Genomic DNA, 56,336 nt, shown 5'->3' on the forward strand with positions numbered 1-56,336 from the left:
ATCAAGGCACCCTGGCTTCGGTCGTCCACACCGCCGGCGTCAGCCCCAGCATGGGCGACGCCGCGTACGTCATGACCACCAACGCCATCGGCACCGTCGTGGTCAACGAGGCCTTCTATGCCGCCGCCGGCGAGGGCGCGGCCATCGTGAATGTCGCGTCCATGGCCGGCCATCTGCTGCCCGACGAGATCATCCCGACCGACAAGTTCCCACTCGCCCTGTCCGACGCCGACGAGTTCGTGACAACCCTGCTGCAGACCTGCGCCATGGCGCCGCCGCAGGCCCAGTCCGGCTTCTCGTACGCACTGAGCAAGAACTTCGTCACGTGGTACAGCAGCTCGCAATGCGAGCGCTTCAACGCCAAGGGCCTGCGCATCGTGTCCGTTTCACCGGGCTCCATCGACACCGAGATGGGCCGCCTCGAGGAGCAGGCCGGTGCCGGCGCCATGGTCACCGACGCCGCGGTGCCGCGCTGGGGTCTGCCCGAGGAGATGGCTGATCTGCTGGCATTCTGTGTCAGCACCAAGGCGGCGTATCTGACCGGCACCGACATCCTCAATGACGGCGGCGTCGTCGCCTCGATGCGTGAGCGCGCCCGACTTGCCGCCGTGAAAGCCTGACTACACCGTCCATAAATAATGAACGGTATGTCCGCCTTAATCACGTGGACATGAACGTTATTGGTCCCGTTCAATGAAGCGGTGACCACCACCTTCGCACGCAACGGCGCCCTTATGGCCCTGGCGTCGACGATGTCGGTCCAGCTCGGCGCGGCCGTCGCGGCCCTGCAGATAGCTGCGCTGGGCGCACCCGGAGTGGCATGGTTGCGGCTGGCCTGGGCCGGGGTATTGATGCTGGTGATCGTTCGTCCCCGTACCGCGTCCTTCACCCGATCGGCCCTGATCAACTGCACGGCGCTGGGTGTCGCGACGGCCGGGTTCACCCTGTTGTTCACTGCTGCGGTGGCCCGGATCCCGCTGGGCACTGCCAGCGCGCTGGAATTCCTCGGCCCGCTCGCGGTCGCCGTGGCCAAGGGCAGCGGCCGGAACCGGATCCTGCTGCCCGGGCTGGCCGCCATCGGGGTGGTGCTGCTCACCCAGCCGTGGGCCGGGGCGGTCGATCCACTCGGTGTGCTGTTCGCCATCGGCTCGGCGGGCTGCGTGGCGGCCTACATCTTGCTCACCCAACGCGTCAGCGACGAGGTATCGGGAATCACGGGCCTGGCGGTGTCCATCCCGGTCGCGGCGATCATCGCGACCGCAGTGGCCGCACCGCTGGCACTGCATCGTCTGACCCCGCATCTACTGCTGGTCGGCCTCGGGCTCGCGATCCTGCTGCCGATGGTGCCGTTCGCACTCGAGATGCAGGCGCTGCGGCGCCTGTCGGCCGCCTCCTTCGGCACGCTCATGAGTCTGGAGCCCGCGGCCGCCATGCTGATGGGACTGACGATCCTGCACCAGGTTCCGCGACCGCCGGCGATGGTCGGTTTGGTTCTGGTGGTGCTGGCCGGTATCGGCGCGGCCCGCGCCGGCAGCCGACGCGCCGCTGCCGCCGAACCCGTACCAGTGCTCTACTGACCGCGTCACGTGGTCGAATGGTGGCATGACCGGACCGGCCGTCGAAGCCTCCAACCCCGCACTGACCGCAGCACCGTTCACCGGCCACAGGCCACGCGGCACCGGTGACATGTCGGTGGAAACCCATGGCATCGCCCCGATCGACGCCGCACACCGGTACGGCACCCCACGCCGGCTGTTCACCGTCTGGTTCGCCCCACAGATCAACATGTCGTGCGTCTTCACCGGCGCCCTGATCGCGTCCCTGGGACTCGGCTTCTGGCTGTCGTTCCTGGCGCTGGTCATCGGGACAGTGCTCGGCTCACTCGTGGTCGGGTACCTGTCAACCCTGGGACCACGTACCGGCACCGCTCAATTGCCCGCGGCCCGAATGGTTTTCGGCGGAACCGTGGTGGTTCCTGCTGCGCTGCAATGGCTTTCGTCGGTGGCTTGGGATGGTCTGGTCGGGTTGTTCGGCGGCGAGGCGCTGGCGGCGCTGCTGGGCATTCCGTTCTGGGCCGCGGTGCTCATCGTGCTCGGGGTGCAGGGCACCGTCGGCTACATCGGCTATGAGCTGATCCACCGATTGCAGGCGGTGCTCACCGTCGTGCTGTTCGTGACCTTCGTGGTGTTCGCCATCAGGCTGGCCGGCGGACACCAGGTCGTGGTGCCGACCAGCGTGCATGGCGCCGACCTGGCCGGAGCGTTCGTGCTCGGCGTGACGCTGGCGCTCAGCCTGGCGGTGTCATGGGCCAGCTACGCCGCAGATTTCAGCCGTTACCTGCCGGCCGACTCGTCGTCGGGCGGCGTTTTCGGCTATACCTTCGGCGGTTTGGCCTTGGCCTACATCTTCATCGAGACCATCGGAATCGCGGCCGGCTCAGTGATTTCCGACCAGACCGCCGAAGGCGTGCGCACAGTGATGGGTGGAGGAGCGCTCGGCGCCGCGGCGCTGGCGATCATCGCGCTGGCCTCGGTCGGTTCGGGGGTGATGAACGACTACAGCGGGTCGCTGGCCCTGCAGACACTGGGTGTGCGGGTGCGTCGGCCGTTGTCATCAGTGGTCGTGACCACGCTGGCCTTCGGATTGATCCTGTGGCTGCACGCTGCCGACACCGCCGACCGCTTCACCAATGTGCTGCTGCTGGTGAGCTATTGGATTCCGGCGTTCGCCGCCGTGGTGATCGTCGACTGGCGCCGGCGCAGCCGTGGTCGCGCGACGGTGGACCCCGCGACCACGCGCACGCCACGGGCCGACGCCTTGGTCGCCCTCACTGCGTTTGTGCTCGCCTATGCGGCTGCCATCCCATTCATGAACACCACCCTGTTGCAGGGCGCAGTGGCCCGGGCCTGGCATGGCGCCGACCTCGCCTACTTCGTGAATTTCTTTGTGGCGCTGGCGATCTACGGCGGCTACCGGCGCTGGCGGGCCGTGCGACCGTGAAGGTGTCAGCGAACCGTCGCGAAAAACGCGCGCATATCGTCGACCAGTAGCTCAGGTTGCTCCAACGCCGCGAAATGCCCACCGCGCGGCATCGTCGTCCACCGGGTGATGTGGTACCCGGCCTCACACCACGATCGGGGCGGGCGGCCGATCTCCTTGGGGAACGACGCAACGCCGGTGGGTAACTCGATACGGCCGCCGGAACCGAACGCCGCCATACTCTCCCAGTACAGGCGCGCCGATGACGCGCCGGTGGCGGTGACCCAGTAGATCATCACGTTGTCGAGCAGCTCATCTCGGCTCAGAACGTTCTCCGGGTGGCCGTCGCAGTCGGTCCAGGCCCAGAACTTCTCGACTATCCAGGCCAGTTGCGCCACCGGGGAATCCACCAGTCCGTAGCCGACGGTCTGTGGGCGGGTGGATTGTTGTTTGGAATAGCCGGTGCCGTGACGCCGGTGCTCCCGCATCGCAGCGATGGACTGCAATTCGTCGGCGCTGAATTCGGTAACCCCGGCCGGCGGACGGGCGATCGGCATGTTGGTGTGAATCGCAGCGCAGTGACCGACATTCCGGCCCATCTGTGCCGTCACCGCCGCGCCCCAGTCGCCACCTTGCGCACCGTAGCGCCGGTATCCGAGCCGGAGCATCAGCACGTCCCAGGCCCGTGCGATGCGTTCGACGTTCCAGCCCGACGACGTCGGTTTCCCAGAGAACCCGAAGCCCGGCAGCGACGGGCACACCACATGGAAAGCATGCTCGGCCCGGCCACCGTGAGCGGTCGGGTCCGTCAACGGTTCGATGATCTTGTGGAACTCGGCGATCGACCCCGGCCAGCCGTGCGTGATGATCAGCGGCAGCGCTTCGGGATGCGGTGACCGCTGGTGAATGAAATGGATGTCCAGGCCATCGATTTCGGTGGTGAACTGATCGAATCGGTTGAGGGCGGCCTCGCGTGCCCGCCAGTCATACCCGTCGGCCCAATATTCGGCGAGGGCGCGGGTGTAACTCAGCGGGATGCCCTGGCTCCAGTCATCGACGCATTCGGCCTCGGGCCAACGGGTATTGGCCAACCGGCGGCGCAGGTCGTCCACGACGCCTTCGGACACAGCAATGCGAAACGGGATCACGGCGGTCATAAGGTCCCATTGTCCCCGACCACAGATTACGAGCTCTGCACCACCAGCACATCCAAGGTCCGCGGCCCATGGACGCCTTCGACGCGCTCCAGCTCGATGTCGCTGGTGGCGCTGGGCCCCGAGATGAATGTCAACGGCCGCAACGGGTCAAGGGCCGCGAACCCCTGGGGCACCGTGTCGACGATCTGCTGGGCACCGATCACACAGATGTGATGGTCCGGTATCAGGGTCAGAGCCCGGCGCCCCTGTGCCGCACCACCATCCAGCACGACGGTGCCCGTGGCGGCGATTCCCAGCGCGCAGCCGGTGATCACCGCGTCGACGGCATCGAGCGCCCCGACCTCCAGCGGCGGGTCATCGGTGACGGTGTGTACCCCGGCGACCCACGCCGCGGGCAGGTCGGGCGGGATCACCGCGGTACCGCTACCCACCAATCGCGCGACGGTCGCAGCGATGTCCGCGCCATCGATACGGTGCACCCGGGCCCGGTACTCGGCGACGGTGACCGCGAATCGCTCCACGTCGGGTGTACCGGTCAGCGGGCTGCGGTGGTAGTCGCGGGGAACCTGGATCGGGGGAGTCGGAGTCAGTGCGGAGCGGATGCGCCGCAACACCATTGCCCGGGCGTCGTCACTCATGGTGCTGGTCCCACCACTGCCGGAACGTCTGCGTGGGTGGCTCGGGAACATCGCGCGCGGCTGTCCATTTCGAGGCGGGCCACGGCAGCGCGCGGATCTGGTGATCGCGGGCCAGCAGCCGGCCGGCTCCAAGTAGCCTCTCGGCCAAGGCAAACCGGCGGGCGGAGCCCATCACCCAGCCGGCGGCCCGCATTGCCGCATCCTGTCCGCGGGGTGAGACATGTCCATCGACCTGCGCTGCCCGCAGATGCACCAGAATGCTCGGGATGTCGATGCGCACCGGGCAGGCGTCAAAACATGCGCCGCACAGTGACGATGCGTACGGCAGGCTGGCATTCGGGTCATCGCGTCCGGTGGTGCCGGTCAATTGCGGGCTCAGAATCGCCCCGATCGGCCCTGGGTACACCGAACCGTAGGCATGTCCACCGGTGCGTTCGTACACCGGGCAGACGTTCAGACAGGCGCTGCACCGGATGCAGTGCAGCGCAGCGCGTCCCACTTCGTCAGCGAGCACCCGGGTACGTCCGTTGTCCAACAACACCAGATGGAACTCCTGCGGCCCGTCACCGGGATGTACGCCGGTCCACATCGAGGTGTACGGGTTCATCCGCTCGGCCGTCGAGGACCGCGGCAGCAGCTGCATGAACACCTCGAGGTCGGCGAAGGTCGGTATCACCTTCTCGATGCCCATCACGGTGATCAAGGTCTGCGGCAGGGTCAGGCACATCCGCCCATTACCTTCGGATTCGACGACGGCCAGGGTGCCGGTTTCGGCCACGGCGAAATTCGCACCACTCACGGCAACCTTGGCAGACAGGAACTTTCGTCGCAAGTGGGCACGTGCCGCCATCGCCAGCACTCGCGGCTCATCGGTAAGGTCGGCACCGCCGGGCATCTCGCGGGCGAAGATGTCGCGGATCTCGGACCGGTTGCGGTGGATCGCCGGCACCAGGATGTGACTGGGCTTGTCGTTGCCGAGTTGCACGATGAGTTCGGCGAGATCGGTCTCGATCGCGCAAATACCGTGGGCTTCCAGATATTCGTTGAGTCCGATCTCCTGGGTGGCCATCGATTTGACCTTGACCACCTCGTCGCTGCCGGTTGCCCGGATCAGTTCGGCGACAATCTGATTGGCCTCGTCTGCGTCGCGAGCCCAGTGCACGGTGCCGCCGTGGGCGACGACGTTGAGCTCGAGTTGTTCGAGTAATTCCGGCAGCCGCGCCAGCACGTCCTGTTTGATCGCGCTGCCGGCCGCGCGCAGTTCCTCCCAATCGGAGCATTCTGCGACGGCCGCAGCACGTTTGACGCGGATGGTGTGGGTGGCATGACCGATGTTGCGACGTAGCTGGGCATTGTCCAGTGCGACGGCGGCGGCATCGGGAAACTTCTGCTCGCCGCGTAGATTGCCCATCCCGGGACTGCCGAGGAACACCGCGGTCATCGGGTCGCCGCCAGAATCTCGGCCAGGTGCACGGTGCGCACATCGCTGCCGATGCGGCTGAGGCCGCCACCGATGTGCATCAAGCACGACGAATCGCCCGCCGTACACACCTGCGCACCGCTGCGTGCGATGCTCGCCATCTTGTCTGTCAGCATCGCGGCGGACACCCCGGCGTTCTTGACGGCGAACGTCCCACCGAAGCCGCAACAGGATTCGGCTTCGGGTAGCTCCACCAGCGTCAGGCCCTGCACCCGGCGCAGCAGCCGTAGCGGCTTGTCACCCACCCCGAGCATCCGAAGCGAGTGACACGTCGGGTGGTAGGTCACGGTATGCGGGTAATAGGCGCCGACGTCGTCGACACCGAGCACGTCGACCAGCAGTTCCGACAGCTCGAACGTCCGCGCCGCAACCGATTCCGCCCGCCGGGCCAGCGCCTCGTCACCCGCCCGGCGGGCGACCATGGCGTGCTGATGCCGAACCGAGCCGACGCACGACCCCGATGGCGCGGCGATGAGGTCACAGTCCCCGAAGACCTCGACGTGATGCCGAACCAGCGCGGTCGCATCGGTCAGGTATCCGGTATTGATATGCATTTGGCCACAACAGGTTTGACCGACAGGGAACGTCACCTGGTGTCCCAGCCGCTCCAGCAGGCGCACCGTCGCGATGGCCGCCGCCGGGAACATGGCGTCGGCCAGGCAGGTCACGAACAGCGCTATCCGCATCGGCACTCCGCAGTGACATGACAATTCTTGATCAGACGACATTACCGCCGGTGCCGGTGTCGATGTCAGCGCCTGTGACATGCTCATACCCGTGTCGGCAACAGCGCAGAACCGCCAGGGGAGCGCCACCCGTGCGCGCCTGGTGAAGACCGCCGAAAAGCTGTTCGCCGAGCAGGGCGTGGATGCGGTGTCGGTGCGTGCGGTCAACGCGGCGGCCGGCCTAGGCGCGGCCTCGGTGCACTACCACTTCGGCTCGAAGGACGAGTTGCTGCGCGCGGTGGTCCTCGATCTCGGCACCACGGTGGGTTCGGCGATTCAATCCAATGTCGATGCGCTGGCCGCAGACTCGGCCCCGCCGACCTCCGATGCGCTGGTGCGTGCGGTCACCGGTCCGTACTTGGATCTGCTGCACCGACAGCGCACCCGGGGCATGCGCTGGATCAAGATCGTCGCGCAGATCACGCAGGCCGGTCCCGCCGACGAGACCATCGAACCGAAACTGCGCGACTCGCTGCTGGAACAGGTACGCCGAGTTTTCCCAGCCGCCGACCCGGATCGGCTGGAGGCCCGATGGGCGGTGTCGATCATGGGCTTTGTGCAGGGCCTGAGCCGGGCCGACGAGTGGGATCGCGCCAAGCTGTCGACGCACGCCCTGGATGCGTTCTACGAAGACCTGGTGACCTTCGTCATCGGTGGTACCGAGCGCCTGCTCAACGCGTAGCCTCGCCGCCCCCGACCGACTGCGAACCCAACCGCACGGCGGTTTCCTGGCCGATTTTCCGCCACCCGGTTGGGTTCGTGAGAATTCGCCGTCTGATCCGCCGTGCGGGCCCGGATATCTGAGCACCGGTCCCGCGACGGTCGATATTTCTGGATCACTTGATCCAATCGAGTGATCGGATTAGAGTCCGTGACGACAAGCCCGCCAGCCCGAATGAGAACCAGGAGAGCACCGTGAGCAGCGCCGCCCAGTGGAGCCCAACGTCATTGAAGTTCGGGGCGTTCCTCGCCCCGTACCACCCGCTGAACGCCGATCCGGCGCTGCAATTGCGCCGCGACATCGACCTGATGACGCACTTGGACCACCTCGGTTTCGAGGAGGCCTGGATGGGCGAGCACCACTCCACCGGCGCCGAAATCGTCCCGGCCCCAGACATGTTCATCGCCGCGGCCGCTGAGCGTACCGAGCGCATCCGCTTCGGCACCGGCGTCATGTCGCTGCCGTACCACCACCCGCTGATCACCGCGGACCGCATCACCCAGCTCGATCTGCAGACCCGCGGCCGGCTGATCGTCGGCACCGGGCCCGGCAAGATCCCGCTCGACGCGCACATGATGGGCATCACCACCACCGACCAGCGTCGGATGCAGGGTGAGGCCCTGGAGGCTGTGCTGCGGCTGCTGCGCGGCGAGGTGGTCAACATGGAGACCGACTGGTTCACCCTGCGGGATGCCCGGGCCCAGCTGCCCACCTACAACCCAGCCGGCATCGAGGTCGCCACCGCGTCGACCATCTCACCCAACGGCTCGGTCCTGGCCGGCAAGCACGGCCTGTCCCTGCTGTCGCTGGCCGCCAGCTCACCGGCCGGCTATGAATCACTCGACCGCAACTGGGGCGTGTACGAACAGGTTTCAACCGAGAACGGCCACGTCGCCAACCGTGCCACCTGGCGCCTGGTCAACCCGATGTTCATCGCCGAGACCCGCGAGGAGGCCGAGCGCGCCGTCGGCCGGCGGATCCACGCCATCGCCGAATACGTCAACCGGCAACAGCGGATCAACCCGGACTGGGCGCAGACCCCGGCCGGCATCATCGACTACTGGCGCAATGAATCACTCGGCGAGTTCGGCCAGGCCATCATCGGCACGCCGGAGGACGCCATCGCCCAAATCGACCGGCTGATCGAAAAAACCGGCGGCTTCGGCACCATGCTGATCATGCACGTGGACATGGCCGACTGGGAGAACACCAAACGCAGTTACGAGCTGTTCGCCTCCGAGGTGATCCCACACTTCCGCCGGCGCAACAGCGGCCGTCAGGCCAGTCTGCAGTTCGCCGAGGACAACGGCGAACACCTGATCGGCAATCTGATCGGCGCGATCACCAAGGCGTACACGGACTACTACGGCCAGCCCACCGATCTGCCCGCCACGCCGGCTCCTGCCGGCGATCTGACCACCACAGGAGCCTGAACATGAAGGCAGCACAGTTCATCGAGGGACAGTTCACCGTCACCGACGTCGCCCCTCCGCCGGCCGCCGGCCCGGGCCAGCTTCGGATCAAGGTGGCCGCCTGCGGCATCTGCGGCAGCGACCTGAGCATGTCCAAGGACCCGTGTCGGTTCGTCTCCGTCGCTGCCGGTGCGGGCTACCCCTTCGCAGTCTTCGATGCCACCCGCCCGGTGGTGCTCGGCCATGAGTGGTCCGGCACCGTCGTCGAAACCGGGCCGGGCGTCGAGGATTTCGCGGCCGGGGATCGGGTCACCGGACTCGGGATCACCACCGAACAAGGCACCGGGATGCCGACGATCATCGGCTACTCGAACGACTACCACGGTGCATTCGGCGAAGAAATTGTCGTCGACGCCTTCTGGGTGCGGCACGTGCCCGACGGTCTGTCGCTCGAACACGCCACGCTGGCCGAGCCGCTGCATGTCGGCGAGATGCACATGCAGCAATCCGGCCTGAGCGCCACCGACACCGCCTTGGTGATCGGTTGCGGCTCAATCGGATTGGGAACCATCCTGGCCGCCAAAGCCGCCGGCGCACACATCGTCATCGCCTCGGAGCCGTCGCCCAAGCGCCGCGAGCTGGCCGCCAAGATGGGCGCCGACATCGTCGTCGACCCGAATGAGCAGGATCCGATCGCGGTCTACAACGAGCTGCTCGGCGCCGGCAAGACCGGCGGCGGCATCCTCATCGCCTATGAGTGCAGCGGCCGCGTCGGCACCCTGAATTCGCTGACCCACACGCTGCCGTGGGGCTCACGGATTCAGGTGGTGGCGTCTCCGTTCAACGAGGAGACGATCATCCCGGTGGTCGCCCAGATGCGCCAGATCGCCATCAATTTCGGTCACGGCCCGTATGAGCGGGCTTACGAGAAGGTGTTGCAGCGGTTGGCCGATGGTGAGATCGACGCCGAGGCGCTGATCACCGGCCGCACCGGATTGGACGGCATCGGTGAGGCATTCGACGCGTTGCGCAACCCCGACGAGCACGTGAAGATCCTGGTGCTGCCATCCTGACCGTTGCACCGTTACCGGCATGTTGCCGTGTCGATCACGGGACAGGTGGGTCCCCGTGGGGCACAGTTGACATATGGCCGGTCAAATGATCCCCAAACCCAGCGACCTGAAGGCCGCGGCCCAGTCCGCGGTCGATGCCGCCCAGGCGGCGGTGGACACGGCACAGGCGGTGGCCAGCGGAGCCATGCGCATTCCGCCGGCCTCGGTACAGCTCGCCGCCCAGGTTCCCGATCTGATCGAGAACCTGGCGGCGGCCACCGAGCGACTGAATACGACCATCGACCGCACCGAGCGCGTGATGGCGATGGCCGACCCGATGTTCCGCACCCTCGATGCGCTGCTACCGCAATTGGAAGCCCTGGTGAACACCGGCAACGAGGTGTTCCGAATGCTCTCGAACATCCCGGGCGTCTCTCGCCTCAATCCGTTCAGCAGCGGAGCCAAGCCTCAGGACAAGTGATTCGTGCTGCGGCGGCGGGTGCGGCGCTGGTCGATGGCGTCGAACCGCAGCCCGAGCCCGTCGATGAACGACGTCAGGGCCAACTCGAAACCGGCCAGATCGATCTGGTCAGCCTTGCCGCGCAGTAGGTGGGCCTGGCTCATGTGCGGGTAGCGGTCCCGGTAGACCTGCACGTCATCGGTGAATCCGCGGGAGAACGACCCGACGGTCGACCCCAGTACCAGTGATCGGGTCGCGGCACCGATCAACGTTGCTTCCCGCGGTGGCCAACCCGCGCGCACCAGACCTCCGTGCACGGCGTCGGCCACCCGCAAGCTCTCGTCCCGGCGGCCCGGACCGGTAGCCAGATAGGGGACCAGATTGGGGTGGGCTGCCAGCGCCGAGCGGTGGGAGCGAGCCCACGACGCCAGCGCGGCCCGCCAGTCGTCCCCGCGATCGAACCCCGTCGTGTCGATTTCCGCCGCGACTCGACTGGCGACGGCGTCGAGCACGTCATCTTTGGTGGGGTAGTGCTTGTAGAGCGACGAGGCCTGCACGCCGAGTTCGGCGGCGAGCTTGCGCATCGAGAACTCGGCCAGCCCGTCGCGGTCGATCAGTTCCAGTGCGGTGTCGCGGATGCGTTCGCGGCTGAGCAGCGGTACCCGGGGCCTACCCATCTGCACCTCCTTGAATTAGCGAACACCGTTAGCTTATTGTGTCAGCAACAAGCTAACACTGTTCACCCGATTTGAAGAGACACCGTGAGGAGATACCCGTGGAGCGCACGGTCTACAGCGAGGAACACGAGGACTACCGGAACATGATCCGGTCTTTCGTCGAGGCCGAGGTCAGCCCGGTCTACGACGAGTGGTTCGAGAAGGGCCTGGTACCGCGCGAGTTCTACTACAAGCTGGGCAAACTGGGCATCTTCGGCGCAGAGATCCCCACCGAATATGGCGGCGAGGGCTTGTCCTCGTACAAGTTCCAGGCCATCCTCACCGAGGAACTGTCCCGCGCCGCAGTGTCTTTCGGTGGCTCCAGTGTGCACGTTGGCTTGTGTCTGCCGTACATCCGCGACATCGGCAACGACGAGCAGAAGAAGCGCTGGTTCCCCGGCATGCTCAGCGGCGAGATCATGTTCGCCATCGCCATGACCGAGCCCGGCACCGGTTCAGACCTGGCCGGAATGCGGACCACCGCAAAGCTTTCCGAGGACGGCACCCACTACGTGCTGAACGGCTCGAAGACCTTCATCACCGGCGGCGTGCACGCCGACCGGGTGATCGTGTGCGCACGTACTTCCGCTCCGAAAGAAGACGACCGCCGGTTCGGCATCTCGCTGCTGGTGGTGGACACCAAGTCCGAGGGCTACTCGGTCGGGCGCAAGCTCGACAAGCTGGGCCTGCGCTGCTCGGACACCGCCGAGCTGAACTTCACCGACGTCAAGGTGCCGGTCGAGGACGTGCTCGGCGAGGCCGACCAAGGATTCAACTACCTGGGCCAAAACCTGCCCCGCGAACGGCTCGGCATTGCGGTCAGCGCTTACGCGCAGGCCAAGGCCGCGGTCCGGTTCGCGGTGCAGTACACCAAGGACCGCACCGTCTTCGGTAAGCCGGTGGCCTCGTTCCAGAACACCAAGTTCGAATTGGCTGCATGCCAGGCCGATGTCGATGCGATGGAGGCCGTGGTCGACCGTGCGATGACGGCCCACGACAGCGATGAGCTGTCCGCAGCCGATGCCGCCAAAGCCAAGCTGTTCTGCACCGACGCCGCGGCCCGCGTCATCGACCGCTGCCTGCAGTTGCACGGCGGCTACGGCTACATCAACGAGTACCCGATCGCCCGGCTGTATGCCGACAACCGGGTCGGCCGCATCTACGGCGGTACCAGCGAGGTGATGAAGATGATCATCGCCAAAGACATGGGTCTGTAGATCGCCGTTGGACTGTGCGGAGGCGCCCGTCGGAGTAACTTCACTCCCGGGCGCCTTCGGCATTTACCGGTGCGCCCGGCGCCCAGTCGAGGAAGTGGCAGGCCCGATGAATCGTGTGTACACCCACGGTGACTTGCTCAGCCGCGGACAGGCGCGTCGATTGAGTCGGCGGTTCACCACTGTGGGCGTGCAAATCGAACCGGACCGGTTACAGCAGATCTGGGCCGGGTCGCCGTGCGCCGAAGACGAGCATGTCGACGTCAACTTCGCGTTGGTCGCCACCGCGTTTCACCACGAAGCACGGAACTGTGCGTTGACGCGGGCCCGGTCCCGACTACTGCGGTGGTCGTTGATCGGCGCCATGACGCTGCTGAGTCTGAGTGTGCTGATCTGCCTGACACTGGCAATGCTCAGCATGGTGGAGCCGACATTCGACACCGGGACGCCCACGCCGTGAACCTCAGCACCGACCAGACCAAGCCGTCACCCCGGACCACGTCGCACCAGTAATCTGTTGACAGGTTATTGCCGCCGTCAATTTCCCTTCAGCGCTCTGGGCGACTGCCCACGCCGATCAAGGAGTCAAGAACCATCGAGAACGTACTGACCCGATGGGTGATCGGCATCATCGCGGGGGTGGCCATCGTCGTCGCCACCGTTTTTCCCTGGTACACCGCGCAGACCACGCACGGCCACGCCACGATGAACGGGCTCGGCATCTGGACCATCGAGGGCAATCTCGGTGCATCACTACGGCCGCTGCCATTCGGTGTGCTGATCTGGCTGGTGGCCGGCGCGATGATCTACTGCGCGGCGCGAGCCATGTTCGGCGGCACGGTGGTGTGCGCCATGGGCTGCTTCGCCATCGGGTTGGCGGCCGTGCTCGGTACCAGCCTGGCCGACCGCCACATCCCCGGAAGCGATTCGGTCGCAATAGCTCTGGCCCAAGCGTCGCGGCTCTCGGTCGGTATCGGCCTGCTGGCCTCGGTGGTGTGCTGGATCGGCTTCGCCCGCTGCGTCCTGCGCCCGGCGCCCAAGGCGGAAGCTCAACCCTGACGCAGCAATCTTTGCGTTTTGTTTACGCCCGCTGCGCTCGAATACCCCGTTCCCACACGGTTAGATGACCCCCATGCCGCCGGGACAACCCCGCTGATGCCGGGTTATGCGTATCTGACTGCGGATTGGCGAAAAGAAGCCCTACGAACCAACTTATGGGTGGCCCCGGCCGCGCTGACGGTTGCCACGCTGGCTTTGTTCGTCGTCACGTACAGCATCGATCGCAGCGCCTACAACGGCCAACTCGCCCTACCGTCGTGGGTGCTGAGCGGCACCGCCGACGCCGCCAGAATGGTGCTGACCACGGTGGCAGCAGCCGTCATCACCGTCGTAGGGATCGTCTTCTCCATCACCATCGTGGTCCTGACCCTCGCCTCGACCCAATTCGGCCCACGGATGCTCCGCAACTTTGTGCGTGATCTGGGAACGCAACTGACATTGGGTGCCTTCGTAGCCACCTTCTGCTACGCGGTGATCACCCTGGTCGCAATCGGTGGCGGGCCGCATGGAGATTTCGTTCCACACCTGTCGATCACAGTGACGTTGGTGATGACGCTGGTCGATGTGGGCGTTCTGATCTACTTCCTCAACCACATCGCCTCGATGATTCAACTGCCGATCGTGGTCGCCAAGATCGCCGGCACATTGGCTGCCGAAATCTCGGCACAAGAGGGTGGACGGCTGTTCGGCGTCGGGGCCGCTCGCGGACCGTCGTGCGACGAGCTCGTCGAACAGTTGCGGGTCTCCGGAGCTGAAATACGCACCCCGCACAGCGGATATCTACAGGTGATCCGCCACGAAACGCTGCTCAAGGTGGCGACCGCAGCTGACGCAGTGATCCAATTGTCCTACCGGCCAGGGCATTTCCTGGTCGCCGGCCAGGTGATGGCCCACGTATGGCCCGCCCAGGCCGCGGACTTCGTTGAACAAAACCTCCTGCGCGGCCACGTCACCGGCCCGTATCGCACACTGACCCAAGATATTTCGTTCGGGTTCGACCAGTTGGTGGAGATTGCCCTGCGGGCATTGTCACCGGCAGTCAACGACACCTTCACGGCACTGACTTGCATCGACTGGATCGGTGACTGCCTGTGCCGCATCTCGACGTCCTGGCGCCCACAGCGAATCCGGCGCGACGCCACCGGCCACATTCGGGTGATCGCCTATCAAGCCGATTTCGACCGGCTGGTCGAGCGCGCCTACGAAAAGATCCGACAGGCTGCAGACGGCATGCCCGCGGTTCTGATCCGACAACTCGATTCGCTGGCCAAGGTCACCGAGCAGACCCCGGACCGATGCCGGCGCACCACACTTCTGCGTCAGGCCGTTCAGATTCAGCGAGCCAACCTGCGGTCGGTTCCAGATCCCGACGATCGGGCCGACGTCACGCGAGCCTACGAGGCCCTCATTGCTCTGGTGAAACCACAGACCTCATAACCGCCGTAACGGCGGGCGTTCAGATCGCGTCAAGATCGGGTCACATCGGGCCCATCGGGGTCTAACGTCGGCACCCTATGTACTGGGGAATCGCGGCTTGGCTGCAACTCATCACGATCGTCGCGGTGCTGGCAGTCGTGCACGTACCACTGGGCAACTACATGGCGTCGGTCTATTCCAGCGAGAAGCATTGGCGTGCTGAGCGATTGATCTACCGAATAGCCGGAGTGAACGCCGACCGCGAGCAACGCTGGGTCTGGTACCTCGCGTCGGTACTGGCCTTCTCGGTGGTCAGTGTGCTCCTGCTGTTCGCGTTACTGCTGCTGCAAACCCATCTCCCCGCCCCCTGGGGCGCCCCGGGCATGACCCCGCTGCTGGCGCTCAACACTGCGGTCAGTTTCGTCACCAACACCAGCTGGCAGAACTACGCCGGTGAATCGACGCTCGGTCATTTCGGGCTGGCGGCCGGCCTCGGCGTACAGGCGTTCGCCAGCGCCGCGGTCGGCATGGCGGTGGCCATTGCTTTGATCCGCGGTATCGCGCGGCGCCAAACCGCCGAACTCGGCAACTTCTGGGTGGACCTGGTCCGCGGTATCACCCGGGTCCTGCTGCCGATGGCGGTGATCATCGCGATCCTCCTCGGGGTGTTGGGTGTGCTGGATACCTTTGGCAGCGTCCAGCCGATCGGCACTCTCGCCGGCGGTTCGCAGACATTGCCGACCGGGCCCGTGGCCTCCTGGGAGTCCATCAAGCTGATGTCGGGTGACGGCGGGGGTGCGTTCAACGCCAACAGCGCTCATCCTTTCGAAAACCCCACACCGTTGACCAACGTGATCGAGATCGTCGCGATGGCGATCATCCCGGTGTCGTTGGTACGTACCTACGGGGTCATGGTCGGTGATCGCCGTCAAGGCTGGGCCCTACTGGCCGTGGTCGTCGTACTGTTCGGGCTCGGCACCGCCGCCGTCGGGCTGTCCGAGGCCGTGCCGCACGGCACCGTCACCACCGCGATCGGTACTGCGTTGGAAGGCAAGGAGATTCGCTTCGGCGTACCGGGCAGCGCCCAGTTCGGGCAGATGGCCACAGCGACCGCAGACGGCGCAGCGAACGCGTCCTACGACAGTTTCACCAGCATCGGCGGCGGCGTGCTGATGGCGAACATGATGCTGGGGGAGATCGGCCCGGGTGGCACGGGCAGTGGCTTGTACGGTCTGGTGGTCGTGGCGTTGCTCGCGGTGTTCCTCGGCGGATTGATGATCGGCCGCACCCCGGAATACCTCGGCAAGCGGATCAACCCCCGCGAGATGAAGCTGGTCAGCCTGATCGTGCTGACCGCGCCTCTCGCGGTGCTCACCGGCGTCGCTGTCGCCATGGCATTGCCTGCCGGGGCCAAGGCCATGGGCAATGCCGGAGCGCACGGACTGTCAGAGGTGCTGTACGCCTTCACCAGTTGCGTGGCCGGAAACGGCAGCGCATTCGCCGGGTTCAGCGGAAACACAACGGGATTCAACATCGGGCTGGCTGCTGCCATGGTGGTCGGTCGTTACCTGCCCATGGCCTTGGTGTTGGCGCTCGCCGCCAGTTTCGCCCGCCAGCGTTCCGGGGTACAGACAGTCGGAACGCTTCGTACCCATGATGTTTCGTTCATCGGCCTGATGATCGGTGTGGCGATCATCGTGGTCGGCCTGGAATACCTGCCCGCGCTGGCGTTGGGCCCCGTCGCCGAACGCCTGTCCGGCTAGCCAGTTCCGCTCAACGGACCATCCACCCCCATCGCCTCCGTACCTGCGGTTCACTGGGAGGTATGGACGCACAGCAGGTGTTCGGTGGTGGCGTAGCGGTGATCACCGGTGCCGGTTCGGGTATCGGTGCCGGGTTAGCCCGATACGCCCAACGGCTCGGTATGACAGTGGTGCTCGCGGATGTCGACGCCGGGGCCGTCGTGGACTTGCGCGATGAGTTGAAAGCCGCGGGCGGCACGGCTTTTGACGCGGTCTGTGACGTCCGGGATCCCGACGCCGTGCAGGCCCTGGCCGACCGGGTGTATGCCGATATCGGTCCGGTGCGACTCCTGGTCAACAATGCCGGGATCGAACAATTCGGCTATCTCTGGGATACCCCGGTGGCCAACTGGAACCGGGTGATGGACATCAACGTCAGTGGCGTGTTCCACGGCGTGCGCGCGTTCCTCCCGGCGATGATGAAGACCGACAGTCCGGCGTGGGTGTGGAACATGTCGTCGATCGGCGGCGTGTCGGCGGTGGCACGGCAGGCGCCTTACATCATCAGCAAGCACGCCGTGCTCGCCTTGACCGAATGTCTGCGCCTCGAGGTCGAGATGGCCGGACATGCCGACCACATCTGTGTCCAGGCGGTGCTGCCCGGACCGGTGCAGTCCAACATCTTTGCCGCGGCCGGCGGTGTCGACGACGAATCTGCGTCCGAGGCCTCGGACTCCGAACGCGATGCGATGTTCAGCATCGTCGCGATGGACGCCCTCACCGCGGCTGAGACGATCTTCGACCAGTCCGCGGCGGGCGGATTCTACCTGAGCACCCACCCCGAGCAGATCCGCGCCTCGATGGCCGATCGTGGCCGCGCACTCAGCGAACAGCAAACGCCGGGGCTGCGTGGTCGCCGTTTCGCGGCCCAGTGATTCGAACGCGCCCGCATCACGTACCGGCGGCGGGCCATCGCGCCAATCCGTAACTTTGAAGGCATGGAGTTGTCTGAGGGAGTCTGGCCCGACGGCCTGCCGGCCGTCGAGGTTCGCGTGGCACGTCCGACCGACCGACTTGATGAGGTCATCCAGTTCTATTGCGGAGACTTGGGTTTACCCGAGCTGTATCGCACGACTGGACACGGCTACCAAGTGGTCATGGTGGGCCTGCCGGGCGAGAAATACCACTTGGAATTCACCTCGCATGTCGACGGCAGCCCCGGCCGGGCGCCGACCGACGAGAATTTGCTCGTCTTCTACTTCGCCACCGAGCAGCAGATGTTCGCGGTCGTCGAACGGCTCGGCGAGTCCGGTCATGAACCCGTCGAACTGGAGAACCTCTGGTGGCGGGAAAACGGGGCCATCGCTTTCGCCGATCCGGACAATTGGCGAGTTGTTTTGATGCCCAGACCAATTGGCCTGATCAGCTAGTCGACCGGAACTGCAGCTACTGCCGGGCCGGCGCCCCCAACGAGGCGAGCAGCGCCGCCAGGCCGTACTCGAACACCGCGTCGTAGTCGGTCGGCGACCGCAATGCGTCGATCAGCTCGCGGTCCGGCCAGTCACCGCCCCACAGTGAGGCGTCTTCCTCGTCGTGTTCGCCGCTGCGAATCGACGAGTACTGCATCAGCGCAGACGAAATCACGTGCACTTCGATGGAGCGCAGCGCCAGCGCTGCATTCACCCCGGTGATGCCCGACTCTGCGAGTTTGTCCGCCAAAGTCTGTTGGACCGGCTGAAACAGTGACGGGGTGCGGTCGCGTTCGTGAGCGACGATCAGCAGGTGCTGACGGTTGATGAGCACCTGGCGCTGGGCACGGGCCAGCGCCGCGATGCATTCAGCGGGTGTATCGCCATCGGCCGGCAGGCTGGTCATCTCGTCGATGAGCCGATCGATCAGGCGGTCGAAGAGCTTGTCCCGGCCGCCGACGTGCCAGTAGATGGACGTCACGGCAACACCGAGCCGGTCGGCGAGGCCACGCATCGAGAAACCGTCAACGCCTGCGCGCTCGAGTAATTCGGCTGCGGTATCGAGGATCAGCGGCGCATCGATCGTCTTGGTCGCAGTGACCTTGCCCGACCGCACCACATCGACACCCGTACGGCCCATCCGCGGTGGCTCCTTGCACTCAATCCCGATTCCGGCAGTCTGTAACAGTGTTACATTGGCGCCGCTGACGCAAGCGTAAGGGAGCAGATGGTGTTCGATCTGAAAATCACCGGCGGCACTGTTGTGGACGGCACCGGCGCCGACCGGTTCACCGCGGACGTGGCCATCAAAGACGGCAAGATCGTCGCAGTACACCGCCGCGGCGCCGAAGATCCGACACTCGCCGGCGAGGCTGCCGAAACCATCGATGCCACAGGACGAATAGTCGCTCCGGGCTTCGTCGACATCCACACCCACTACGATGGCCAGGTCAGCTGGGACAGCGTCTTGGAGCCCTCCAGCAACCATGGCGTGACGACCGTCGTCGCCGGCAACTGCGGGGTGGGCTTCGCCCCGGTACGACCCGGCCAGGAAGAGTGGCTGATCCGCCTGATGGAAGGCGTCGAAGACATCCCGGGTACCGCCTTGACCGAGGGCATCACCTGGGGGTGGGAATCGTTCGGCGAATATCTCGAGGTGATCAGCCGCCGGGAGCTAGCGGTCGACATGGGCACCCAGATCGCCCACGGCGCGGTCCGCGCCTACGCGATGGGGGAGCGCGGCGCCCGCAACGAGCCCGCCGACCCCGAGGACATCAAGGCCATGGCCAAGCTGGTCCAAGAAGCCATCGAGGCTGGTGCCCTTGGCTTTTCGTCATCACGGACGCTGGCGCACCGGGCTATGGACGGCGAACCCGTGCCCGGCACGTTCGCCGCCGAAGACGAGCTCTTCGCCCTGGGCCGGGCCACCGCCGCCGGCGGGGCAGCGGTGTTCGAACTGGCGCCGCAGGGCGCCGCCGGTGAGGACATCGTTGCACCGAAGACAGAACTCGAGTGGATGCGCCGCCTGGGCGAGGAGATCGACTGCGCACTGAGCTTCGCGTTGATCCAAGTCGACGCCGACCCCAACTTGTGGCGCGAACAATTGGACCTCTCGGCAGCCGCCCACCAGGCCGGCAGCCGGCTGTTCCCACAAGTTGCCGCCCGCCCGTTCGGCATGCTGCTGGGTTTCCCAGGCCACCATGCCTTCACCCATCGCCCGACCTACCGCCGACTGGCCGCCGAATGTACCCGCGAAGAGCTCGCCGAGAAACTGGCCGAGCCCGCGGTGCGCGCGGCCATCCTGGCCGAGGAAGACCTGCCGATCGACCCGACCAAGCTCTTCGACGGCATGTTCATGCTGGCGCAGAATGCGGCAAATCGCCTGTACCACATCGGGGATCCGCCTGATTACGAGCCGACCGTCGAGCGCACCGTTGCGGCGATCGCCGAGCGGCGGGGGATGGATCCGCTGGCTGCGATGTACGACCTGATGCTCGAGGCCAGCGATGGGTCCCCGGCCGGCGCCATGCTGATGTACCCGATGTTCAATTATTCCGACGGCAACCACGACGCCATTCGCGAAATGCTGACCCACCCGGCGGGCGTCCTCGGACTGTCCGATGGCGGCGCGCACTGCAGCATGATCTGCGACGCCTCGTATCCGACCTTCCTGCTGACGCACTGGGCACGGGACCGCCATCGCGGCGCGAAGCTGCCGTTGGAGTACGTGATCCGCAAGCAGTCGCACGACACCGCGCAGCTCTACGGCATGTCCGACCGCGGCGTGATCAGCGTGGGCAAGAAGGCCGACGTGAACGTGATCGATCTGAACGCGCTGACGCTGCATGCCCCGAAGATGGTGCACGACCTGCCCGCCGGTGGAAAGCGGTTGGTGCAGGGCGCAAGTGGGTACGACGCGACGATCGTCAGCGGCACCGTGACCCGCCGCCATGGCGTGGACACCGGCGCCCGCCCGGGCCGACTGGTCCGCGGCGTTCGCTAGGTCGAAATGTCTGCCGCACCCGCAGGCCCGGGCCGGGTTTGCAATCCCGATGATTTCAGGAGCTCCGCAGCGTGTCGCACTAGGCGCTGACGACCGATAGCGGGCGCTGGAAGCCACGCTCCAATTACTCCACTCGGCCGGCCGCAGCGCGACCGGCCGCTGCGCCAGCATGCACCATCGACCGAGATTCCGGCGTCAAAGACGTTGAAGCCAAGGCCTTTTGACTGCGGCTGGGCACCCGCCGTCAGGGTCCGGGGCGGCACCGGCAAGCCGTCCTTGCTCGGCCTCTCGAGTCGGGCGCAACCGGTAGGTGCCGGTCGGCCTGAACTTGCCAGGCGACCGCCCGGTTATTCCCCTCATCGGCAATGACGGTGTCGCAGCCGGCGTGATCGCCGCACGGCTCGGCAGAGTGGTGGCATCCCGTCAGGAAGGCAGGTCCCGTGATGCCTGATTCGTCGAGCCGATTCCATCTGGCCGTGGCGCTGGAGGGCGCCGGATGGCACCCCGGTGCCTGGCGGGAAGCCGACGCCCGACCCGCAGACCTGTTCGGCGCCGACTACTGGACTGATCTGATCGTTGAGGCCGAACGTGGCTCATTGGACTTCGTGACCATCGAGGACTCATTGGCCGTGCAGTCCGACGATCCCTTCGAGCCCGATGATCGAACCGATCGGGTCCGCGGTCGGCTCGATGCCGTCCTCATCGCCGCCCGGATCGCACCACGCACCCAGCGGATCGGACTGGTGCCGACGGCGGTGATCACCCACACCGAGCCGTTCCACGTGTCGAAGTCGATCGCCACCCTGGACTACGTGAGTGCTGGGCGAGCCGGCGTCCGCGTGCAGATCGCGGTGCGCCCGGATGTGGCGGCTCATTTCGGCCGGCGTGAACCGGCACGTCTATCGGTCGATGCGCGCGCGGACCCGGTGGTCCAACGGCAGATCAACGAATACTTCACCGAGACTGTCGATTACGTCGAGGTGCTGCGCCGTTTGTGGGACAGCTGGGAGGACGACGCCGAGATCCGAGACGCCGGTACCGGTCGTTTCATCGACCGGGACAAGCTGCACTACATCGACTTCGAAGGTCAGTGGTTTTCGGTGAAGGGGCCCTCCATCACGCCACGGCCACCACAGGGCCAGCCGGTCGTGGCAGCGCTCGGCCACGGCGGGGCGTCCTATGAGTTGATCGCCGGGAGCACCGACGTCGGGTTCGTGACCCCGCACGACGCCGAAGACGCGGCAGACATCGTCGGTGAGATCCGCGCGCTACAACAGGCCGTGGGCCGGGGGGCCGAGACGCTGCACATATTCGGCGATTTGGTGGTGTTTCTCGACGACAGCGAGTTGGCGGCTCAGGCCCGTCGGCGCCGCCTCGACGATGCCGCTGGTTCCGAGTACCGCAGCGACGCAAATATTTTCGTCGGCACGCCAGCTCAGTTGGCCGACCTGCTGCAGGAGTGGCACGGCGCCGGGTTGACGGGCTTTCGGCTGCGGCCGGCGGCGCTGCCGCACGACCTGCTCCAGATCACCCAGCAGCTGGTGCCCGAATTGCGTCGCCGGGGATTGTTCCACGCCGGCTACCGAGCCGCCACGCTTCGCGGACTGCTCGGGTTGCCGCGTCCGGACAACCGTTACGCGGTCGCCTGATCCATCACCACTTGCAGAATCCGAGGAGCAGCCAATGGGTAAGTCAATCAAGCAGATTCACCTGGCAGCACACTTTCCCGGGGTCAACAACACCACCGTGTGGAGTGATCCGGCTGCCGGCAGCCATATCGAGTTCAGCTCATTTGCGCACTTCGCCCAGACCGCAGAACGCGGGAAGTTCGATTTCCTGTTCCTTGCCGAAGGGTTGCGGCTCCGCGAACAGAACAGCCAGATCTACGACCTCGACGTCGTGGGCCGGCCGGATACCTTCACCGTTTTGGCCGCGCTGGCCGCAGTGACAGATCGGCTGGGGCTGACCGGCACCATCAATTCGACATTCAACGAACCCTACGAGGTGGCCCGGCAGTTCGCCTCGCTGGATCATCTCTCCGGGGGCCGCGCTGCCTGGAACGTCGTGACGTCATGGGATGCGTTCACCGGAGAGAACTTTCGCCGTGGCGGATTCCTGGCGGAGGACCAGCGGTACGCGCGGGCCAAGACATTTTTGCAGACGGCACTGGAGCTTTTCGACTCGTGGCGCGGCGATGAGATCGTGGCGGACAAGGCCGGCGGTGTGTTCCTGTCCGATCGCAATGCCGGTTCATTCGCGCACAAGGATTCCCACTTCGACATCCACGGCCGGTTCAACGTGCCGCGCAGCCCTCAAGGCCGCCCGGTGATCTTCCAGGCGGGCGATTCGGAGGAGGGTCGGGAATTCGCCGCATCCGCCGCGGATGCGATCTTCTCCAGGCACAGCACGCTGGAGGCGGGGCAAGCGTTCTACACCGACGTCAAGGGCAGGCTGGGGCGGTATGGGCGGCGCCATGACGAGTTGCTCATCCTTCCGGCCGCCACATTCGTCATCGGCGACACCGACAAGGAGGCCGCCGAGATCGCGCACCAGGTCCGGCTTGCCCAGGTATCTCCGCAGACGGCGATCAACTTCCTCGAACAGCTCTGGAATCGAGACCTTTCCGACCATGATCCGGACGGGCCGCTGCCGACCGTGGATCCGGTGGTGGGGGAGAACACGATCTCACGCGGCCGGGCCAGTGTGCGCATGTTCCGCGACCCGCTCACGATCGCCGCCGAATGGAGGGCCAGAGCCGAGGCGCAGAATCTCAGCACCCGTGAGCTGATCGTCGAAGTCACTGGCCGGCAGTCGTTCATCGGGTCGCCGCAGACGATCGCCACCACGATCAACGACTTCGTGCAGGCCGATGCCAGTGACGGATTCATCCTCGTCCCGCACATCACACCCGGCGGGCTCGATCCCTTTGTCGACCGGGTGGTGCCGCTGCTACAGGAACGTGGCACGTTCCGCACCGACTACACGGGCGTCACGCTGCGCGACCACCTGGGCCTGGCACAGCTACCTCAGCCATCCACCGGCTCGACTTCCTCCACCGAAGTGGCGTCGTAAGAGCCATGACGACGCCACTGACAGTGCTCGACCTCGTTCCGATCTCGTCGGGTTCCTCTGCGCCGCAAGCACTCCGCAACAGCATCGACCTCGCCAGGCGCGCAGAAGCCCTGGGCTATGCGCGCTACTGGTTCGCCGAACATCACCTCAATCCCGGTGTGGCCGGTACCTCACCGGCGGTACTGCTCGCGCTGACCGCTGCCGAAACCTCCACGATCCGGCTCGGTTCGGGCGCGGTGCAGATGGGGCACCGCACCGCGCTGTCCGCAGTGGAGGAGTTCGGGTTACTCGATGCGCTGTACCCCGGCCGGTTCGATCTGGGTCTGGGTCGGTCCGGCGGCAAGCCGCGCGAGCCGAAGCTACCCGTGCCCGCTGCCACGCTGTCGCGAGCGGCGACCAACGGGCGTACCGCGAACGGACTGCTGATACCGGAGAAGTTCGATCTGACACCGGTTCCGAAGTCACCCCGCTTTGCGTTGCACCAGGCACTGCTCCAGCAACCGGGCGCCCAGTCGCAGAACTACACCGAGCAGGTCGACGACATCCTCGCGTTGCTCGCGGGTACCTATCGCAATGCCGACGGAGTGACGGCGCACGTCGCGCCCGGGGCAGGCGCGCAGTTGCAAGTCTGGATTCTGGGCAGCAGCGGAGGCGAGAGCGCCGAGGTCGCCGGCAGCAGGGGGCTACGCTTCGCCGGCAACTATCACGTCGCACCGTCGGCGGTACTGGAAGCAACCGAGGCCTACCGCGCCGCGTTCGAACCATCGGCCGAACTCGACCGGCCCCACGTCGCGGTCTCGGCTGATGTCGTCGTCGCCGAGGACGCATCCACCGCCCGCGAACTGGCCACCGGATACGGCCTGTGGGTGCGCAGCATCCGCACCGCCGAAGGCGCCATCCCGTTTCCGACCCCAGCCGAAGCGCGCCGCCACACCTGGAGCTGTGCTGATCGCGAACTCGTCTCCGATCGCGTAGACACCCAGTTCGTCGGGTCCGCTTCGCAGGTGGCCGACCAGTTGGAGCGGTTGCGCGACGCCACCGAAGCCGACGAGTTGATCGTCACCACGATCACTCACGACCACAACGATCGGGTGCGCTCGTACGAGCTGCTCGCCGAAGAATGGGCCCGCCGGTGACCCTTCGGGATCGTCAGCAATCCGTGTGTCACACCCCACATCTTCTGCTGCGAAATGTCGTCGCGCGGGCCGACCGACAGCTCCGTGGCGCGCATATGTTGTATTCATGGCACCACGTTCGGCTGTCCCGCCCGGCCTCATCCGAATCGAGGAATGCTTCGACACAGCCGGACAGGTGATGCTGCCGCCGGGCACAACGCTGATTTCGTTGATCGACCGCAATGTCGCCAACGTGCCGGACACCGTGGCCTACCGGTACGTGGACTACTCGCGCGCGCCGACCGGACAGGTTCTCGAACTCACCTGGGCTCAGCTCGGTAGTCGGGTGACCGCCATTGCCGCGGCCGTCCAATCGATCACCTCCCGCGGTGACCGCGTCGCGATCCTGGCGCCGCAGGGACTGGACTACATCGCCGGGTTCTTCGCGGCCATCAAGTCCGGTGCCATCGCGGTACCGCTGTTCGCGCCCGAATTGCCCGGGCACGCTGAACGACTGGGCACGGCGCTGCGCGATTCCCGGCCGACCGCGGTGCTGACGACGGCATCTGCCCACTCAGCAGTCCGAGAGTTCCTCGACGGCCATCCGGATCTGGGCAGGCCTGAACTCGTTGTCGTCGACGAAATACCGGACGCTGCAGGCGATTCGTTCGTCCCGGTCCACCTCGATGTCGACGACATCTCGCATCTGCAGTACACCTCAGGCGCCACGCGGCCGCCGGTCGGGGTCGAGATCACTCATAAAGCGGTGGGCACCAACCTGATTCAGATGATCCTGTCCATCGACATGCTGGACCGGAACACCCACGGCGTGAGCTGGCTGCCGCTGTACCACGACATGGGGCTGTCGATGATCGGCTTTCCCACCGTCTACGGCGGACACTCCACACTGTTGTCACCGACCGCGTTCATCCGCAGACCGGAGCGCTGGATCCAGGCACTGTCCGAAGGCTCGAAGCAGGGCCGGGTGGTGACGGCCGCGCCGAACTTCGCCTACGAATGGGCTGCACAGCGCGGGGCACCGAAATCCGGGGATGACATCGACCTGCGCAACGTCGTCATGATCATCGGCTCCGAGCCGGTCAGCATCGACGCGATCAATACCTTCAACGAGGTCTTCGAGCCCTACGGACTACCCAAGACCGCCTTCAAGCCGTCCTACGGAATCGGCGAAGCGACACTGTTCGTCTCGAACATCGCGCCCGACGCCGAGCCGACCGTGCGCTACTTCGACCGCGAGCAACTCGCGGCCGGTCGAGCGTTCCCGGTCGCCGAGGATTCGCCCGGCGCGGTGGCACAGGTGGCATGTGGCCAGCCCGCGCGCAGCCTGTGGGCGGTGATGGTGGATCCGTCGACCGGGTCCGAGCTGCCCGACGGACACATCGGGGAAATCTGGCTGCAGGGCAACAACATCGGCCGCGGGTACTGGAACATGCCGGTGCAGACCCAGGCACAGTTCGATGCCCGGCTACGGTCCACGCTGACCGAACGCAGCCACGCCGAGGGCTCTGCGCCCGACGGCCGCTGGTTGCGCACCGGGGACATGGGCTTCTATCTGGACGGCGAACTGTACGTGACGGGACGTCTGGCCGATCGGATCACCATCGGCGGGTGCGACCACTACCCACAGGACATCGAGACGACGGTGGCGACCGCTTCACCGCTGGTACGTCGCGGCTACGTGACGGCGTTCACCGTGCCGAACGGTGATGACGAGCGACTGGTCGTCGTTGCCGAGCGGGCGTCGGGCACTGCCCGCAGCGACCCGCAACAGGCAATCGACGCGATTCGGGAACTTGTTCGACAACAGCACGGGGTCCCGGTGTCCGAGGTACGGCTGCTGGCAGCCGGTGGCATCCCACGGACGACCAGCGGCAAGCTGGCTCGCCGTGCCTGCCGCGACGCTTATCTGGACGGCACTCTCTAGCGGGCTCCAAGTGTGCGGATAACCGCTAGTGCATTTTGCGGACAACACGGTGGTCGTCCTCGCCGGACGTCGGCATTGTGGGAGAAGTGAACAGCGTGATCGCGGTGAGCGTCGCACTGTCAGCGGTGATCGGCATCCTGCTGGGTCTACTCGGCGGTGGTGGTTCAACCCTGACAGTGCCGATGCTGACCTTCGTGGCCGGGCTCGGCGCCCGAAATGCCATCACCACATCATTGGTGGTTGTCGGTGTCACCAGCGCCGTTGGTGCCGTCGCGCACGCGAAGGCGGGCCGGGTGCAGTGGCGTCCGGCCCTGCTGTTGGGGGCCACGGGCATGGTCGGCGCGTACTTCGGCGGCCGCCTCGCCGCGCACATACCGGTGCGGTTCACCATGATCGCCTTCGCCGGCATCATGATCACCTCGGCTGTGGCGCTGCTGCGTGATCGCGCCGAACATGCAGCCACCGCCGAGGACTTCAACCTTCCGATGGGCAAGGCGGCAGTGCTCGGTTTCGTGGTGGGCATGGTCAGCGGGCTGACCGGCGCCGGGGGCGGGTTCTTGCTGGTTGCCGCACTGACACTGGTCTGCGGCATGGCGATCTCGGTGGCCGTGGGCACCTCCTTGGCGGTCATCGCGATGCATTGTTTCGCGGCGCTGGCCGGGCGCCTGGACGGTGAACACATCGACTGGAGACTGGCCGCAATGGTGACTGCCGCCGCGGTGATCGGCAGCCTGATCGGGGAGCGTCTGACGACGGTCATCGAAGCGAGTGGACTTCGCACCGCATTCGGCGTCCTCGCGCTGGTCATGGGCATCGGGATCGTCGGCGACGAACTCAAGGTCTGGCAGAGCGTCGAGCTGGCCCAGGCGGTCGCGGCCTTCGGCGTCTACACGGTGTGGCAACGATCGCGCTCGCATCATCTGATCGACTTCTTTGCGGCCGGATCCGACCACCGCCTGCACCTGTCGCATCCGATGTTGCGCAGGGAGATCCGTGGCGCGCTGGAACGGCAGCTGGCGCCGGCCGGAGGCAGGTCCAAAAGCTAGCTGACTAGGCAGTCCTGCTCTGGCAGACTCACAGCAAGCGTGGTTCTGCGGGGGAACACAGGGGTTGCTGTGGACAGTCCAGAAGGATCCGATCTGACGGCCGACGCCGGCCTGGCCCGGCCGTTGGAGCAGGCACGGTCGAACCGCTCGGCGTATCTCGCCGATTGGATTGCGGTCATCGTCCTGGCACTGCTGCAGGTCGGCGGCGCCGTTGTCTCCTGGCTGTCCATCTTCGCGATTGCCATGTCGACCGATCCTTGCGCCTATCAGGACTGCGGTGATCCGGGCTGGATCTGGCGGGCACTGTGGACAGTGTTGGCCGGCAACATCGCTGCCGTCGCGCTGTCACTGGTCGGCTTCATCCAGCTGGCACGCAAGAGGACCGCATTTTGGGCTCCGTTGGCAGGCTTGGTGATTCAGCTGTCGCTGCTGGCGCTGGGGTGGTGGTTGGCGACCAAGGCCGGCCCGCTCAAGTAGTCGGCGCGCTCCGGCTTATGAGCTCTCTCATACACGTCGCCACACGATATCGATTCGGCTCCTTGTCCAAGCAGTCTGAACCGACCCACTTGACTCGTTATTATGAAAGTTCTCATAATCAGGTCCACCTGTTCGCCGATGCCGCCGAAGGAGACCGCCAATGCCGACCGACACTCGTCAGGCGATGGTGCTGGCGGCAGTCGAACTGCTGCGCGAACGTGGCACCGACGGCGTGACACTGGATGACCTACTGGCCCGCAGCGGTGCCCCGCGCGGCTCGATCTACCACCACTTTCCGGGTGGCCGCGCCCAGATTCTCGATGAGGCCGCACAACTGAGCGGTGACGCGATCGCCGCGCTGATCACCCGAGCATCCGGCGGCGGACCGATCCAGGTACTCGACGCGTTCGTGTCATTCTGGCGAAAACTGTTGGTCAGCAATGATTTTGCTGCGAGCTGCCCGGCGGTATCCATCGCGGTCAGCACTCCACGCGACTCGGCCCTGGCCAAGCATGCCGAGCAGATATTTCTGACCTGGCACGGCCTGCTTTCCAACTGCTTCGAAAGCGACGGGCTACCAAGCGATATCGCCAACCGGTTGGCCACGGTGTCGCTGGCTGCCATCGAGGGTGCGGTCACCATGTGCCGCGCGCAGGCCAGCATGCAACCCCTTGAAGTGGTCGCCGGTGAGCTCAAGATCCTCGTGGCTGCCCGATCCCTGTTCGCCGCAACACCGCACTGATCAATTACCGAAAGCGAGATGCATCATGGAATGGACCGGGGCGGTTTACGCCGACAACCCCACGGTCGAGGTCTCCACCTGGATCGACGCGCCGCCACAACGCGTGTGGGAACTGGCTTCCGACATCACCGTCATTGCCGAGAGCAGCGATGAACTGCAACGCGTGGAGTGGGCCGACGGTTGCCACACGCCCTGTGTGGGAGCGCGATTCACCGGCTACAACCAGCACCCGGCGCTCGGCGAATGGTCGACGGTCTGCGAGATCGTCGAATACGAGCCTCAGCAAGCCATCGCGTGGGCCGTCGGCGACGCCGGCCATCCGACCGCCACCTGGGGGTTTCGACTCGCCGCCGAAGGCAACGGAAGCCGGCTGAGCCAGTCGGCCCAAATGGGCCCGGCACCATCGGGTTTGTCGATCGCGATCGCGGCGATGCCGGAAAAGGAAGAGAAGATCGTTTTCAACCGGCTGCGCGAATTCGAATCCGGCATGTTGGCCACGCTCGAGCACATCAAGCGCAGGGCCGAAAGCTGATGCGGGCAGCCATCACCGTCGAGGCGGCCAGTATCGGAACCTGGGATTACCAAAAGGTTTTCATCTCCGAAGCCGAGCGGATGGGCCTGGACATCTGTTGGGTCGCCGAGGCGTGGGGGTCGGACGCCCCGTCGGCGCTCGGCTTCTACGTCGCTTGCACCGATCGGATGCTGTTGGGCTCAGGCATAATCCAGCTGTCCACCCGCACGCCGGTGGCCGTCGCGCAGGCGGCCATCACGTTGTCGAATCTGTCGCAGGGGCGGTTCCTGCTCGGTCTGGGCGCCTCCGGACCTCAGGTCATCCAGGGCCTGCACGGTCAGCCGTTCGACAAGCCGCTCACCCGCATGCGCGAGACCGTCGACATCATCCGGCAAGCGATCGCCGGCGATAAGATCTCGTTCAGCGGCAAGCAGTTTCACATTCCCACGGCCGATGCCAAGCCGATGCGGCTATCGATCCGCGCCGAACACCGCATCCCGCTGTACATCGCCAGCCTGACCCCGGCCATGCTGCGTCTGACCGGTGAGCTCGCCGATGGTTGGCTGGGTACCAGCTTTGTACCCGAAGGTGCTGACGACGCCTACTTCACTCATCTCGACGACGGCCTGGCCCGCTCCGGCCGCGACCGCCGCGACTTGGACATCTGCCAGGGCGCCGAGGTCGCGTTCGCGACCGATGACGCGCATCTCAAGACGCTGATCGACAACCGTAAGTCCGAGCTGGCGTTCAGCCTCGGCGGAATGGGCTCTGCGTCAACGAATTTCTACAACCAGGCCTATAGCAGGCAGGGTTGGGCCGAGGTCGCAGCGAAGGTCATCGACCGCTGGCAGTCCGGCGACCGAGACGGCGCAGCTGCGCTGATCACGGACGAGATGATCCTGGCCACCACACTGATCGGCACCAAAGACATGGTGCGTGAGCGGCTGCAGGTCTGGGCCGATGCTGGCGTCGATACCGTCCGGATTTATCCGGCCGGTGAGACGCTGGAGGAACGGGTGGCCACATTGGGTGCCGCGATCGATCTGGTGCACTCGATAGAACGACAAGGATGACGGGAGCCCGGACATGTTACGTATCGGACCGACAGTCGGCGCCGGAATGCTGGCGGCGGTCATAACCGTGACGCCCGTGGCCGCGACTGCACATTCGGCACCTGGTAGTTGTGGAGTCGATCTTCATGCGCCGCAGATCACCTCCGCTGTCGCCACGCTCCCGCCATACCCGGGAACCGGATGGCAATGGAGCACAGGTTATGTCGCCGGCAATTTCGATCCGTGCGCAACCTTGTCGACCGCCATCGTCAGCGTCCAAGGCGCCACTGCCAGTTCTCCGGACACCGCGCTGATGTTCCACAAGGGTGAATACCTCGGTACGGCAACGTCGGAGGCTTACGGCTTCACGTTCTTCAATTCGGGGCGTACCACCGATGACACCGTGGTCCTGGACTACAAGACCCCGGGTGTTTGCGACGCGTGCGCGCCCGCTGCTGTCGACAGTGTTCGCTATCAGTGGCAGGGCGATCACGTCGTCATGCTCGACCCGGCGCCGCCGTCGAACTGAGCAGTCACCTCAGCACCCACCGCGCAGGCTGATCCATTCCGGACGACTCGAGCCACGCGGTACCAAGATCGGATCGCGCCAATGCCCAGGAGTGTGGCTGAAAGTCACTGGGGGCGCAAGCATATGGACATCTCCCAGCGGCGTGGCAGCGTCGTAGGCGGCCGGCTCACGCAGGCTTGTTTCTTCGGTGGCGCCGGCTTGGGCGGGGTCCACCAAGCCCAGCGTCTGATACCACATGGCGGTTCGGGTGAGGTTCACGGCGACATGCCAACTGCCACCCTCGGTGGTCTGTTTGATCAACCCGGCGGCCGCACCGAGTGCCCCCATGTAGCCGGTGATGAAGTCGTTGTACATCCCGGTCGGCGGCAGCTTCGGATGACCGTTGCCGCCTTCGATGCTCATCAGCCCTGACGCGGCCGACCCGTTCATGTCGAATCCGCCTCGCAGTGCCCATGGCCCGGTCGAGCCGTAGCAGGTGACCGAGACATGCACCAGACCGGGATGATGCTCGGCCAACTGATGCGGGTCGAGGCCGAGCCTTTCCAACTTCGATCCGCGGTGGTTGTTGACCACCACGTGGGCGTCGGACAGCAGGCGGTCGACATTCGTTCGGCCGTTGTCCTTGGTGAGGTCCAGGTTGGCGCTACGAGAACCGATGTTGGCCTCGACGTAGATGAAATCGTGTTCGAAATCATTTGGGCGCGTTGCGCATAACACATCGGCGCCGTGTTCCGCCAACGTTCGCCCGACGGTCGGCCCGGCAACGGCGTGAGTGAAGGACAGCACCCGAACTCCGTCGAACGCCCGTCGAGCCGGCCCGAACTGATGCGGCGGGGCGTCGCCGATGCGGGTCAGTTCGATTACGGGTCCGGCCGCCAGCAGCGCGCCGTGGGGATGTGCCAGCCACTCCTGCGGCGTCCGCGCCACGCAGAGCGGCAGGCCCGCGTTGTTGGCTGCCTCCTCCAATTCAAAAGCATCCCAACGCAAGAACGCGGTCGAGACCGTTTCTGGATCAGGTGGCACATCGAGGAATCGGCACCACGCGGCCGCCAGATGTGGATACACGCCGGACGCCATCACCGTACGTTCGTCGCGAGTTCGGTAGGGCAACAACAGGAACGGGTTGTCCAACGCCAACGCGAACGACGGCAAGTCCCCGGCGACCGTCGGATGCCAAAAGGCATGCGGGGTGATGTGGTGAACCGCCTGCCGCAAATCGAGGTGCAGGTCCTGCCCTGGACCACCCCGGCGGCGCAGCATCGCGGCGGCGGCGACCGCGTTGCCCATCATCGGAATGCCGATGCTGGCGCCCAGGCGATGCCTGGCGGGCACGATCGGATCACTGCCGGCGAAGGTGACCGCGCCCCCTGCGTCTGCGCTGGACAAGCCGACCTCGGCAAGCAGGTCATCCAGCGCGGCAACGGGATCAAGTGCAGTGTCAGTCGAAGAACTCATGTTTCAGAGCCTGACGGCCACCCGTCCCGACATCACTGAAGTGAAAGAAACCGTCAGAATTCGGCGCTTCGGTGCCGGAAGCCGTCAGGATCGACAGGCGCCCAGGGGTCCACCGGCACCACGCCGCCGGCGCGGCCGTCGTCGTCGATTAGTCGCCCGAATGATTTGACCTGCCGTAGCAAGACCCTGGAACTCAAGACGCTGGCACCAACCTGCTGCAGTCTGGCGATAAATCCCGCCAGCGCATCCAGCCGATGTACCTGAACCGTGACGAACAACTGTGCGGCACCACCGAATACCGAGACGCAAACTCGGGTCTCCGGCCAGCCGGCCATCGTTCGGCCGGCCTCGGCCGCATCGGTACCGGGATTCAGCCGCAGCTCGAGGATCACGTTGGTGGGCCAGCCCGCTTCGGCTCGCGCGAAATCCGCACGGAACGTCAGTAGCTCGGATTGCATCAACACATTGAGCTTCCGTCGCGCCGAAGCTTCCGAACATCCGAGGCGTACCGCCAGCTCTCGGTAGGTGAGTCTGCCGTCGTGCTGCAGGGTCAGGTAAAGCTCGCGGTCAGTGTCGTCGAATGTATGGCGTGCCGGAGCCAGCTGCGGCGGTCTTACTTCACTGGCTTGTTGGGCACTCATTGCCCCCAGCCGCCACGAGACTCCGTTGAACGGACGCGTCATTCCCGATGCGCGTACCGCGCGGATACCGGCGACGGTCGGTAACACGTCGATGACCAGCTGAGCCAAGGCGTGCGGATCGGCCGCGACGATCAGCGTGTACACGTTGTACTGACCCGTCGTGATGTGAACGCTGAACGCATGGGGGACTGCGGCCCATTGGTCTGCCACCGTTTGCGCAGCCCCGGGTGCACACTCGGCCTCCAGCAGCGCGCCAACCACCGGCAGAGCTGGCCCCGGCGCGGAGGACACCCAGGCGCAACCCGTCTCGACCAGACGACGCCATCTACGCGCTGCTGTCGCTCCGGAGATACCCAGTGCCTTGCCGAGCTCGTCGAAGCCGGCCCTCGGGTTGACGTGCACGCCGTCGAGCAGCGCGAGGTCTACCTCATCAATGCCGTCGGCCATCTGCACAGTGTTGCGCATCGACGCGAAACCGGTTCCGCTACTGGGGCAATAGGCCGCTGATACGGTCAGAGCGTGACTGCCCATCCCAATCGCGTATGCGCGCTCACTGGCGCCCAGATCCCGATCATCCAGGCGCCGATGACATTCATCGCGGGTGCACAACTGGCGGCTGCCGTCTCCAACGCCGGAGGCCTGGGCATCATCGAGACGACGTCGGATCAGGGGCGTGCCGACCTACGTCGGGTACGGGAGCTCACCAGCAATCCGGTGGGCGCCAACATCGCACTGCTGTTCAACCGCGATCCGGCCATGGTGGAGATCCTGGTGGACAACCAGATCAGCTTCGTCACCACCTCGGCCGGCGACGCGGGCCTGTTCGTCGACCGCCTGCACGACGCGAACATCACGGTGTTCCATGTGGTCGGCACCCTGGCCGATGCCAAGAAGGCCGTCGATGCCGGGGTGGACGGCCTGGTCGTCGAAGGCGTGGAAGGCGGCGGGTTCAAGAACCGTTTCGGCGCCTCCACCATGGTGTTGCTACCGCTGATCGCAGCGCACGTCGACGTGCCGATCGTCGCGGCCGGCGGTATCTGCGACGCCCGATCGATGGCGGCAGCATTCGTCCTTGGCGCCGAAGGCGTACAGATGGGTACGCGTTTTCTGGCCTGCGCCGACTCTCCGGTGCATGCCAATTTCAAACAGGCCGTGGTTGACGCCGATGAAACCTCGACGGTCATGCTGCCGCTTGGCGGGCGTCGGATGATGCGCGTCATCCGCACCCCGGCTGCCGAACGACACGACACCGCCGGTACGCCTGCCGCCGGTGCACTGGAAACCGTGCAGCGCTTGTACTTTGACGGCGATATGGAAGCCAGCGTTGCCAACACCGGACAGGTCGCCGGCCGGATCGCCGATCTCCGGCCGGCCAGTGAAATCGTCAGCGACATGTGGGATGGGTGCCGCGAGGCGCTCGCCGCAACGGCCGCCCGGCTCGGCTAGTTCATGCCGGCAATGACGGCGTCCGCGAAATTCTCGATGTGCCGGCGGAATCGCTCTGTTTCAGATAGTTCTGCGTCCGCGGGCAGAGGAGTGCCGAACCAAGGCGCACACATCACCTGCGTGATACCCATGTCCTCAGCCCGTTGGTAAGTATCGATCGTCTGCGGCTCCAGGAGTGCGACCATGATGTCGAACGGCTCAGCGCCGCGGCCGTATTCATGGCGCAGCTTCGTCAACGTTTCGACGTACGGCCGGGCCTGCTCGAGGGTGTAGGCGGTGCCTACCCAGCCGTCGCACAGACGGGCCGCGCGGCGTAGTGCGACCTCTGTTTCGCCGCCGGACATGATGGGAACCGGCACCACCGGATGGGGCTCCAGCATGAGCTCGGGCACCTGGTAATGCTCACCCGACCAGGACACCCAGCCGCCCTGCCACAGCGCCCGCAACGCCAGGATCATTTCATCCAATCGTTTGCCCCGGTTGGTGAAATCCTGGCCCATCAAGTCGAATTCCTCTTTCATCCAGCCCGCACCGAGGCTGAGGATCACTCGATCGTTGGACAAGACCGCCGCAGTCGCGACCTGTTTGGCCACCTGGATCAAGGGCCGGGATGGACCGACATAGATCGCGTTGGTGAACTTGAGGCTGCGGGTCACGGCGGCCATCGCGCCGATCAACACCCACGAATCCGGCCAAGAGGTCTCCGGCTGCCACGGGACGGTTCCCGTGGCGGACGGATAGAGCGAGTGCAATTCGCGCGGATAGATCATGTGATCGGCACTGATCACGCCATGGAACCCGTTGTCGTCCAACATGCGAGCGAGGGGCAGTGCCATGGCAGTATCCAAAAATGCTGTGCCAGACCAGAATTGCAACTACTCGACCTTCCTCGACAGCTCCGGGCTATCGATAACCATACGGTAAGCGCGACGAGGGGAGTAGGCATACCGCCGTCAAGTCAGGTTATCCACAGACCCGGAATTTCCACTGGAACTGCCGACAGACTCGGATACTATCGAATGCATGTTCGATTTATCACCGGGTTTGTTTGTCGGGGTTGATGATTCGGCCCTGATCGACCGGATCGCGGGTTATGCGCGGGTGGAAGCCGAAGCCGCGGCGGGCCGACTAGCGGCGATCGCTGAACTGGTGGCGCGCCGGTGTGACGATGAGGACGGCCGGGCACTGTGGGCTTGTGATGGTTGGGATGTGGCGGCCGCTGAGATCGGAGCGGTGTTGACCATCGGACGCCGGGAAGCGTCCGGGCAGATGAGTATCGGTATCGCGTTGCGGACCCGGTTGCCCAGGGTGGCGGCGGTGTTGGCTGCCGGCGGTGTGTCGGTGCCGGTGGTGGCGATGATCACCTGGCGTACCCGCCTGGTCACCGATCCCGACGTGCTGGCGGTGTTGGATGCGGCGGTGGCCGGGGCGATGACCCAATGGGGTGTGTTGTCGAAGGAGGCGCTGGCCCGGGTGATCGATGGCTGGGTGCACAAGTTCGATCCGGTCGCAGTGATCCGGACCCGCTCGGCGGCGCGTAACCGGAGCATCGAATTCGGTAAGCCCGATGATGAAACCGGGACGGTATCGATCTGGGGTGCACTGTTGGCCACCGACGGCGCGCTGTTTGAGCGGGCGATCACCGAGATCGCGCTCACGGTGTGTGCCGCTGATCCCCGCACCCTGGGGCAACGTCGCGCCGATGCGGTCGGGGTGCTGGCCGTGCGGGGTTCCCGTCTGGCCTGCCGGTGCGCACAACCGCACTGCCCGGCCGCCGCCACCCCCGATGCCCCGGCCGCGGCGGTGATCATTCACGTACTCACCGATACCGTCCCGGCGCCGAAGCTGGACCGGCAACTGCACACACCTATCGCGGCGTCGGCCCTCGTGGTGGCCGAACCCGCAGCCGATCCGGCACCTGCGCCGGCCAGGCCCGCGCCACCGGCGAACCCGGCGCGCACTATTGCCGGGCCACGTCCACCGGTCGGATACCTCCAGGACGGGCAGGTGATCCCACCGACCATGCTCGCCGACCTACTTGCGCGCGGCGCCAAACTACGCCACCTGGCCCGCGCCGACGATCTGGGCAGCATCGACCGCTACCGACCGAGCGCGGCGATGGCCGACTTCGTGCGGATGCGCCACCTGAGCTGCAGCTTCCCCGGCTGCACCGCACCAGCAGTGCACTGCGACATCGACCACACCATCGCCTGGCCCGCCGGGCCCACCCATCCGGGCAACCTCAGCCCCAAATGCCGAAAACACCACCTACTCAAAACGTTCTACGGCGGACCTGGTGGTTGGCGGGACCGACAAGAACCTGACGGCACCGTCGTATGGACTACACCCACCGGACATACCTACCGCAGCATGCCCGGGTCACGCATTCTGTTCCCGGACACGAACTTCGACACACCACTGCCACCCCCGACCGCACCTGACAGCACCACCGGGCCGGGCCGGGGCATCATGATGCCCCAACGCCGCCGCACCCGCGCCCACGACCGCGCCGCCCGCATCGCCAACGAACGCACACTCAACGAACAAGAACTAGCCACCACGCACCACGACAAGCCCAGTGCATCAGAGACAAAACCCGACGGGCGCGGCAGTCGGGACCACATCATCAGTGCGGCACACCCACCCGACCACCACGATCCACCACCGTTTTAGACCGTCGGATTGCAATCAGGCAGATTATGGCCCTACCACCATTCCCAGCCCACCCATACCGTGGCGCAATGACGAGGATCGAGAGCGTCCGATCGCTTGTGCCCACGGCCGGACAGCCGACCTTCCGCCAGGCGTTGTTCGTCGCTCTGACAGCAGGATTGGGCTACGGCTTCGACTCCTACGCGGTCAACATCTACGGTCTGGTCCTGCCTGAGATCAAGAAGACCCTGCACATCACCGACACCCAGGCGGGCTACATCGGATCGATCTTTCTGCTGGGTTACACCATCGGCACCATCGGATTCGGTCTCGCTGCTGACCGGTGGGGACGCAAGACCACACTGGGTGCATCAATCCTGTTGTACGGCATCACCACCGCGCTCGCCGGGTTGACCACCAACATCGCGGCGTTCACCGGGCTGCGGTTCCTGACCGGCGTCGGCGGAGCGGGGGAGTTGGCCGTGGGGGCACCGTACACGGCGGAGGTCTGGCCCGCCAAGACCCGCGCCATCGGCGTTGGCGGCGTGATCTTCTCGCTGTTCTCGCTCGGATACGTCTTGGCGGCCGGCGTCGCACTGGTCCTGGTTCCGCGGTTCGGCTGGCAGTCCGCTTTCGTTGTGGCCGTGATTCCTGCAGTACTGCTATTCCTTGTCCGACAAGGTATTACCGAGTCACATCGGCACACGGCAGTGCGCAAGACGGTCGAGCGGGGGACACCCAAACCTCGACTGTGGCAGCTGCCCGGCGTCCGGCGCCGCCTGGCCGTCGGCTGGCTGATCTACACCGCCAATGCCGTCGGGTACTGGGGCATGACGCTGTTCCTGACCACATACATCGTCACGAAGTTCCACGCCTCAGGACTCGACGCCATCCGGTACGGTCTGGTGTTCTTTCTGCTGCAGGTCGTGTTCGTCTATGCCGGGACCGCGCTCGCCGACTGGGTGGGGCGACGGCCGTCGGCCATCCTGGCCGCTGTGATCGAAATCGTCTCGGCGACTCTGGCAGCTACCGCAGATTCGTTGGGCGACTACCGGGTCTATGCGGCTATCTCGATCGCCACGCTGGGCTGGCTCTGGGGCGTCGGCGATACCTACATCGCCGAGCTGTTTCCAACAGTGCTGCGCGGCACCGGCTTTGGTGTATCGGTTGGCGGAGGGCGCATAGTGTCCATCGCAGCTCCGACGGTCGTGGGCTGGGCCATCACCGAGTACGGTCTGCAAGCTCCCTACTTGGCGCTCGCCGGCCTCTGGGTGCTGACAATCATCGGCTACCTACTGGGGCCGGAAACCAAGGGCAAAGAACTCGACGACCTCGCCGGCGAGGCCCTGACCGAGGATCTCATCGCGACGTCGACACATTGACCGAGTCCGGCCATCGTTGGTGTTCCCGGTCGATCATGAAGACATGGTCGTGCGCGACACGGCGCGCATCGATCTCGGTGGCATCGCAGAGATGCCCCAGGTCGGTGGTCGCGACGTCGTGGGTATGGGTGATGATCTCGGGGTCATGACGCGGCCATACCCGAACCGCCACAATCACGCCCGCCGCGGCGGCCACGGCCAACACAGACCATGTGGCGGTGAACCCGGCCACGGTCACTCCCCAGCCCGCGATCGGATAGGTGACCAGCCAGCAGAGGTGCGACAGGGAGAACTGCGCGGCAAACACCGCGGGCCGGTCGGCAGCGGTCGACGAGCGACGCAGCACCCGGCCGACCGGGGTCAGCACCAGGCTCATGCCCGCCCCGATCAGCAGCCAGATACCGAGTGCCGCCGCCCAGCGATAATCACCGGTGGCCGTGGATAATTCGACCGCGCCGGCCGCACCGATGACCAGCACGGAGCCGCCAATCATCATGACGGTGCGTTCGGCGACCCGGTCCAGGATCGGTGGCAGTGCCAGCGCAACAAGCATCGTGCCGGTGCCCGACGCGGCCAACAGCCATGCCACATCGGCTTGGGTGCGTCCGAGGGCGTCGCGTACGTAGTTCACGGTGGTGACCAAGACTATGGATCCGCACCCGGCAACGGCCAGATCGAGCGCCAGCACACCCCGCAGCCGCGGAGTGGCCGCGAATATCCTGACTCCGGAAAACACCCGCTCCCAAGCACTTCCAGGCGAACTTGGAGCGGCATCGGGGATTCGGCTGGTGACAACCAGGCCGGCCGACACCAGGAAGCCGAAGACCGTTCCGACGAACAGCCAGTGGAAGCTCATCACGGTCAGCAGCACGGCCGCCAGGACCGGGCTGAGCAGGCTTTCCATCGTCGACGCGAGCTGCGAAGCCGACAACGCCTTGGTGTAGTCCGCCTCGTCGGTGACCACGTCGGGAATGACGGCCTGAAACGTGGGCGTGAATGCGGCTGAAGCGGACTGCAGTACCGCGACAAGTAGGTAGATCTGCCAGACCTGGTCGATGAATGGCAGCATCACGACAACGGCGGCCCGAATCAGATCCAGACCGACCAGCATGCGCCGGCGCGGCATCCGGTCGACATGGGCAGCCGCGATCGGAGCGATCGTCACGTAAGTGATCATCTTGATCGCCAGCGCTGTACCGAGCACTGCGGCCGCGTCCGCACCGGCCAACTGATACGCGAGCAGCGCGAGCGCCACCGTGGTCAATCCAGTGCCGAACAAAGCAACGACCTGCGCGGCGAACAGGTGTCGATAGTCGCGATAGCCGAACAGCGACATGGCTAGCGCTTCGCCTGGACCGACCGCACGGGTGAGCCCCGATGATGGGCGGGAATGCCCGGTCCAGCGTGTTCAGCATTGAACACCGCGTCGGTCACCAACTGCCGGACGTGCTCGTTCTCCAGGCTGTAGTAGATGGTGGTGGCTTCGCGACGCGTCCGTACCAACCGCGCCATCCGCAGTTTCGCCAGATGCTGCGACACTGACGGCGCAGGCTTGCCGACGTGCTCGGCCAGCTCGTTCACGGAAAGCTCACTGCCCGTGAGCGCCCACAACACCTGCACGCGAGTCGGATCGGCGAGCATCCGGAACACCTCGACCATCAGGGCAACCTGATCGTCTGCAAGTCGACTATTATCTGCATGCATACGTAGATAATAGATCAATGAAACGCTGGCCGGCCTCAGCCCCGATGCCCGTCGGTGAACCCCGTCAGGCCCGTTGGCGCGTGCGGCCCGATCGCGATCTGCTCGACGACACCGATGCCGGTGCGATTGCCCATGGTGGCCCGAACCACGTTCTGTAGGTGGATGGACGTGAAGTCGGTGGGTTCGAAGTCCTCGAGGCGGATCGATTCGCGGCCGGTTTCGAATTGTCCGTGGTTCGAGCCGTGCCCCCATTTAGGATGCCAATAGCCGATACCGCGCATCCGGAAAGTGAAGAGCTTCTCTACTTCGATGTGCGTTTCACCGTCGACCGGGTCGGTGAACCACAAGTGGGCCCGGCGGATTTCGCGACGTCCCGGTTCCCACTCGAGGTCGTAACCGAGGTCATAACACTCCCGTACGCCGACCCGACTGCACGGGGAGACACCGGCCGGCAACGGGTCGAGGATCTGTGCGGTCTGGAGCCAGCGGCGTCCATCCTCGTGTTCATGGAAGGCGTAGTGTGCATAACGATCTCCGAAATGCAAAGGCGCCCAGAGCCAGAACACCTGGAATGGCATCGGCGCCCGCAACATCGGCACCTGCTCGCCGACCGGCCGGATACCCCACGACCGGTCCCGGGTACCCGGGACATCACCGGCCCGCACCCGCAGATCCTCGCCGTCGACGGCGATCGACCCCTCCCAGGCGCCCCACTGGGTCAGTCGGGTGTGGTCGGTGAGCATGATGCCTTCGGCGGTACGACGCTGCTGCCGCGGCTCCTCGATGGCCACAGTGGTAGCCCGGAAGGTCAGATCGCAGGAGATGCCGTGCTCGTTCGAATCGACGATGTACCGGATCGTGCGCATGGGTTCGACGACTTCGATGCGAAATGGTCCGATGGTGGTCGAACGGTCCAAAGGCATTGCACCCGAGGCGAAAACGGAATGCTCCACGCCGTCTTTGACCACGCTGAACGCAGCGTCGATGACACCACGTACCGGGTAATGCCCCATGGCCGCACCGAAGTAGAAATCACCATCACGCTGGTGGCCGTTGAACCAGTACCGGTCGTAGTGGTTGGGGTCGGCGCTCGCCGGCGTCGCGACCGGGTCGGCGGAGGCGTGTATCGGGTAGTCGTCAAACGGGGTCAACATCATCGGAAGCCTATTTGGACAGCTGTCCAATCACTGTGGAATGGGGATACCGATGCCGCGGGTATAACTGTTGGATCTCCATAGGCGAAGGGACCGAGCCGATGACCTACCGCGTGGGCCGTGGCATCTCCGACATCACCGGTGAGCCTGCCGCTTGCAGCATGCTCGGCTACGGCAAAGCCGACCAGCGCACCGCGGGAATCCATCTGCGGCAGCGCTGCCGGGCCTTCGTCATCGACGACGGCGACACTCGCGTTCTCTTGGTCGTCGCCGAGATACCGCTGCCGATGCAGAACGTCACCGACGAGGTGCTGCGCCGCCTCGGTAGTCGATTCGGGACGACCTATACCGAGCAGAACACGCTCATCACCGTCACTCACACTCATTCCGGGCCAGGCGGCTACTGCGGGCACACGTTGTACAACATGACCACCAACGGCTTTCACCCGAAGACCTTCGGGGCGATCGTCGATGGGATCGTCGACGCGGTGCAGTACGCGCACGACGACCTCGCCGAGGCCCAATTGGCGTTGATACACGGTGAATTGCACGACGCGAACGTGAACCGCTCACGTTCGTCGTTCGACCGCAATCCCTCCGACGACAAGGCGTTCTTCCCCGATGCCGTCGATCCACAGACCAGCCTGCTGCGCATCGAGCGCGACGGACGGGCGGTCGGCGCGGTGAATTTCTTTGCCACCCACGGCACCAGCATGACCAACCGCAACAGGCTGATCTCGAGCGACAACAAGGGCTACGCTGCCTACCACTGGGAACGGCTGGACCGAGGCGCCGATTACCTGGCCGACGCCCAACCCGATTTCATCTCCGCGTTCGCCCAGACCAATGCCGGCGACATGAGCCCCAACCTGGACGTCGGCAAGGGCCCGACCGATGACGAATTCGAGAACACCCGCATCATCGGTACGCGGCAATATGAGGCGGCGCGAAAACTGCTCTCCGGAACGGGAACTCGCCTCGATGGCCGGGTTGATGCGCGGTTCACCTACGTCGATCTCGGCGCTGTCGAGGTGCGTCCCGAATTCGCGCCGGACGCCAAGCCGCACCGCACCAGCCGACCGATGTTCGCCGCCTCCCAGATGGCCGGAACAGACGAAGGGGAGGGCTTCCCGGGATTCCGGCAGGGTCTCAATAACCCACTATGGGAGGGTATTTCGCGGATCGCGTACCGGATCAACCCGGCGCTACGCGATGCGCAGGAACCCAAGGGCATCTTCGCGCCGGCCAGCCTGACCAATCGGCTCACCGACTTCGTCCAAGAACGGGTGCCGGTACAGCTGATCCGCATCGGCCAGTTGTATCTGATCGGCATCCCGGGTGAGGTCACTATTGTCGCCGGACTACGGCTGCGGCGGACCGTCGCGGCCATCGTCGGCGCCGAGCTGGCCGACGTGCTGGTTGTGGGCTACAGCAATGCCTACATCCACTACGTGACGACGCCGGAGGAGTACCTGGAGCAGCGCTACGAGGGCGGCAGCACGCTGTTCGGCCGTTGGGAACTGCCGGCCTTACAGCAGGTCGCCGCCGAGCTGGCCGTGGCCATGCGCGACGGGCGCCCGGCTCCGGTCGGCGGCCGGCCAACCATGAGCCCGCCGCGCAGCCGCATCCGGACGGTGCCGCCCGAGGACTCGACGAATGCTGGTGCGATACACAAACATCCACGCGCCCGCTACGTCATCGGCGAAACCGTGCGCGTCGAGTTCGTCAGCGGTGACCCGAACAACGACCTGCGCCGCGGCGGCACGTACCTCGAGGTTCAACGACTGGACGGCGACCGGTGGCTGCGCATCGCAGACGACGGCGACTGGTCCACCGTGTTTCGCTGGCGCCGCGGTGAACGTGCGGACTCGGTGGCCACGGTCGAGTGGCGGATTCCGCCCGGCACTGCCGAGGGTCAGTATCGGCTGGTGCACCACGGGGCGGTACGTCGCACCGGCGGTGAACTGGAGGAATTCACCGGAGCGAGTACGGCATTCGACGTAGCGCGGGCCTAACGCTGCCGAAGCGCCTGCTTGATGTCCGGTGTGATCGGATCCAATATGTCGTCGAAATCGTGGTGCTTTGCGACGTAGGCAACAACCATCGGGCACACCGCCACGATGCGTCTGCCCTGCCGGCGGGTCATGGTCAGCGCCTGTTCGATCAACAGCGTGGCCAATCCGCGTCCGCCGTAGGCCCCATCAATTTCGGTGTGGTAGAAGATCCGCTGGCCGCCGTGTTCGATAAACGCGGTGAGCCCCACCGGTTTTCCGTCGACGGCGATAGAGAAGCGGCCGCTCTCTGCGATGACCTCCACTGGCGCACCGGTCTTGTCGAGCAGCCGTACCGGAGCGTGGCCGCCGGCCGGCGACGGCCGTGGTTTGAGGCGGGTGCCCGGCAGCGACGGTGCAGGCAGGCGCTGCGGCGATCCCTGGTATCCGATGACGGTGCCGAATTGTTCCGACTCTGCTTGCCATTTTTCGCGGTACTCGACGATCTCGTCGTGGTTGCGCCCAACGAAGTTCCACCACATCAGCAGTTCCTCGGCGAACGGCACTCCGCCGAGCACGATGGCACGTACCGGTGCGCTGCCGGTGTTGGCCAACGCCAGCCGCGACGCTCCGACGCCCTGGTAAGCCATCTCTCCCACGGCGACCGGCGTTCCCGAGACGGTCAGTTCCCCCAAGTCGAGCAGCACCGCATGCTCGAATGCCGGATCCACGTCGAAGTCGACGCTCGCTCCGGGTGGCAAGTCCACCTGGGCGCCGAGAAGGGGGGTATGGGTATGAACGGGTGAGCGTTGACCTGCCAGTTCTCCCAGAAACACCGCCACCGTCGCGGCACCGTGGATCACCGACTCGGGAGCGTAGTGATCGAAGTTTCGCGGGCCGTGCCGCGCCGCATCGGGTAACGCGACCCACAGCTGCACCCCGTGGAGGATCGTGGTCGACGGCGTCGACACCTCGGAGTGGCAGATCCCGGCGCCGGCGGTCATCAGATTCAGCTCGCCAGGCCGGATCATCGCGTGCACACCGGCGGAGTCACGATGCTCGACCTCGCCGCTGAACAGCCAACTGACGGTCTGCAACCCGGTGTGCGGGTGCGGGGCCACGTCCATACCGGCGGAGGTGCGCACATCTTCCGGGCCGTAGTGATCGGCAAAACACCAGGCGCCGACCAAGGAGCGCTCCCGCTGGGGCAACGTACGACGCACCTGCATCGCGCGGGGCCCGCCCAGTGGCACGTCGCGTGGTTCGAGGATTTCTATGGTGCCGGATGGTCCAGCGGCACAATCGAATTCGACCGGGGACTCTTCGAGATTGCTCACAGCTGCCTTCCCTGCCAGTGACGCCGACGCGACCGCTGTCGAGACTACTCTTCGCCGGTTCCGTCGACCCTGTAAGTCGACACCTCCAAATCGCAAGTGCCGCAACGGGGCCGACCGGCCGGCGGCACCGTCACATCCGCGGATACGTCGGGTATTCGATACCCGACAGGAACTGCACCACGCGGACGACCTGGCAGGAGTAGCCGAACTCGTTGTCGTACCAGCAGTACAGGATCGCCTGGTCGCCATCGACGATCGCCGCATTCGCATCGATGATCGAGGCCGCGCGCGAGCCGATGAAGTCGCTCGACACTGCGTCGGTGGCCGCGGTGTAGTCGAGGTTGCGGCTGAGCGGACCGGACAGGGACGTCTCTCGGAGGTGCTTGAGCACCTCTTCCTTGGTCGTCTCACGCTTGAGTTGCAAGCTCAAGATCGCGATCGACACGTCGGGGGTGGGAACTCGGATCGAGTTGCCGGTGATCTTGGCCTTGAGTTCCGGCAGCGCCTTGGCGACGGCCGATGCCGCACCGGTTTCGGTGATGGTCAGGTTCAGCGGTGCGGCACGGCCGCGACGGTCAGCCTTGTGGTAGTTGTCCAGCAGGTTCTGGTCGTTGGTGAACGAGTGCACCGTCTCGACGTGACCACGGATGATGCCGAACTCCTCGTCCATCGCCTTGAGCGGCGGGACGATCGCGTTGGTCGTACACGAGGCGCACGAGTAGATCTGCTGGCTGACGTCCTGACGGAGGTGGTTGACGCCGTGCACGATGTTGGGCACATCGCCCTTGCCCGGCGCGGTCAGCACCACCTTCTCGATGCCCGGACGCAGGTGCTTCGACAGGCCTTCACGGTCGCGCCACTTGCCGGTGTTGTCGATGAGGATGGCGTTCTGGATCCCGTACTCGGTGTAGTCGATCTCCGACGGGTCGTTGCTGTAGATGAACTTGATCGCGTTGCCGTTCGCGATGAGGAGGTTGTTCTCCTTGTCAACCTTGATCGTGCCGTTGAAGTGGCCGTGCACCGAATCGCGGCGAAGCAGGGAGGCGCGCTTCTTCAGGTCGTCAGGTCCACCGCTGCGGACCACGACGGCGCGCAGGTTCAGCCCGTTGCCGCCACCGGCCTTCTCGACCAGCAGGCGAGCAACGAGACGACCGATCCGGCCGAAGCCGTAAAGCACCACGTCACGCGGTCCCTGCGGCTCGGCCTTGTTCTCGCCGGTGACGTCGGAGAGCGCATCGCCGACGAACTCGGCGACCGAGAGCCCACGCTCGTCGGCGCGGTAGGCGTGCACGAGCAGTCCGAGGTCGATCTTCGATGGACCGAGATCCAGGTCCGCCAGCGCCTGCAGGAATGGGAAGGTCTCGACGACCGAAAGCTCTTCGCCGGCGATCTGGCGAGCAAAGCGGTGGGTGCGCAGGATGCTGATGACCGATTTGTTCACCAGCGACCGGCTGTGCAGCAAGACGGTGACGCCGTGTTTGCGGTGCAGGGTGCCGACGATCGGAATCATCGCCTCCGCGAGGGCTTCCTCGGCATTCCAACGGGCAAGTTCTGGTGTGTTCAACTCAATCTGTCCTACGTGTCGCATGGCCCCTCGCGCTGAGCAGCGCTTTGATGGTAGTAAGCGCCGCAACTCACAGCGCACACCCATCCCTTATTCGCGCGTTGCCGGGGTATCTGCCTGCGGTGGTCTGGTCTGCTTGCTGGCGACGACTGGGGCCCCGGCGACGAGTTCGCGGCCGGTTCAGCATCCAGTCCAAGCTGATCGCGATGTTGTTGACCGCGAGCGTCATCTCGGCCGCAGTGGTCGGAATCATCGGCTACCAATCCGGGCGCGCGTCGTTGCGCAATGCCGCCTTCGACCGGCTGACGCAGGTTCGCGCGTCCCAGGCCCTCCAGTTGGCGGTTCAGGTCGCCGACCTGAAGAACGCATTTCTGGTCTACACCAGCGGACCGGCCACCGCCGACGCGCTGCAGGCGTTCAGCGCCGCGTTCAACCAATTGTCCAACGCCACAGTCGACAGCTGTCCCGCGAATTCGGCCGGCTCCTCGACGAACGCCGCACCGAGGTCCAAGCCGCCATGGACTCTGTCGACAAACCGTTGACGCCTACCGGAACAGGGTGATCGCGGAGCCCCACAGGGCACCGGGGTTGAGCCGGTCCGGGTGTAGGTCGAGCATCGCCGCATTGAACTCGGCAGCGCTGCCGGCTGATTCGATCAGCCGGCGCGAATCGGTGAGATAACTTCTGGTGGCGCCGATTTGGGAGACGTCGTCCGGAAGCTCCTGGTTCTTGTGTCCGGCGATCAGTGAGCTCGGGTTCAGGGCTTCGAGGGTGTCCAGGGCCGTGAGCCAGGTGTCTATCCCCGCAACCCCGCCCGATTCGGCCAGGTACAGGTGCACTCCGTTGTAGACGGCGTCACCAGCGACGACGAGTCCGGTGTCGGGAACGTGCAGGACGGTGGTGGCCTCGGTGTCGGTGTGGCCGACCTCGATCGGGAGCAGCCGGACACCGTCGAGCTCGAAGCCCTGGTCATCAACGCCTTCGGCGCTGATCTCACCGACTGGCAGCTGATCTGGAAAGAATTTGTCCCAGAACTCTTTTCGAAAGGAAGGACGATTCTGGTCCGCCATCAGGCGGCGGGTTCCCGCGGTCGCGAGCACAATCGCGCCGGGGAACCGCTGGAGCAACGGGATGGCGCCGAACCAGTGGTCGCCGTGGCCATGGGTGATGTAGATGTACCGCAGCTCTCGTCCCGAGTCGGCCACCCAGTCGGCGACTTCAGCGGCCTGGGCCAAGGTCAGCGGCGGATCCACCAGTACTGCGCTGCGTTCGCCAGTGATCAGCGTCGAGGTGATCGGCGACCACATCCGGGTGCTCCCGTCGGGCAGCGGCCCACGGCCGGCCTGGGGGATCTGTGCGGTGACGAACGTCGAGTGGGTCAAGCTCATGATGCGTCCTTCGGTGTGGGAGGGTGTGGGAAGTTGGCGGTGGCAACCACATTCGCGGTGTCGTCGAGGAAATCCAGTGTGAGGACCGCAACGCTGTCGGGGTGTTCGACGTGCAACCAGTGTCCGCCGTTGGCGATCGTGCGAACCCGAGCATCGGGGTACTCGGCGGCGACGGCATCGACGACGCGTGACGTGACGAAACCGTCAACGCCGCCTCCGATGAGCAGTACCGGACCGCGGTAGGGGTGCACCGCAGCCGGCCAAGGCAGTCCGTCGTTCCAGACATCGGCGTAGCGGGCACCAACGCTCGGCCGGCTCAGGGTGCCGATATGGCTGAGGCGGTCCAGCTGCCGGTCGGTCAACGCGGGAGACAGCTGTGCGCGGGCTTCGCGTTGCGCCCCGTAGTGGGCCGCCAGTTCACGGAACGGCGCCAACGAATCCTCCGGTAGATGGGTGCCCTGCAATGGCACCGGCGTCAAGAGGATCAATCCGACGACCAGCTCGGGATGCTCAGCGGCGACCAATTGCGCCACCTGCGTGCCCAGACTGTGGCCCACGACGTACGCCGGGGTTCCGACACCGGCCAGGACCAAGGCGGCCTCGGCGGCCAGCGTCGACAGGGAGATCTGGCGCAGGTCAAGCGATTGCATGTGCCGGGCGCCGAATCCTGGGAGGTCATACCGGACGATGTTCACGGTGTCGCCGAGCGCCACCACGAGGTCGTTCCACACGGTGGCACTGTCGAAGTAGCCGTGAATGAACAGCAACGTGGGCGCCTGGCCGCTCCCGGCATCGGTGCGCCACACCTCGGGCATGGAGCTCATCGCGGTACTCCCGCCGCGGTCGAGCCCGAGGGCGACCAATCCTTGGTGTCGATCGGGGAGAAGTCGCTGGCCTTGCCGTCGAGACGCCGAATGCGCTGGGACTCCAGGCCTTCCAGCACGGTGTCGGGAAGCGGCGTGGTGAAGATGTTGTCGACAGCGGAGTACTCGGCGGCCAACCGGCCGAATGGGTGCAGCGCCCCGGTGTCGATCCGCCCGCGCTCCAGGTACAGGTCGTCGCGCACGTGGATCTTCTTGACCCGGCCCCACACGACGTGATCGGGCAGCGGGGGCATCGGGATGATCCGGTCGACGACGCATTCGAATGAGATGGGTGCCTCGGCGATCCGCGGTGCCTTGATGATCTCCGAGTCCGCCTTGTGCAGTCCGAGTGCTTCGAACTCATCGACACCACTGTCGAATTCGAAGGCCGACCGGTGCAGAGCGTCGGCCTGCGCGACGGAGGCGATGTTGATGACGAAGTCACCGGTGTCGCGGATGTTGATGAAGGTGTCCTTGAGCGTCGTCTCGTCGGAGCGGGGCTGCAGTGAGATCGACAGAATCGGTGGGAACCGCCCGACGACCGTGAAGAACGAGATCGGTGCGATGTTCCCGACGCCGGCCGCCGACTGGGTGCTCACCCACGCAATGGCGCGGGGCAGCACGCTGCCGATCAGCAGTTTGTAGCTCGAAGTGGGATTCAGGTCGCTGGGGTCGATGATCATGATGTCCTGATTTCAGATGGAAAGTGGATGAGGCGATTGCGACCAGACCGCGGCCAGCTCGGAGGCGGTGGTGGGTACGGTTTGGATGCCGACCACGCGCCATCCGTCTGCGCTGCGCGATATCTCGAAATGTACTGCCAGGCGCTGGATTTCGTAACCGTCACCGCATCGCGACCAGATCACCTCGATAGCGGCGCCGGTGCCGTTGTAAACACGAATCCGGTGATCCGGCACGTCGGTGTGCGTGTAGCCGTGCTCTTTGAGCTGCGCGTGCATGCCGTTCAAGAAGTCGGTCACGGCGGCCGCGTCGAGGAACCATTCAGAGCTGGTGCCGTCGCTGTAATGCAGTGGCGACGACCAGTAATCGAGGACGAAATCGGGTCCGCGGTCGATGGTTCCGGCCGCAATACCGACCCACGTCGGCAGGTAGTCGTCGAAGAACCAGTGGTTCACGTCGTCGAGAACGGTTTGCCGGGTCTGAGGAATTTCGGTGTTCATGGCGTCTTCTCCCTGGGTGTCACGACAGCAATGCGACCGCGGAGTACCACACCGGCCCGACGTTGAGGCGGTCTGGGTAGAGGGCGATCATCTTGTCGAAATATTCTTGGGGGCTGGGCTTTTCGTCGATCAGGTGCCGCGCGTCCAGCAGATATTGCCGGGTCTGCTCGATGACGGCAGGGTCGTCGGGCAGATTCTTGTTCTTGTGCCCGGCAACGACCGCCTCCGGATTCAGCGCCGCGACGGTGTCCAGTGCGGTCAGCCACGATTCGATACCGCCGTGGGCGCTCTCCAGGAGGTACTGATGGACGCCGTTGTAGGCGACGTCCCCGGCGACCACCAGTCCGATCGACGGGACATGCAACACGGTGGTGTCGTCGGTGTCTGTATGGCCAACCTCGACGGCATGCAGCGGATGCCCTTCCAATTCGAACCCGTCAACCGGAATCTGCTGGTAGACAACCGGGCTGGGCGGAATCTGTGCCGGGAAGTCCACGTCCCACATCTGGGCCCGCCCGGTGGTGGCCTGCTCGTGCATCATGGCGATGGTGCCCGCGGTCGCGTAGGCGGTGACACCCGGAAAGCGCTGCAACAACAACTCGGTGCCGAACCAGTGGTCGCCGTGGCCATGTGTGGCGTATATGTGGGTCAAAGTCTTGCCGGACCGTTCGATCCACGCCCACGCCTGCTGTACCTGGTCATAGGTGAATGGGGGGTCTACGAGTACGGCGTCGTGCTCACCGTAGATCAGGGTGGACGCCACCGGAGACGAGACGATGGGGCTGCCATCGGGCAGGCGTTGCTCGCGATGACGGCGGATACCGTCGTGGACGAGAACTTCGTACTGCAATGTACTCATGATGGATTTCCTTCGGGTTCAGTTGGTTTCAGCGGAAGCAAGGTGCTGGGAGAACCAGCTCAGGGCGGCACCGGCGGCGACGTCGAATTGCCCGAGGTACGGATCGAAGTGGCCGCCGTCGACGGTCACCAACTTTTTGGGTTGCAATGCCCGCTCGTAGGCGTCCAGCGCCAGATCGGTCAGGGTGACCGTGTCCGTCATGCCGACGACCATCAGCAGCGGTGTGGGGGAGACCCGCGAAATCCAGCCCCCAGGTTCGTAATTGCGGGCAGCTCGGCTCGATCTGATGGTGACGGTGTTGTGCCACACACCCTCGGGCACCGGCTGCTGATAGAAGGCGACCGCGTCCGGCGCGTGGTACGCGGCCGGCTCCTGTGGATCGGCGCTCACCACGGCCTGAGTTGCGGGTGGCTCCCCACGGAACTGGCGCCGGTCGTCGTCGATGAAGGCTGCCTCGAGGCTGGACACCAGGTCCGGTGCCACGCGGCGCAGGCTCTGCTGGTAGCCGCTGACGGTGGGCACCTGGGAGACCACTGCGTGCAGTCGGCGGTCGGTGGCCCCGAGCACAAGGGCGTGCCCGCCGGCGTAGCTGCTGCCCCACAGGCCGATCCGTTCCGCGTCGACGGTGGGCAGGCTCTCGAGGAACGAGATGGCGCGGCGCCAGTCTGCTATCTGTACCCAGGGGTCGATGTCGAAGCGGGGGGCGCCGTCGCTGGGTCCGAATCCGCGGTGGTCGTGGACCAGAACCACGAAACCTGCGTCAGCGAACAGTCGGGCGAAGCGCTCCAGGCCATGTTCCTTCACGCCGGCGAAGCCGTGGGCCATGGTGATGGCCGGGTGGGGCCCGGCTCCGTCGGGCTGGAACAGCCAGCCCCGCAATGTCACGTCGCCTTCGCCTGGGAATTCGATGTCTCGCCGCTCGGTCATCGCTGCTCCTTCGTGGTGGTCTGTTCTCACTCTCGGCCCAAAAAAGACGACGTAGAAGACCGCGCTGACCCTGGTAGTCGTGGGGACAGGGTTAGGCTCGATCGGTGGCGGAGAACTCCAACGTCTTGGGCGACTATCTGCGCGCGCGGCGCGAGCAGATCCGGCCTGAAGACGTCGGGCTGATCGGGGGATCGCGTCGTCGGGTCCCTGGCCTGCGGCGCGAAGAACTGGCCCTGTTGGCCGGTATCAGCGTGGAGTACTACCTGCGGCTGGAACAAGGGCGCGACAAGAATCCGTCGCCGGAGGTGATCACCGCCCTCGCGAAGGCATTGCAGCTGGACGTGAAGGCCGCCGAATACCTGCATCAAATCGCCGCTCCACGAACGCTTCGCGCGGAACAACCGACTGTCGAAGTCGTCGCGGATGGCGCCGACGAGCTGATCGACCAGTTTCCGATGCCCGCGATCGTCGCCAGCCGCTGCCTGAATGTCCTGGCTGCCAACCCGGTTGCGCGAGCGCTGTCATGCGGGCTCGAACCAGGCGAGAACTTTCTGCGTTGGCGGTTGTTGGACCCGCGAGCGCGCGAGCAGTTCGTCGACTGGGAAAGCACCACCGATGTGGTGATCAGTGGACTCAGAGAAGCTGCGGGGAGCGCACCCAACGACCCAGCGGTACGGGCCCTGGTTGACGAATTATCAACGCGCAGTGACTATTTCCGCGACAGATGGGCAAAGGCCGACGTCGGCTACCGCCCGGGCGTGATTCACCTGCGACATCCCGTTGTCGGCGAACTCTACCTGCACCGAAACAGGTTCAACATTCCCCATTCCGGTGGACAGCACCTGTTGACCTATCGGGCTCAACCCGCAAGCGCGTCCGCCGCCGCGCTCGAAGCGCTGAAGGCGACGATCTGAATCAGCTGCGAGGCACTCCGAAAACTCTGGCCAGCAGTCGGTCCCGCAGCGTCGTCGGGATATTCGTCATCAACGCGACCTGAGCCTTGGGTCCGAATCCGACGATGTAACGCGCCTTGGGCCGACGCGCAGTCAGCGCTTCCTCCACCACGGCAACGACCTTCGCCGGTGCCACTGCCATCTTCTGCGACAACGGGACCATTTTCTTCATGCCGGCGATATGTCGGTCGTACAGCGCGCGGTGCGCGGGTGAGGTCGCGGCCTCCAACTCGGCCACCATGTCGTCGGCCTTGCGCCACAGATCGGTATCGGTCTGGGCAGGTTCCACCACCACCACGGGAATGTGCCAGGGCCGCAGTTCAATTCGCAGCGCCTCTGCGCCCGCCTCCAAGGCGAACTTCGACGCCGCATAGGCACCCATCATCGGCGTTGACAACTGACCGTTCACGCTCGAGATGAACACCACCCGGCCGCGCGATTCGCGCAGCTTCGGCAGTACCGCCGCAGTGACTGCGAACTGGCCGACCACGTTCACCTCGAACTGCTTGCGCCAGTCCTCCGACGTGAGCGTTTCGACCGGTCCGGCCACCACGATGCCCGCATTGTTCACCACCGCATCCAGGCGGTCCGGTAGCGAGCCGGCCAGTGCCGCGATGTGGTCGGCATCGGTGACATCGAGAACGACCGCGGAGATCCGCTGCGGGTTGAGAGCTGTCACCGCTGTGGCATCGGCGTTTGTCCGTACCCCGGCAATGACGTCCCACCCGGATGCGGCCAGATGGTCCACGATGGCTTTGCCGATACCTCGTGCGGCACCGGTCACCAGAACTGAAGGCATATCCGCGAGAGTAATCCGCGACCCACACAAACCTGGCACCCACCGGAGAATTCAAAGCCCACCATCGACCGCGCAGCGCACGCTAATGTCTTGACGTTGCCACGACTGCAAGGGAGGCGGCCATGGGTGGCTATCGGACGGTCATTGTGGGCACCGACGGCTCGGCCTCGTCGATGCGGGCGGTTGAGCGAGCCGGCGCGTTTGCCGCGCAACAGAACGCGAAACTTATTGTCGCGAGTGCCCATTTGCACGATATCGAAAGGGGCGGCTGGTCACGACCCCCATCTCCGGAGAAGTCGGTTGATCGCCGCGCCGAGGATGCCCTGGGGCGTGAGAGCGGATATCGGATGCACGGCGACGCGGCCGTGTACGAAATCCTGCGCGACGCACACGAACGCGCGACCGCTGCGGGTGCTCAAGACATCGAAGAGCGGGCGGTCGTCGGCGCGCCCGTCGACGCACTGATTGCGCTGGCCAAGGAAGTTGACGCAGATCTGATCGTCGTGGGCGACGTGGGATTGAACTCGACGGCAGGACGATTGCTGGGCTCGGTCCCCGCTGACATCGCACGGAAGGTCAAGATCGACATCTTGATCATCCACACCGCCTAGCTGATCCCGGCGGGCCGACATGGACGGACGTGCCCGGGAGTGGCTGGACGCGGGTGGCCACTTCGAGTGGGTTCCATCGGAGCCCATGCAACATGCCGGCAAGCTGAATATCTTCCACGCCGAGTTCGGTGATCCCGAAGCTCCGCTGATATTGATGGTGCACGGGTTTCCCACCAGCAGCATCGACTGGCAGGACGTAGTAGGCGAGCTCAGCGCCGACCACCGGGTCTGCGTGCTCGACTTGCCCGGCTTCGGATTCTCCGACAAGCCCAAAGGCGAGCGCTATACCTTGCATCGCGACAGCGAGTTGCTCGGCTACTACCTGCTCGACATCCTCGGCGCACGGCAGGGCGCGGTTGTCGCCCATGACCGAGGCGACAGCGTCGCACTGTCCTTTGCTCACAGGTGCAGTACCGGACAGACGCCGTTCGACGTGACCAATCTGGTACTGAGCAATGGCAATATCTTTTTGCCGCTGTCGAACCTGACCGACTTCCAGCGACTGGTCCTCAACCCTCAGACGGCCGCCACGACGGTCGCCGCCATCACGCCCGAGATGCTTGCCGTTGGTTTGGGTCAGACCACGTTCACGCCTCGGCGCGCACTCGAAGACCCGACGATCACGGCACTGGCGGACTCGTTCGCCATGAACGACGGTCTCGGGGTGATTCACGACACCATCCAATATTTGGTGGAGCGTTCCGAGCACGAGCAGGAATGGCTCGAGGCGCTCGCGGCAATGCCCGTCAAGACAACGGTGGTGTGGGGGCTGTATGACGAGGTCTCGCCGCTTCGCGTCGCTGCGCACGTGTGGAACGACCACCTCGCGACGAAGCCGGGCGGCAATGAATTCTGGCTGCTGCCACGAGCAAACCACTATCTGCAGAACGATCAGCCGCGGGAGTTCGTACAAGTCCTCCAGGCGACCTTGACGAACAGCTCGCCCAACGCGCCGGGTGTACTGAGTCCCGACCCGGGTGCTCCGGTGTTCCTCGATCGGTCTCGGCCGCGACTGCCGACGGCAACGGAGGCGCTGCGCGGCGCGTAAGCACCTTGCGTGTCCGTCAAATCTGTTGCACTACAACCGATCTGAACACAGTATCGACAGTCAGAGACGGGCGGCCGCGAACTGCGCCGCTTGGTCGACCATGCCGTTGGCGATGTAGGAGTTGTGCGCGCCGTTGGGCGGTCCAGGCGGGGCCCCGTTGCAGATGGTGTCGCCCGGGGCGCACTGATTGATGGTCTTGGGCACATACAGCGGCCCGATGGTGATTTGTGGTGCACCGGCGTCGGCAAGGAACTGATTCGATGGGTTTCCGAACAGGGCCACTGCGGCGACGTGGGTGGCTATCGCCGGCGGCATAGGAGGCGGTACGAAAGCTTCGGGGACACCCGGCGGGATTTCGGCGGACGTGCTGAACGCCGCCACGGCGGCACCCTGCGAGAAACCGCCGAGCACAATCCTGGTGGCGGGGCAGCTCGCGGCCACTGCCTGAATGTGGTTTGTAGTGTCCCTGATCCCGTCGATGACGGTGAGGGCGAACTGGAAGCCGTCGCCGAAGTCGGCGCCGGCCGCGTAGTTCACCGGGTACACACTCACCGACTTCGCACCCGCCTTGGCGCGCAATGCATCGACGAATGCCTGTCCGATGCCGCCGACCCCCGGCGGCTCGCCGGTTCCGCGGGCAAACACCACGTCTGCGTCTGGACATGGGTCCGCGGTGGCCATCGGTACCGGAGCGCCGATCAACGCCAGCACAGCGAATGCGGCCGCGACGCAGGCGAACCCGCGAAATCCGTAACGGTGGGGTGCCACAGTGCTTTCCGCGCCATCATTCGTATGCATAGAAACCCTTTGCGTCGTGTGGAAGTGCCGATCGCCCATACCGATGTTACGGAACGTCCTGGAGTTGGGCGCACACACGCGGTGCCGACTTCCGGTTGGCAACAGTGGGTTTCACCCAGAGGCTTCGACTTGCTCCCGCTTGAACCTGCGGATCAGGAGCAGCACAGGTGCGCCGATGACCAGGGTGCCGACGCACCCGACGAGATTCACCAGACCGTTCGCGATGTCGAAGGGCAGGGTGAAAATGATGGCCAGGAGAACGGCCACCTGGATCAGCAGCCCGACACCGACAATCGCGGACAACCGGACATGCAACGACCGGAGCGCAGCCGACAACCCGACACCAGAGGC

The 56,336-nt window shown here is 65.2% G+C and carries 56 protein-coding genes and 1 pseudogene (2 of these 57 only partly in view); 33 read left to right on the top strand and 24 right to left on the bottom strand.

The window, feature by feature from the left end:
• The 3 genes from ABIA30_RS04130 to ABIA30_RS04140 all read left to right on the top strand — a co-directional run.
• Nucleotides 1–620, top strand: partial view of an SDR family oxidoreductase gene (locus ABIA30_RS04130; RefSeq protein WP_370062318.1) — the 3' portion only. The gene continues 220 nt to the left of window position 1, outside the view; 620 of the gene's 840 nt are visible here — the last part of the coding sequence; its start codon lies beyond the left edge, outside the window; it ends in the stop codon at nt 618–620.
• An 81-nt stretch (nt 621–701) separates the two neighbouring features.
• Nucleotides 702–1,577: a DMT family transporter gene (locus tag ABIA30_RS04135; protein ID WP_370062320.1), complete on the top strand. Its 876-nt coding sequence runs from the start codon at nt 702–704 to the stop codon at nt 1,575–1,577.
• Between the two features lie 25 nt (nt 1,578–1,602).
• Nucleotides 1,603–3,000 carry a cytosine permease gene (locus ABIA30_RS04140; RefSeq protein WP_370062322.1) on the top strand — a complete coding sequence of 466 codons (1,398 nt, stop codon included), beginning with the start codon at nt 1,603–1,605 and terminating at the stop codon, nt 2,998–3,000.
• A 5-nt stretch (nt 3,001–3,005) separates the two neighbouring features.
• On the opposite strand, the gene ABIA30_RS04145 is transcribed toward ABIA30_RS04140, so the two are convergent.
• From ABIA30_RS04145 to ABIA30_RS04160, 4 genes are read right to left on the bottom strand one after another with little or no spacing between them, the layout of a single operon-like run.
• Nucleotides 3,006–4,136, bottom strand: a complete 1,131-nt coding sequence (locus ABIA30_RS04145; RefSeq protein ID WP_370062324.1) for an epoxide hydrolase family protein — start codon at nt 4,134–4,136, stop codon at nt 3,006–3,008.
• A 26-nt stretch (nt 4,137–4,162) separates the two neighbouring features.
• A complete protein-coding gene (locus ABIA30_RS04150; protein ID WP_370062326.1) occupies nt 4,163–4,774 on the bottom strand; it encodes a lactate utilization protein C in 612 nt (203 codons plus the stop codon).
• Complete coding sequence (locus ABIA30_RS04155) at nt 4,767–6,215, bottom strand: LutB/LldF family L-lactate oxidation iron-sulfur protein (RefSeq protein WP_370062328.1); 1,449 nt, start codon at nt 6,213–6,215, stop codon at nt 4,767–4,769. The genes ABIA30_RS04150 and ABIA30_RS04155 overlap by 8 nt, the downstream gene beginning before the upstream one ends.
• Nucleotides 6,212–6,940 (bottom strand): (Fe-S)-binding protein, encoded by a 729-nt coding sequence (locus tag ABIA30_RS04160; RefSeq protein ID WP_370062330.1) that lies wholly within the window; start codon nt 6,938–6,940, stop codon nt 6,212–6,214. The genes ABIA30_RS04155 and ABIA30_RS04160 overlap by 4 nt, the downstream gene beginning before the upstream one ends.
• Before the next feature lie 91 nt (nt 6,941–7,031).
• On the opposite strand from ABIA30_RS04160, the gene ABIA30_RS04165 reads away from it, so the two are divergent.
• From ABIA30_RS04165 to ABIA30_RS04180, 4 genes are all read left to right on the top strand, one after another.
• Nucleotides 7,032–7,661, top strand: a complete 630-nt coding sequence (locus ABIA30_RS04165; RefSeq protein WP_370062332.1) for a TetR/AcrR family transcriptional regulator — start codon at nt 7,032–7,034, stop codon at nt 7,659–7,661.
• Nucleotides 7,662–7,894: 233 nt separating this feature from the next.
• A complete protein-coding gene (locus tag ABIA30_RS04170) occupies nt 7,895–9,133 on the top strand; it encodes an LLM class flavin-dependent oxidoreductase (RefSeq protein ID WP_370062334.1) in 1,239 nt (412 codons plus the stop codon).
• Between the two features lie 2 nt (nt 9,134–9,135).
• Nucleotides 9,136–10,185 carry a zinc-binding dehydrogenase gene (locus tag ABIA30_RS04175; protein WP_370062336.1) on the top strand — a complete coding sequence of 350 codons (1,050 nt, stop codon included), beginning with the start codon at nt 9,136–9,138 and terminating at the stop codon, nt 10,183–10,185.
• Nucleotides 10,186–10,258: 73 nt separating this feature from the next.
• The gene (locus tag ABIA30_RS04180) at nt 10,259–10,645 is read left to right on the top strand and encodes a hypothetical protein (RefSeq protein ID WP_370062338.1); all 387 of its coding nucleotides are present in this window, start codon (nt 10,259–10,261) and stop codon (nt 10,643–10,645) included.
• Here the strand turns inward: ABIA30_RS04180 and ABIA30_RS04185 are convergent.
• Entirely contained in the window at nt 10,633–11,301 is a 669-nt protein-coding gene (locus ABIA30_RS04185; protein ID WP_370062340.1) for a TetR/AcrR family transcriptional regulator, read from the bottom strand. The genes ABIA30_RS04180 and ABIA30_RS04185 overlap by 13 nt on opposite strands.
• Nucleotides 11,302–11,399: 98 nt before the next feature.
• On the opposite strand from ABIA30_RS04185, the gene ABIA30_RS04190 reads away from it, so the two are divergent.
• The 7 genes from ABIA30_RS04190 to ABIA30_RS04220 all read left to right on the top strand — a co-directional run bounded on the left by ABIA30_RS04190 (nt 11,400) and on the right by ABIA30_RS04220 (nt 18,201).
• Nucleotides 11,400–12,557 (top strand): acyl-CoA dehydrogenase family protein, encoded by a 1,158-nt coding sequence (locus tag ABIA30_RS04190; RefSeq protein WP_370062342.1) that lies wholly within the window; start codon nt 11,400–11,402, stop codon nt 12,555–12,557.
• A gap of 106 nt (nt 12,558–12,663) precedes the next feature.
• Nucleotides 12,664–13,014: a hypothetical protein gene (locus ABIA30_RS04195; RefSeq protein WP_370062344.1), complete on the top strand. Its 351-nt coding sequence runs from the start codon at nt 12,664–12,666 to the stop codon at nt 13,012–13,014.
• A 158-nt stretch (nt 13,015–13,172) separates the two neighbouring features.
• On the top strand, nt 13,173–13,613 hold the full coding sequence (locus ABIA30_RS04200; protein WP_370062346.1) for a hypothetical protein: 441 nt from the start codon (nt 13,173–13,175) through the stop codon (nt 13,611–13,613).
• Between the two features lie 96 nt (nt 13,614–13,709).
• Complete coding sequence (locus ABIA30_RS04205; RefSeq protein WP_370062348.1) at nt 13,710–15,050, top strand: DUF2254 domain-containing protein; 1,341 nt, start codon at nt 13,710–13,712, stop codon at nt 15,048–15,050.
• A gap of 77 nt (nt 15,051–15,127) precedes the next feature.
• Nucleotides 15,128–16,792: a potassium-transporting ATPase subunit KdpA gene (gene kdpA, locus ABIA30_RS04210; protein ID WP_370062350.1), complete on the top strand. Its 1,665-nt coding sequence runs from the start codon at nt 15,128–15,130 to the stop codon at nt 16,790–16,792.
• Between the two features lie 62 nt (nt 16,793–16,854).
• Nucleotides 16,855–17,706: an SDR family NAD(P)-dependent oxidoreductase gene (locus tag ABIA30_RS04215; RefSeq protein ID WP_370062352.1), complete on the top strand. Its 852-nt coding sequence runs from the start codon at nt 16,855–16,857 to the stop codon at nt 17,704–17,706.
• 63 nt (nt 17,707–17,769) lie between these two features.
• Nucleotides 17,770–18,201: a VOC family protein gene (locus tag ABIA30_RS04220; protein WP_370062354.1), complete on the top strand. Its 432-nt coding sequence runs from the start codon at nt 17,770–17,772 to the stop codon at nt 18,199–18,201.
• 16 nt (nt 18,202–18,217) lie between these two features.
• Here the strand turns inward: ABIA30_RS04220 and ABIA30_RS04225 are convergent, their stop codons facing one another.
• Entirely contained in the window at nt 18,218–18,880 is a 663-nt protein-coding gene (locus ABIA30_RS04225) for a TetR/AcrR family transcriptional regulator (RefSeq protein ID WP_370062356.1), read from the bottom strand.
• Between the two features lie 90 nt (nt 18,881–18,970).
• Here ABIA30_RS04225 and ABIA30_RS04230 point away from each other — a divergent pair, with 90 nt between their 5' ends.
• The 11 genes from ABIA30_RS04230 (at nt 18,971) to ABIA30_RS04280 (ending at nt 31,232) form a co-directional block, all read left to right on the top strand.
• Nucleotides 18,971–20,743, top strand: coding sequence for an amidohydrolase family protein (locus tag ABIA30_RS04230; RefSeq protein ID WP_370062358.1), 1,773 nt, complete (start codon nt 18,971–18,973; stop codon nt 20,741–20,743).
• 443 nt (nt 20,744–21,186) lie between these two features.
• Nucleotides 21,187–22,392, top strand: a complete 1,206-nt coding sequence (locus ABIA30_RS04235) for an LLM class flavin-dependent oxidoreductase (protein WP_370062360.1) — start codon at nt 21,187–21,189, stop codon at nt 22,390–22,392.
• 34 nt (nt 22,393–22,426) lie between these two features.
• On the top strand, nt 22,427–23,815 hold the full coding sequence (locus ABIA30_RS04240; RefSeq protein ID WP_370062362.1) for an NtaA/DmoA family FMN-dependent monooxygenase: 1,389 nt from the start codon (nt 22,427–22,429) through the stop codon (nt 23,813–23,815).
• A 5-nt stretch (nt 23,816–23,820) separates the two neighbouring features.
• On the top strand, nt 23,821–24,951 hold the full coding sequence (locus ABIA30_RS04245; RefSeq protein ID WP_370062364.1) for an LLM class flavin-dependent oxidoreductase: 1,131 nt from the start codon (nt 23,821–23,823) through the stop codon (nt 24,949–24,951).
• A 106-nt stretch (nt 24,952–25,057) separates the two neighbouring features.
• Nucleotides 25,058–26,875, top strand: a complete 1,818-nt coding sequence (locus ABIA30_RS04250; protein ID WP_370062365.1) for a fatty acyl-AMP ligase — start codon at nt 25,058–25,060, stop codon at nt 26,873–26,875.
• Between the two features lie 86 nt (nt 26,876–26,961).
• Entirely contained in the window at nt 26,962–27,921 is a 960-nt protein-coding gene (locus ABIA30_RS04255) for a sulfite exporter TauE/SafE family protein (protein WP_370062367.1), read from the top strand.
• A 69-nt stretch (nt 27,922–27,990) separates the two neighbouring features.
• Nucleotides 27,991–28,398, top strand: coding sequence for a hypothetical protein (locus ABIA30_RS04260; RefSeq protein WP_370062369.1), 408 nt, complete (start codon nt 27,991–27,993; stop codon nt 28,396–28,398).
• A 160-nt stretch (nt 28,399–28,558) separates the two neighbouring features.
• Nucleotides 28,559–29,140 carry a TetR/AcrR family transcriptional regulator gene (locus tag ABIA30_RS04265; RefSeq protein ID WP_370062371.1) on the top strand — a complete coding sequence of 194 codons (582 nt, stop codon included), beginning with the start codon at nt 28,559–28,561 and terminating at the stop codon, nt 29,138–29,140.
• Between the two features lie 25 nt (nt 29,141–29,165).
• Nucleotides 29,166–29,672, top strand: a complete 507-nt coding sequence (locus ABIA30_RS04270; protein ID WP_370062373.1) for an SRPBCC family protein — start codon at nt 29,166–29,168, stop codon at nt 29,670–29,672.
• On the top strand, nt 29,672–30,724 hold the full coding sequence (locus ABIA30_RS04275) for an LLM class flavin-dependent oxidoreductase (protein ID WP_370062375.1): 1,053 nt from the start codon (nt 29,672–29,674) through the stop codon (nt 30,722–30,724). The genes ABIA30_RS04270 and ABIA30_RS04275 overlap by 1 nt, the downstream gene beginning before the upstream one ends.
• A 13-nt stretch (nt 30,725–30,737) precedes the next feature.
• Entirely contained in the window at nt 30,738–31,232 is a 495-nt protein-coding gene (locus tag ABIA30_RS04280; RefSeq protein ID WP_370062377.1) for an LppP/LprE family lipoprotein, read from the top strand.
• 9 nt (nt 31,233–31,241) lie between these two features.
• Here the strand turns inward: ABIA30_RS04280 and ABIA30_RS04285 are convergent, their stop codons facing one another.
• On the bottom strand, nt 31,242–32,687 hold the full coding sequence (locus ABIA30_RS04285) for a CoA transferase (RefSeq protein ID WP_370062379.1): 1,446 nt from the start codon (nt 32,685–32,687) through the stop codon (nt 31,242–31,244).
• A gap of 53 nt (nt 32,688–32,740) precedes the next feature.
• Complete coding sequence (locus ABIA30_RS04290; protein ID WP_370062381.1) at nt 32,741–33,775, bottom strand: Lrp/AsnC family transcriptional regulator; 1,035 nt, start codon at nt 33,773–33,775, stop codon at nt 32,741–32,743.
• A gap of 72 nt (nt 33,776–33,847) precedes the next feature.
• On the opposite strand from ABIA30_RS04290, the gene ABIA30_RS04295 reads away from it, so the two are divergent.
• Nucleotides 33,848–34,774 carry an NAD(P)H-dependent flavin oxidoreductase gene (locus ABIA30_RS04295; protein ID WP_370062383.1) on the top strand — a complete coding sequence of 309 codons (927 nt, stop codon included), beginning with the start codon at nt 33,848–33,850 and terminating at the stop codon, nt 34,772–34,774.
• Here ABIA30_RS04295 and ABIA30_RS04300 read toward each other — a convergent pair.
• The gene (locus tag ABIA30_RS04300) at nt 34,771–35,649 is read right to left on the bottom strand and encodes a TIGR03619 family F420-dependent LLM class oxidoreductase (RefSeq protein WP_370062385.1); all 879 of its coding nucleotides are present in this window, start codon (nt 35,647–35,649) and stop codon (nt 34,771–34,773) included. The two genes, ABIA30_RS04295 and ABIA30_RS04300, sit on opposite strands and share 4 nt — an antisense overlap.
• Nucleotides 35,650–35,797: 148 nt before the next feature.
• On the opposite strand from ABIA30_RS04300, the gene ABIA30_RS04305 reads away from it, so the two are divergent.
• Both ABIA30_RS04305 and ABIA30_RS04310 read left to right on the top strand, forming a co-directional pair.
• Entirely contained in the window at nt 35,798–37,447 is a 1,650-nt protein-coding gene (locus ABIA30_RS04305; protein WP_370062387.1) for a DUF222 domain-containing protein, read from the top strand.
• 68 nt (nt 37,448–37,515) lie between these two features.
• Nucleotides 37,516–38,808 carry an MFS transporter gene (locus tag ABIA30_RS04310; protein ID WP_370062389.1) on the top strand — a complete coding sequence of 431 codons (1,293 nt, stop codon included), beginning with the start codon at nt 37,516–37,518 and terminating at the stop codon, nt 38,806–38,808.
• Here ABIA30_RS04310 and ABIA30_RS04315 read toward each other — a convergent pair.
• The 3 genes from ABIA30_RS04315 to ABIA30_RS04325 are packed head-to-tail and all read right to left on the bottom strand — an operon-like array spanning nt 38,786 to nt 41,666.
• A complete protein-coding gene (locus tag ABIA30_RS04315) occupies nt 38,786–40,144 on the bottom strand; it encodes an MFS transporter (protein WP_370062391.1) in 1,359 nt (452 codons plus the stop codon). The genes ABIA30_RS04310 and ABIA30_RS04315 overlap by 23 nt on opposite strands.
• A gap of 2 nt (nt 40,145–40,146) precedes the next feature.
• Complete coding sequence (locus ABIA30_RS04320; protein ID WP_370062393.1) at nt 40,147–40,512, bottom strand: ArsR/SmtB family transcription factor; 366 nt, start codon at nt 40,510–40,512, stop codon at nt 40,147–40,149.
• A 35-nt stretch (nt 40,513–40,547) separates the two neighbouring features.
• Entirely contained in the window at nt 40,548–41,666 is a 1,119-nt protein-coding gene (locus ABIA30_RS04325; protein ID WP_370062395.1) for a hypothetical protein, read from the bottom strand.
• A 101-nt stretch (nt 41,667–41,767) separates the two neighbouring features.
• Between ABIA30_RS04325 and ABIA30_RS04330 the strand changes: the two genes are divergently transcribed.
• Nucleotides 41,768–43,681 carry a neutral/alkaline non-lysosomal ceramidase N-terminal domain-containing protein gene (locus ABIA30_RS04330; RefSeq protein WP_370062397.1) on the top strand — a complete coding sequence of 638 codons (1,914 nt, stop codon included), beginning with the start codon at nt 41,768–41,770 and terminating at the stop codon, nt 43,679–43,681.
• Here the strand turns inward: ABIA30_RS04330 and ABIA30_RS04335 are convergent.
• The 3 genes and pseudogenes from ABIA30_RS04335 to ABIA30_RS04345 form a co-directional block, all read right to left on the bottom strand.
• A complete protein-coding gene (locus ABIA30_RS04335; RefSeq protein ID WP_370063325.1) occupies nt 43,678–43,983 on the bottom strand; it encodes a GNAT family N-acetyltransferase in 306 nt (101 codons plus the stop codon). The genes ABIA30_RS04330 and ABIA30_RS04335 overlap by 4 nt on opposite strands.
• Nucleotides 43,984–44,031: 48 nt before the next feature.
• Nucleotides 44,032–44,994: pseudogene (locus ABIA30_RS04340) on the bottom strand (pirin family protein); the annotation flags it as partial.
• Nucleotides 44,995–45,124: 130 nt separating this feature from the next.
• Nucleotides 45,125–46,558 (bottom strand): glyceraldehyde-3-phosphate dehydrogenase, encoded by a 1,434-nt coding sequence (locus ABIA30_RS04345; protein WP_370062399.1) that lies wholly within the window; start codon nt 46,556–46,558, stop codon nt 45,125–45,127.
• Nucleotides 46,559–46,764: 206 nt separating this feature from the next.
• On the opposite strand from ABIA30_RS04345, the gene ABIA30_RS04350 reads away from it, so the two are divergent.
• A complete protein-coding gene (locus ABIA30_RS04350) occupies nt 46,765–47,100 on the top strand; it encodes a hypothetical protein (RefSeq protein ID WP_370062401.1) in 336 nt (111 codons plus the stop codon).
• Between the two features lie 3 nt (nt 47,101–47,103).
• On the opposite strand, the gene ABIA30_RS04355 is transcribed toward ABIA30_RS04350, so the two are convergent.
• From ABIA30_RS04355 to ABIA30_RS04380, 6 genes are read right to left on the bottom strand one after another with little or no spacing between them, the layout of a single operon-like run.
• Nucleotides 47,104–47,946, bottom strand: a complete 843-nt coding sequence (locus tag ABIA30_RS04355; RefSeq protein ID WP_370062402.1) for an MBL fold metallo-hydrolase — start codon at nt 47,944–47,946, stop codon at nt 47,104–47,106.
• The gene (locus ABIA30_RS04360) at nt 47,943–48,770 is read right to left on the bottom strand and encodes an alpha/beta fold hydrolase (RefSeq protein ID WP_370062404.1); all 828 of its coding nucleotides are present in this window, start codon (nt 48,768–48,770) and stop codon (nt 47,943–47,945) included. The genes ABIA30_RS04355 and ABIA30_RS04360 overlap by 4 nt, the downstream gene beginning before the upstream one ends.
• Nucleotides 48,767–49,492, bottom strand: coding sequence for a flavin reductase family protein (locus ABIA30_RS04365; RefSeq protein WP_370062406.1), 726 nt, complete (start codon nt 49,490–49,492; stop codon nt 48,767–48,769). Before ABIA30_RS04365 ends, ABIA30_RS04360 begins: the two co-directional genes overlap by 4 nt.
• Before the next feature lie 12 nt (nt 49,493–49,504).
• Nucleotides 49,505–49,990: a hypothetical protein gene (locus tag ABIA30_RS04370; protein WP_370062408.1), complete on the bottom strand. Its 486-nt coding sequence runs from the start codon at nt 49,988–49,990 to the stop codon at nt 49,505–49,507.
• A 19-nt stretch (nt 49,991–50,009) separates the two neighbouring features.
• Nucleotides 50,010–50,849: an MBL fold metallo-hydrolase gene (locus ABIA30_RS04375; RefSeq protein WP_370062410.1), complete on the bottom strand. Its 840-nt coding sequence runs from the start codon at nt 50,847–50,849 to the stop codon at nt 50,010–50,012.
• A gap of 18 nt (nt 50,850–50,867) precedes the next feature.
• Nucleotides 50,868–51,776 carry an alpha/beta hydrolase gene (locus ABIA30_RS04380; protein WP_370062412.1) on the bottom strand — a complete coding sequence of 303 codons (909 nt, stop codon included), beginning with the start codon at nt 51,774–51,776 and terminating at the stop codon, nt 50,868–50,870.
• Between the two features lie 104 nt (nt 51,777–51,880).
• Between ABIA30_RS04380 and ABIA30_RS04385 the strand changes: the two genes are divergently transcribed.
• Nucleotides 51,881–52,690, top strand: a complete 810-nt coding sequence (locus ABIA30_RS04385; protein WP_370062414.1) for a helix-turn-helix domain-containing protein — start codon at nt 51,881–51,883, stop codon at nt 52,688–52,690.
• A gap of 1 nt (nt 52,691) precedes the next feature.
• On the opposite strand, the gene ABIA30_RS04390 is transcribed toward ABIA30_RS04385, so the two are convergent.
• On the bottom strand, nt 52,692–53,528 hold the full coding sequence (locus tag ABIA30_RS04390) for an SDR family NAD(P)-dependent oxidoreductase (RefSeq protein ID WP_370062416.1): 837 nt from the start codon (nt 53,526–53,528) through the stop codon (nt 52,692–52,694).
• Between the two features lie 122 nt (nt 53,529–53,650).
• Here ABIA30_RS04390 and ABIA30_RS04395 point away from each other — a divergent pair, with 122 nt between their 5' ends.
• Together ABIA30_RS04395 and ABIA30_RS04400 are read left to right on the top strand one after the other, a co-directional pair.
• On the top strand, nt 53,651–54,139 hold the full coding sequence (locus ABIA30_RS04395; protein ID WP_370062418.1) for a universal stress protein: 489 nt from the start codon (nt 53,651–53,653) through the stop codon (nt 54,137–54,139).
• A 19-nt stretch (nt 54,140–54,158) separates the two neighbouring features.
• Nucleotides 54,159–55,187, top strand: a complete 1,029-nt coding sequence (locus ABIA30_RS04400) for an alpha/beta fold hydrolase (protein ID WP_370062420.1) — start codon at nt 54,159–54,161, stop codon at nt 55,185–55,187.
• A gap of 60 nt (nt 55,188–55,247) precedes the next feature.
• Here the strand turns inward: ABIA30_RS04400 and ABIA30_RS04405 are convergent, their stop codons facing one another.
• Nucleotides 55,248–55,868, bottom strand: coding sequence for a cutinase family protein (locus tag ABIA30_RS04405; protein ID WP_370063327.1), 621 nt, complete (start codon nt 55,866–55,868; stop codon nt 55,248–55,250).
• 228 nt (nt 55,869–56,096) lie between these two features.
• Nucleotides 56,097–56,336 carry the 3' portion of a VC0807 family protein gene (locus ABIA30_RS04410; RefSeq protein WP_370062422.1) on the bottom strand. 441 nt of this gene lie beyond the right edge of the window, so 240 of the gene's 681 nt are visible here — the last part of the coding sequence; the start codon falls outside the window, past its right edge; its stop codon occupies nt 56,097–56,099.

Source organism: Mycobacterium sp. MAA66 (assembly GCF_041261665.1).
Lineage (GTDB): Bacteria > Actinomycetota > Actinomycetes > Mycobacteriales > Mycobacteriaceae > Mycobacterium.

What these genes read in the sequence shown, in the direction of transcription:
- ABIA30_RS04180 (WP_370062338.1), top strand. Translation starts at nt 10,259, where the DNA reads ATGGCCGGTCAAATGATCCCCAAACCCAGCGACCTGAAGGCCGCGGCC.
- ABIA30_RS04185 (WP_370062340.1), bottom strand. Translation starts at nt 11,301, where the DNA reads ATGGGTAGGCCCCGGGTACCGCTGCTCAGCCGCGAACGCATCCGCGAC.
- ABIA30_RS04245 (WP_370062364.1), top strand. Translation starts at nt 23,821, where the DNA reads ATGACGACGCCACTGACAGTGCTCGACCTCGTTCCGATCTCGTCGGGT.
- ABIA30_RS04320 (WP_370062393.1), bottom strand. Translation starts at nt 40,512, where the DNA reads ATGCATGCAGATAATAGTCGACTTGCAGACGATCAGGTTGCCCTGATG.
- ABIA30_RS04350 (WP_370062401.1), top strand. Translation starts at nt 46,765, where the DNA reads ATGTTGTTGACCGCGAGCGTCATCTCGGCCGCAGTGGTCGGAATCATC.
- ABIA30_RS04375 (WP_370062410.1), bottom strand. Translation starts at nt 50,849, where the DNA reads ATGAGTACATTGCAGTACGAAGTTCTCGTCCACGACGGTATCCGCCGT.
- ABIA30_RS04275 (WP_370062375.1), top strand. Translation starts at nt 29,672, where the DNA reads ATGCGGGCAGCCATCACCGTCGAGGCGGCCAGTATCGGAACCTGGGAT.
- ABIA30_RS04265 (WP_370062371.1), top strand. Translation starts at nt 28,559, where the DNA reads ATGCCGACCGACACTCGTCAGGCGATGGTGCTGGCGGCAGTCGAACTG.
- ABIA30_RS04370 (WP_370062408.1), bottom strand. Translation starts at nt 49,990, where the DNA reads ATGAACACCGAAATTCCTCAGACCCGGCAAACCGTTCTCGACGACGTG.
- ABIA30_RS04140 (WP_370062322.1), top strand. Translation starts at nt 1,603, where the DNA reads ATGACCGGACCGGCCGTCGAAGCCTCCAACCCCGCACTGACCGCAGCA.
- kdpA (WP_370062350.1), top strand. Translation starts at nt 15,128, where the DNA reads ATGTACTGGGGAATCGCGGCTTGGCTGCAACTCATCACGATCGTCGCG.
- ABIA30_RS04365 (WP_370062406.1), bottom strand. Translation starts at nt 49,492, where the DNA reads ATGATCATCGACCCCAGCGACCTGAATCCCACTTCGAGCTACAAACTG.
- ABIA30_RS04395 (WP_370062418.1), top strand. Translation starts at nt 53,651, where the DNA reads ATGGGTGGCTATCGGACGGTCATTGTGGGCACCGACGGCTCGGCCTCG.
- ABIA30_RS04390 (WP_370062416.1), bottom strand. Translation starts at nt 53,528, where the DNA reads ATGCCTTCAGTTCTGGTGACCGGTGCCGCACGAGGTATCGGCAAAGCC.
- ABIA30_RS04330 (WP_370062397.1), top strand. Translation starts at nt 41,768, where the DNA reads ATGACCTACCGCGTGGGCCGTGGCATCTCCGACATCACCGGTGAGCCT.
- ABIA30_RS04215 (WP_370062352.1), top strand. Translation starts at nt 16,855, where the DNA reads ATGGACGCACAGCAGGTGTTCGGTGGTGGCGTAGCGGTGATCACCGGT.
- ABIA30_RS04195 (WP_370062344.1), top strand. Translation starts at nt 12,664, where the DNA reads ATGAATCGTGTGTACACCCACGGTGACTTGCTCAGCCGCGGACAGGCG.
- ABIA30_RS04380 (WP_370062412.1), bottom strand. Translation starts at nt 51,776, where the DNA reads ATGACCGAGCGGCGAGACATCGAATTCCCAGGCGAAGGCGACGTGACA.
- ABIA30_RS04360 (WP_370062404.1), bottom strand. Translation starts at nt 48,770, where the DNA reads ATGAGCTCCATGCCCGAGGTGTGGCGCACCGATGCCGGGAGCGGCCAG.
- ABIA30_RS04235 (WP_370062360.1), top strand. Translation starts at nt 21,187, where the DNA reads ATGCCTGATTCGTCGAGCCGATTCCATCTGGCCGTGGCGCTGGAGGGC.
- ABIA30_RS04145 (WP_370062324.1), bottom strand. Translation starts at nt 4,136, where the DNA reads ATGACCGCCGTGATCCCGTTTCGCATTGCTGTGTCCGAAGGCGTCGTG.
- ABIA30_RS04325 (WP_370062395.1), bottom strand. Translation starts at nt 41,666, where the DNA reads ATGTTGACCCCGTTTGACGACTACCCGATACACGCCTCCGCCGACCCG.
- ABIA30_RS04225 (WP_370062356.1), bottom strand. Translation starts at nt 18,880, where the DNA reads ATGGGCCGTACGGGTGTCGATGTGGTGCGGTCGGGCAAGGTCACTGCG.
- ABIA30_RS04270 (WP_370062373.1), top strand. Translation starts at nt 29,166, where the DNA reads ATGGAATGGACCGGGGCGGTTTACGCCGACAACCCCACGGTCGAGGTC.
- ABIA30_RS04310 (WP_370062389.1), top strand. Translation starts at nt 37,516, where the DNA reads ATGACGAGGATCGAGAGCGTCCGATCGCTTGTGCCCACGGCCGGACAG.
- ABIA30_RS04355 (WP_370062402.1), bottom strand. Translation starts at nt 47,946, where the DNA reads ATGAGCTTGACCCACTCGACGTTCGTCACCGCACAGATCCCCCAGGCC.
- ABIA30_RS04280 (WP_370062377.1), top strand. Translation starts at nt 30,738, where the DNA reads ATGTTACGTATCGGACCGACAGTCGGCGCCGGAATGCTGGCGGCGGTC.
- ABIA30_RS04405 (WP_370063327.1), bottom strand. Translation starts at nt 55,868, where the DNA reads ATGGCCACCGCGGACCCATGTCCAGACGCAGACGTGGTGTTTGCCCGC.
- ABIA30_RS04150 (WP_370062326.1), bottom strand. Translation starts at nt 4,774, where the DNA reads ATGAGTGACGACGCCCGGGCAATGGTGTTGCGGCGCATCCGCTCCGCA.
- ABIA30_RS04290 (WP_370062381.1), bottom strand. Translation starts at nt 33,775, where the DNA reads ATGGCCGACGGCATTGATGAGGTAGACCTCGCGCTGCTCGACGGCGTG.
- ABIA30_RS04220 (WP_370062354.1), top strand. Translation starts at nt 17,770, where the DNA reads ATGGAGTTGTCTGAGGGAGTCTGGCCCGACGGCCTGCCGGCCGTCGAG.
- ABIA30_RS04240 (WP_370062362.1), top strand. Translation starts at nt 22,427, where the DNA reads ATGGGTAAGTCAATCAAGCAGATTCACCTGGCAGCACACTTTCCCGGG.
- ABIA30_RS04160 (WP_370062330.1), bottom strand. Translation starts at nt 6,940, where the DNA reads ATGCGGATAGCGCTGTTCGTGACCTGCCTGGCCGACGCCATGTTCCCG.
- ABIA30_RS04250 (WP_370062365.1), top strand. Translation starts at nt 25,058, where the DNA reads ATGGCACCACGTTCGGCTGTCCCGCCCGGCCTCATCCGAATCGAGGAA.
- ABIA30_RS04305 (WP_370062387.1), top strand. Translation starts at nt 35,798, where the DNA reads ATGTTCGATTTATCACCGGGTTTGTTTGTCGGGGTTGATGATTCGGCC.
- ABIA30_RS04285 (WP_370062379.1), bottom strand. Translation starts at nt 32,687, where the DNA reads ATGAGTTCTTCGACTGACACTGCACTTGATCCCGTTGCCGCGCTGGAT.
- ABIA30_RS04315 (WP_370062391.1), bottom strand. Translation starts at nt 40,144, where the DNA reads ATGTCGCTGTTCGGCTATCGCGACTATCGACACCTGTTCGCCGCGCAG.
- ABIA30_RS04205 (WP_370062348.1), top strand. Translation starts at nt 13,710, where the DNA reads ATGCCGGGTTATGCGTATCTGACTGCGGATTGGCGAAAAGAAGCCCTA.
- ABIA30_RS04175 (WP_370062336.1), top strand. Translation starts at nt 9,136, where the DNA reads ATGAAGGCAGCACAGTTCATCGAGGGACAGTTCACCGTCACCGACGTC.
- ABIA30_RS04400 (WP_370062420.1), top strand. Translation starts at nt 54,159, where the DNA reads ATGGACGGACGTGCCCGGGAGTGGCTGGACGCGGGTGGCCACTTCGAG.
- ABIA30_RS04155 (WP_370062328.1), bottom strand. Translation starts at nt 6,215, where the DNA reads ATGACCGCGGTGTTCCTCGGCAGTCCCGGGATGGGCAATCTACGCGGC.